42 protein-coding genes, 2 tRNA genes and 1 pseudogene are annotated in these 51846 nt (G+C 70.5%); 12 read left to right on the forward strand and 33 right to left on the reverse strand.

All coding sequences use genetic code 11. The features are described 5' to 3' along the window. Positions 1–59: 59 nt before the first annotated feature. Entirely contained in the window at positions 60–1934 is a 1875-nt protein-coding gene (locus ACFP2V_RS03745) for an AMP-dependent synthetase/ligase (protein ID WP_381205280.1), read from the reverse strand. 369 nt (positions 1935–2303) lie between these two features. Next, positions 2304–4172 (reverse strand): translation elongation factor 4, encoded by a 1869-nt coding sequence (gene lepA / locus ACFP2V_RS03750; RefSeq protein ID WP_381205283.1) that lies wholly within the window; start codon positions 4170–4172, stop codon positions 2304–2306. Between the two features lie 302 nt (positions 4173–4474). On the opposite strand from lepA, the gene rpsT reads away from it, so the two are divergent. Continuing rightward, positions 4475–4741: a 30S ribosomal protein S20 gene (gene rpsT, locus ACFP2V_RS03755; protein WP_381205286.1), complete on the forward strand. Its 267-nt coding sequence runs from the start codon at positions 4475–4477 to the stop codon at positions 4739–4741. Positions 4742–4951: 210 nt separating this feature from the next. On the opposite strand, the gene holA is transcribed toward rpsT, so the two are convergent. The 4 genes from holA to ACFP2V_RS03775 all read right to left on the reverse strand — a co-directional run bounded on the left by holA (position 4952) and on the right by ACFP2V_RS03775 (position 8074). Then, positions 4952–5941, reverse strand: a complete 990-nt coding sequence (holA, locus tag ACFP2V_RS03760) for a DNA polymerase III subunit delta (RefSeq protein WP_381205289.1) — start codon at positions 5939–5941, stop codon at positions 4952–4954. Between the two features lie 58 nt (positions 5942–5999). Continuing rightward, a complete protein-coding gene (locus ACFP2V_RS03765; protein ID WP_381205293.1) occupies positions 6000–6245 on the reverse strand; it encodes a hypothetical protein in 246 nt (81 codons plus the stop codon). Between the two features lie 121 nt (positions 6246–6366). Next, positions 6367–7110, reverse strand: a complete 744-nt coding sequence (locus ACFP2V_RS03770; protein ID WP_381205296.1) for an ABC transporter permease — start codon at positions 7108–7110, stop codon at positions 6367–6369. Then, positions 7103–8074 carry an ATP-binding cassette domain-containing protein gene (locus ACFP2V_RS03775; protein WP_381205299.1) on the reverse strand — a complete coding sequence of 324 codons (972 nt, stop codon included), beginning with the start codon at positions 8072–8074 and terminating at the stop codon, positions 7103–7105. Before ACFP2V_RS03775 ends, ACFP2V_RS03770 begins: the two co-directional genes overlap by 8 nt. 99 nt (positions 8075–8173) lie before the next feature. On the opposite strand from ACFP2V_RS03775, the gene ACFP2V_RS03780 reads away from it, so the two are divergent. Beyond that, a complete protein-coding gene (locus tag ACFP2V_RS03780; RefSeq protein WP_381205302.1) occupies positions 8174–8956 on the forward strand; it encodes a TetR/AcrR family transcriptional regulator in 783 nt (260 codons plus the stop codon). Positions 8957–9170: 214 nt separating this feature from the next. On the opposite strand, the gene ACFP2V_RS03785 is transcribed toward ACFP2V_RS03780, so the two are convergent. Next, the gene (locus ACFP2V_RS03785) at positions 9171–9686 is read right to left on the reverse strand and encodes a DinB family protein (RefSeq protein WP_381205305.1); all 516 of its coding nucleotides are present in this window, start codon (positions 9684–9686) and stop codon (positions 9171–9173) included. A gap of 424 nt (positions 9687–10110) precedes the next feature. Continuing rightward, a pseudogene (locus ACFP2V_RS03790) lies at positions 10111–10773 on the reverse strand (ComEC/Rec2 family competence protein); the annotation flags it as partial. Positions 10774–10914: 141 nt separating this feature from the next. Between ACFP2V_RS03790 and ACFP2V_RS03795 the strand changes: the two are divergent. Continuing rightward, entirely contained in the window at positions 10915–11658 is a 744-nt protein-coding gene (locus tag ACFP2V_RS03795) for an aminoglycoside phosphotransferase family protein (protein WP_381205308.1), read from the forward strand. A 46-nt stretch (positions 11659–11704) separates the two neighbouring features. Here the strand turns inward: ACFP2V_RS03795 and ACFP2V_RS03800 are convergent, their stop codons facing one another. Genes ACFP2V_RS03800 through ACFP2V_RS03815 form a run of 4 tightly spaced genes read right to left on the reverse strand, consistent with a single transcriptional unit; the run spans position 11705 to position 17641 of the window. Beyond that, a complete protein-coding gene (locus ACFP2V_RS03800; RefSeq protein WP_381205310.1) occupies positions 11705–12154 on the reverse strand; it encodes a hypothetical protein in 450 nt (149 codons plus the stop codon). Next, the gene (locus ACFP2V_RS03805; protein WP_381205313.1) at positions 12151–14247 is read right to left on the reverse strand and encodes an integrase; all 2097 of its coding nucleotides are present in this window, start codon (positions 14245–14247) and stop codon (positions 12151–12153) included. The genes ACFP2V_RS03800 and ACFP2V_RS03805 overlap by 4 nt, the downstream gene beginning before the upstream one ends. Then, on the reverse strand, positions 14244–16178 hold the full coding sequence (locus ACFP2V_RS03810; RefSeq protein WP_381205316.1) for a hypothetical protein: 1935 nt from the start codon (positions 16176–16178) through the stop codon (positions 14244–14246). The genes ACFP2V_RS03805 and ACFP2V_RS03810 overlap by 4 nt, the downstream gene beginning before the upstream one ends. Next, positions 16178–17641, reverse strand: coding sequence for a hypothetical protein (locus ACFP2V_RS03815; RefSeq protein WP_381205319.1), 1464 nt, complete (start codon positions 17639–17641; stop codon positions 16178–16180). The genes ACFP2V_RS03810 and ACFP2V_RS03815 overlap by 1 nt, the downstream gene beginning before the upstream one ends. Before the next feature lie 429 nt (positions 17642–18070). Here ACFP2V_RS03815 and ACFP2V_RS03820 point away from each other — a divergent pair, with 429 nt between their 5' ends. The 4 genes from ACFP2V_RS03820 to ACFP2V_RS03835 all read left to right on the forward strand — a co-directional run bounded on the left by ACFP2V_RS03820 (position 18071) and on the right by ACFP2V_RS03835 (position 21515). After that, positions 18071–18706 carry a hypothetical protein gene (locus ACFP2V_RS03820; RefSeq protein ID WP_381205322.1) on the forward strand — a complete coding sequence of 212 codons (636 nt, stop codon included), beginning with the start codon at positions 18071–18073 and terminating at the stop codon, positions 18704–18706. Then, the gene (locus ACFP2V_RS03825; RefSeq protein ID WP_381205325.1) at positions 18651–19838 is read left to right on the forward strand and encodes an ImmA/IrrE family metallo-endopeptidase; all 1188 of its coding nucleotides are present in this window, start codon (positions 18651–18653) and stop codon (positions 19836–19838) included. The genes ACFP2V_RS03820 and ACFP2V_RS03825 overlap by 56 nt, the downstream gene beginning before the upstream one ends. A 90-nt stretch (positions 19839–19928) precedes the next feature. After that, complete coding sequence (locus tag ACFP2V_RS03830) at positions 19929–20417, forward strand: hypothetical protein (RefSeq protein WP_381205328.1); 489 nt, start codon at positions 19929–19931, stop codon at positions 20415–20417. Between the two features lie 33 nt (positions 20418–20450). Next, the gene (locus ACFP2V_RS03835) at positions 20451–21515 is read left to right on the forward strand and encodes a serine/threonine-protein kinase (protein ID WP_381205331.1); all 1065 of its coding nucleotides are present in this window, start codon (positions 20451–20453) and stop codon (positions 21513–21515) included. Here ACFP2V_RS03835 and ACFP2V_RS03840 read toward each other — a convergent pair. The 6 genes from ACFP2V_RS03840 to leuS all read right to left on the reverse strand — a co-directional run bounded on the left by ACFP2V_RS03840 (position 21464) and on the right by leuS (position 30817). Then, positions 21464–21874 (reverse strand): hypothetical protein, encoded by a 411-nt coding sequence (locus ACFP2V_RS03840; protein ID WP_381205334.1) that lies wholly within the window; start codon positions 21872–21874, stop codon positions 21464–21466. The genes ACFP2V_RS03835 and ACFP2V_RS03840 overlap by 52 nt on opposite strands. An 827-nt stretch (positions 21875–22701) precedes the next feature. Beyond that, positions 22702–24711 (reverse strand): ComEC/Rec2 family competence protein, encoded by a 2010-nt coding sequence (locus ACFP2V_RS03845; RefSeq protein WP_381205338.1) that lies wholly within the window; start codon positions 24709–24711, stop codon positions 22702–22704. Then, complete coding sequence (locus ACFP2V_RS03850; protein ID WP_381205341.1) at positions 24708–25910, reverse strand: ComEA family DNA-binding protein; 1203 nt, start codon at positions 25908–25910, stop codon at positions 24708–24710. Before ACFP2V_RS03850 ends, ACFP2V_RS03845 begins: the two co-directional genes overlap by 4 nt. A gap of 119 nt (positions 25911–26029) precedes the next feature. After that, a complete protein-coding gene (locus ACFP2V_RS03855; protein ID WP_381205344.1) occupies positions 26030–26875 on the reverse strand; it encodes a DegV family protein in 846 nt (281 codons plus the stop codon). Between the two features lie 86 nt (positions 26876–26961). Then, positions 26962–27699 (reverse strand): hypothetical protein, encoded by a 738-nt coding sequence (locus ACFP2V_RS03860; protein ID WP_381205347.1) that lies wholly within the window; start codon positions 27697–27699, stop codon positions 26962–26964. A gap of 229 nt (positions 27700–27928) precedes the next feature. After that, a complete protein-coding gene (leuS, locus tag ACFP2V_RS03865) occupies positions 27929–30817 on the reverse strand; it encodes a leucine--tRNA ligase (protein WP_381205350.1) in 2889 nt (962 codons plus the stop codon). 612 nt (positions 30818–31429) lie between these two features. Here leuS and ACFP2V_RS03870 point away from each other — a divergent pair. Then, a complete protein-coding gene (locus ACFP2V_RS03870; RefSeq protein ID WP_381205353.1) occupies positions 31430–32734 on the forward strand; it encodes a ferric reductase-like transmembrane domain-containing protein in 1305 nt (434 codons plus the stop codon). Beyond that, on the forward strand, positions 32731–34341 hold the full coding sequence (locus tag ACFP2V_RS03875) for an NADH-ubiquinone oxidoreductase-F iron-sulfur binding region domain-containing protein (RefSeq protein ID WP_381205356.1): 1611 nt from the start codon (positions 32731–32733) through the stop codon (positions 34339–34341). The genes ACFP2V_RS03870 and ACFP2V_RS03875 overlap by 4 nt, the downstream gene beginning before the upstream one ends. Positions 34342–34445: 104 nt before the next feature. On the opposite strand, the gene ACFP2V_RS03880 is transcribed toward ACFP2V_RS03875, so the two are convergent. From ACFP2V_RS03880 to ACFP2V_RS03920, 9 genes are all read right to left on the reverse strand, one after another. Further along, a tRNA-Ala gene (locus ACFP2V_RS03880) sits at positions 34446–34518 on the reverse strand. Positions 34519–34651: 133 nt separating this feature from the next. Continuing rightward, positions 34652–34885: a hypothetical protein gene (locus tag ACFP2V_RS03885; RefSeq protein WP_381205359.1), complete on the reverse strand. Its 234-nt coding sequence runs from the start codon at positions 34883–34885 to the stop codon at positions 34652–34654. A gap of 3 nt (positions 34886–34888) precedes the next feature. Continuing rightward, positions 34889–35062: a hypothetical protein gene (locus tag ACFP2V_RS03890; RefSeq protein WP_381205362.1), complete on the reverse strand. Its 174-nt coding sequence runs from the start codon at positions 35060–35062 to the stop codon at positions 34889–34891. 209 nt (positions 35063–35271) lie between these two features. Next, a tRNA-Ala gene (locus tag ACFP2V_RS03895) sits at positions 35272–35344 on the reverse strand. Between the two features lie 104 nt (positions 35345–35448). Then, positions 35449–36126: a histidine phosphatase family protein gene (locus ACFP2V_RS03900; RefSeq protein ID WP_381205365.1), complete on the reverse strand. Its 678-nt coding sequence runs from the start codon at positions 36124–36126 to the stop codon at positions 35449–35451. Further along, positions 36117–36563, reverse strand: a complete 447-nt coding sequence (gene rsfS, locus ACFP2V_RS03905) for a ribosome silencing factor (RefSeq protein ID WP_381205368.1) — start codon at positions 36561–36563, stop codon at positions 36117–36119. The genes ACFP2V_RS03900 and rsfS overlap by 10 nt, the downstream gene beginning before the upstream one ends. A gap of 131 nt (positions 36564–36694) precedes the next feature. Then, positions 36695–38530: an LCP family protein gene (locus ACFP2V_RS03910; protein WP_381205372.1), complete on the reverse strand. Its 1836-nt coding sequence runs from the start codon at positions 38528–38530 to the stop codon at positions 36695–36697. Between the two features lie 16 nt (positions 38531–38546). Continuing rightward, complete coding sequence (gene nadD / locus ACFP2V_RS03915) at positions 38547–39311, reverse strand: nicotinate-nucleotide adenylyltransferase (protein WP_381205376.1); 765 nt, start codon at positions 39309–39311, stop codon at positions 38547–38549. 82 nt (positions 39312–39393) lie between these two features. Beyond that, positions 39394–39558 (reverse strand): hypothetical protein, encoded by a 165-nt coding sequence (locus tag ACFP2V_RS03920; RefSeq protein ID WP_095534281.1) that lies wholly within the window; start codon positions 39556–39558, stop codon positions 39394–39396. 443 nt (positions 39559–40001) lie between these two features. Here ACFP2V_RS03920 and ACFP2V_RS03925 point away from each other — a divergent pair, with 443 nt between their 5' ends. After that, positions 40002–41159: a M48 family metallopeptidase gene (locus ACFP2V_RS03925; protein WP_381205381.1), complete on the forward strand. Its 1158-nt coding sequence runs from the start codon at positions 40002–40004 to the stop codon at positions 41157–41159. A 10-nt stretch (positions 41160–41169) separates the two neighbouring features. Here ACFP2V_RS03925 and ACFP2V_RS03930 read toward each other — a convergent pair whose 3' ends face one another. The 5 genes from ACFP2V_RS03930 to proB all read right to left on the reverse strand — a co-directional run bounded on the left by ACFP2V_RS03930 (position 41170) and on the right by proB (position 46422). Next, a complete protein-coding gene (locus ACFP2V_RS03930) occupies positions 41170–42240 on the reverse strand; it encodes an SCO2583 family membrane protein (protein WP_381205384.1) in 1071 nt (356 codons plus the stop codon). A 168-nt stretch (positions 42241–42408) separates the two neighbouring features. Next, positions 42409–43002: an SCO2584 family spore wall biosynthesis protein gene (locus ACFP2V_RS03935; RefSeq protein WP_461091437.1), complete on the reverse strand. Its 594-nt coding sequence runs from the start codon at positions 43000–43002 to the stop codon at positions 42409–42411. A gap of 75 nt (positions 43003–43077) precedes the next feature. Further along, the gene (locus tag ACFP2V_RS03940; RefSeq protein ID WP_381205390.1) at positions 43078–44364 is read right to left on the reverse strand and encodes a glutamate-5-semialdehyde dehydrogenase; all 1287 of its coding nucleotides are present in this window, start codon (positions 44362–44364) and stop codon (positions 43078–43080) included. A gap of 348 nt (positions 44365–44712) precedes the next feature. Then, the gene (locus ACFP2V_RS03945; RefSeq protein ID WP_381205393.1) at positions 44713–45180 is read right to left on the reverse strand and encodes a hypothetical protein; all 468 of its coding nucleotides are present in this window, start codon (positions 45178–45180) and stop codon (positions 44713–44715) included. Between the two features lie 135 nt (positions 45181–45315). After that, positions 45316–46422, reverse strand: coding sequence for a glutamate 5-kinase (gene proB / locus ACFP2V_RS03950; protein WP_381205584.1), 1107 nt, complete (start codon positions 46420–46422; stop codon positions 45316–45318). A 222-nt stretch (positions 46423–46644) separates the two neighbouring features. Here proB and ACFP2V_RS03955 point away from each other — a divergent pair, with 222 nt between their 5' ends. Both ACFP2V_RS03955 and ACFP2V_RS03960 read left to right on the forward strand, forming a co-directional pair. Next, a complete protein-coding gene (locus tag ACFP2V_RS03955) occupies positions 46645–48099 on the forward strand; it encodes a polysaccharide pyruvyl transferase family protein (protein ID WP_381205396.1) in 1455 nt (484 codons plus the stop codon). A 211-nt stretch (positions 48100–48310) separates the two neighbouring features. Continuing rightward, the gene (locus ACFP2V_RS03960; RefSeq protein WP_381205399.1) at positions 48311–50485 is read left to right on the forward strand and encodes a hypothetical protein; all 2175 of its coding nucleotides are present in this window, start codon (positions 48311–48313) and stop codon (positions 50483–50485) included. Here the strand turns inward: ACFP2V_RS03960 and ACFP2V_RS03965 are convergent. Next, positions 50451–51680 (reverse strand): glycosyltransferase family 2 protein, encoded by a 1230-nt coding sequence (locus tag ACFP2V_RS03965; RefSeq protein WP_381205401.1) that lies wholly within the window; start codon positions 51678–51680, stop codon positions 50451–50453. The two genes, ACFP2V_RS03960 and ACFP2V_RS03965, sit on opposite strands and share 35 nt — an antisense overlap. Positions 51681–51846: the final 166 nt, after the last annotated feature.

Raw genomic sequence — 51846 nt, forward strand, 5'->3', positions numbered from 1 at the left:
CCGAATCGGTCCGGGAACCCGCCCCGGTGTTCATGCCCTGCGGGAGCGTCCCGTGCGGCTCACGCCTCCCGGGCGCCCGCGTACATCTCGTCGATGAGGTGCTTGTACTCGCGCTCCACCACCGGGCGCTTCAGCTTCAGGCTCGGGGTGATCTCGCCGTGCTCGATGTCGAGGTCGCGCGGCAGGAGGCGGAACTTCTTGATGGTCTGCCAGCGCTGGAGGCCCTCGTTGAGCTGCTTGACGTAACCGTCGACCATCTCGACCGTCGCGGGCGCGGCGACGATCTCCGCGTACGGCTTGCCCTTCATGCCGTTCTCGGCCGCCCAGGCCGTGAGGGACGCCTCGTCGAGGGCGATGAGGGCGGTGCAGTAGTTCCGGTCGGCGCCGTGCACCAGGATGTTGGAGACGTACGGGCACACCGCCTTGAACTGTCCCTCGACCTCGGCGGGCGCGATGTACTTGCCGCCGGAGGTCTTGATGAGGTCCTTCTTGCGGTCGGTGATGCGCAGGTAGCCGTCGGGCGACAGCTCGCCGATGTCGCCGGTGTGGAACCAGCCGTCGGACTCCAGGACCTCGGCGGTCTTCTCGGGCAGCCCTTGGTAGCCCTCCATGATGCCGGGGCCGCGCAGCAGGATCTCGCCGTCGTCGGCGATGCGCACCTCGGTGCCGGGCAGCGGCTTGCCGACGGTGCCGGTGCGGTAGGCCTCGCCGGGGTTGACGAAGGAGGCCGCGGAGGACTCGGTGAGGCCGTACCCCTCCAGGATGTGGATGCCGGCGCCGGCGAAGAAGTAACCGATCTCGGGTGCGAGGGCCGCCGATCCGGAGACGCAGGCGCGCAGGCTGCCGCCGAACGCCTCACGGATCTTGGCGTAGACCAGCTTGTCGGCGACGGTGTGCTTCGCGGTGAGGCCGAAGGGGGCACTGGCGATGCCGGTGCGGCGGAAGTTGTCCTGGGTGACCTTGGCGTACTCGCGGGCGACACCGGCGGCCCACTGGAAGATCTTGTACTTGGCGCCGCCGCCGGCCCGCGCCTTGGCCGCCACCCCGTTGTAGACCTTCTCGAAGATGCGGGGCACGGCCGCCATGTAGGTCGGCTGCACCACCGGCAGGTTCTCGATGATCTTGTCGACACGGCCGTCGACGGCGGTGACGTGGCCGACCTCGATCTGGCCCGAGGTGAGCACCTTGCCGAAGACGTGCGCGAGCGGCAGCCACAGGTACTGCACGTCGTCCGGCCTGACCAGCCCGGTCGCGGCGATCGCCTTCGCCATGTACGACCAGTTGTCGTGCGGCAGGCGTACGCCCTTGGGGCGGCCGGTGGTCCCCGAGGTGTAGATGAGGGTGGCCAGCTGGTCCTTGGTGATCGCGGCGACCCGCTCCTTGACCAGCCCGGCGTCCTTCTCCAGCCGGGCCGCACCGCGGCGCTCCAGCTCGGCGAGGCTGATCACCCAGTCGTCCGTCTCGACGCCGTCCGCGTCGATGACCACGACATGGCCGATGTGGGGCAGCTCGGCGCGCTTCGCCACCGCCTTGGCGACCTGCGCGGCGTTCTCCGCGATCAGCACCCGGCTGTCGGAGTCCGACAGGATGTAGGCGGACTCCTCGAGGTTCGTCTGCGGGTAGACCGTGGTGGTGGCGGCGCCCGCGCACATGATGCCGAGGTCGGCGAGGACCCATTCGACCCGGGTGGCGGACGCGAGCGCCACCCGCTCCTCCGGGTTCACGCCCAGCTCGATCAGGCCGGCCGCGATGGCGTCGACCCGCTCGGCGGCCTCGGCCCAGGTGAGCGACTTCCAGCCGTCGGGACCCTCGCCGGTGGCGGACGGGACGGGATAGCGGTACGCCTCGGTGTCCGGTGTGGCGGCGACACGCTCCAGGAAGAGGGTCGCCACGCTCGGCGGCCGGTTCTCGATCAAAGTCTGTGTGTCGCTCAAGACATCCTCCGGGGCCCGCGACGGCGCGGCTGGCTCAGATGCGGCTGGTGTACGACTGACATGCGGGTGGTGATCGGCCGGTTACGTTCACGTACCCTTGTTTAACTCGCGAGTAACCGTCGAGCCAGAGTAAAGGCCCACCGGCGGCTGCGTAAGGGGCAACGGCCTGTCACTTTGCACAGAGGATCCCCTGACGGGCCACAACGGGACTGACGACGGACCGGCCGCAGGACCTCCGACGGATCGGCCGCGGAACCGCCGACGGACCTGCCGCGAATGCGCCGGGGCCCGCCGCGCGTGCGCACGACGGGCCCCGCTTCGCCCGGGGCACCGGCGGGTGCTCCCCCGCCCACCGCCGGTAACCCCCGGTTACTTCTTGCCCTTGCCCGATCCCGCGCTCTCGTCGCTGGAGAGGACGGCGATGAAGGCCTCCTGCGGGACCTCCACGGCGCCCACCATCTTCATCCGCTTCTTGCCCTCCTTCTGCTTCTCCAGCAGCTTGCGCTTGCGCGAGATGTCACCGCCGTAGCACTTGGCGAGGACGTCCTTGCGGATGGCGCGGACGGTCTCGCGGGCGATCACCCGGGAACCGATGGCGGCCTGGACGGGCACCTCGAAGCCCTGCCGCGGGATCAGCTCCCGCAGCTTGGCGACGAGCCGCACGCCGTACGCGTACGCCTGGTCCTTGTGGGTGATCACCGAGAAGGCGTCCACCTTGTCGCCGTGCAGCAGGATGTCGACCTTGACCAGGCTGGAGGACTGCTCGCCCGTGGGCTCGTAGTCCAGCGAGGCGTAGCCGCGGGTCTTGGACTTCAGCTGGTCGAAGAAGTCGAAGACGATCTCCGCGAGCGGCAGGGTGTAGCGGATCTCGACCCGGTCCTCGGAGAGGTAGTCCATGCCGAGCAGGGTGCCGCGCCGGGTCTGGCACAGCTCCATGATCGCGCCGATGAACTCGGTGGGCGCGAGGATCGTGGCCCGCACCACCGGCTCGAAGACCTTGTCGATCTTCCCCTCGGGGAACTCGCTCGGGTTGGTGACGACGTGCTCGGCACCGTCCTCCATGACCACGCGGTACACCACGTTGGGCGCGGTGGCGATCAGGTCGAGCCCGAACTCGCGCTCGAGGCGCTCACGGATCACGTCGAGGTGCAGCAGGCCCAGGAAGCCCACGCGGAAGCCGAACCCGAGGGCCGCGGACGTCTCCGGCTCGTAGACCAGGGCCGCGTCGTTGAGCTGGAGCTTGTCCAGGGCGTCGCGCAGCAGGGGGTAGTCGGAGCCGTCCATCGGGTACAGGCCGGAGAAGACCATGGGCTTGGGCTCCTTGTAGCCGCCCAGCGCCTCCTCGGCCCCCTTGTGCTGGCTGGTGATGGTGTCACCGACCTTGGACTGGCGGACGTCCTTCACGCCGGTGATGAGGTAGCCCACCTCGCCGACGCCGAGACCGTCGGAGGACAGCATCTCCGGCGAGTTCGTACCGATCTCCAGCAGCTCGTGCGTCGCGCCCGTGGACATCATCCGGATGCGCTCGCGCTTGTTGAGCTGGCCGTCGATGACCCTGACGTACGTCACGACGCCGCGGTACGAGTCGTAGACCGAGTCGAAGATCATCGCGCGGGCCGGGGCGTCCTTGACGCCGACCGGGGCGGGGATCTCGGCGACCACCCTGTCCAGCAGCGCCTCGACGCCGAGCCCGGTCTTGGCGGACACCTTCAGCACGTCGTCGGGCTCGCAGCCGACCAGGTTGGCGAGCTCCTCGGCGAACTTCTCGGGCTGCGCGGCCGGCAGGTCGATCTTGTTGAGCACCGGGATGATCGTGAGGTCGTTCTCCATCGCCAGGTACAGGTTGGCGAGGGTCTGGGCCTCGATGCCCTGCGCGGCGTCCACCAGGAGGACCGTGCCCTCACAGGCGGCGAGCGACCGCGACACCTCGTAGGTGAAGTCGACGTGCCCCGGCGTGTCGATCATGTTGAGGATGTGCGTGCTGCCCTTGTCGTGAGTGGGCGCCCACGGCAACCGCACCGCCTGGGACTTGATCGTGATGCCGCGTTCGCGCTCGATGTCCATGCGGTCGAGGTACTGGGCACGCATCTGCCGCTGCTCGACCACGCCGGTCAGCTGGAGCATCCGGTCGGCGAGCGTGGACTTGCCGTGGTCGATGTGCGCGATGATGCAGAAGTTGCGGATCAGAGCCGGGTCGGTACGGCTCGGCTCGGGCACGTGGATGGGGGTCGCGGGCACGCAGGGTCCTGATTCTTGAGGCGTCCGCAGTGTCTGCGGTCTCGGGTCGGATCGGATCTATACGTAGCTTCCATGGTCCCACGGGCGGGGAGTGTGGCACCCCGGGCGGGGACCGGAGGTCCGGACCGGGGCCGGACCGGGCCTGTGCCGGCGCCCGGCCGGGGCCGGGTTTGGGCCGTCCGTCGGGCCGCTGGTAACGTGGGGGGTTGTGTCTCTTGCCCTCTCGGTGCGGGGCACGTCTCAAGAAATTCACCGGTCCGGGACCCGCGCGGCCCCGGACCAGAACCTGTAGAGGCTCATTCGTGGCGAACATCAAGTCCCAGATCAAGCGGAACAAGACCAACGAGAAGGCCCGGCTGCGCAACAAGGCCGTCAAGTCCTCTCTGAAGACCGCGATCCGCAAGGCTCGTGAGGCCGTCGCCGCGGGCGACGCCGAGAAGGCCACCGAGTACCAGCGCGCCGCCGCGCGTCAGCTCGACAAGGCCGTCTCCAAGGGCGTCATCCACAAGAACCAGGCCGCCAACAAGAAGTCGGCGCTGGCTCACAAGGTCGCGCCCCTCAAGGGCTGAACCACTCGCTGATCTGATCGGATTCGATCCGACCGCTGGAAGGACCCAGGGCGGGCCCTCTCTCTCCGCCCCCGACCGGCACCCCGAGCCTGTACGCGGCCTGCGTTCGCCACGCGGGTACGGGCTCCGATCCTCACCGAGGACCCCGCTCCGCCCGCCCTTCCCCGGGCGGTGGAGCGGGGTCCTCGGCTTTGTCACGGGGCAGGACGCCTACGCCCTGCCCTTCGACCTGGCCGCGCGTGCGATGGTGACGACCGCCTTCTCCAGGGCGTACCCCGGGTCCTCCCCGCCGCCCTTGACGCCGGCGTCCGCCTCGGCCACCGCCCGCAGGGCGACGGACACGCCGTCGGGGGTCCAGCCCCGCATCTGCTGCCGCACCCGGTCGATCTTCCACGGCGGCATGCCCAGCTCCCGCGCCAGATCGGCCGGTCTGCCACCGCGCGCCGACGACAGCTTCCCGATCGCCCGTACGCCCTGGGCCAGCGCGCTGGTGATCAGCACCGGCGCCACCCCCGTCGCCAGCGACCAGCGCAACGCCTCCAGCGCCTCCGCCGCCCGTCCCTCGACCGCGCGGTCGGCGACCGTGAAGCTCGACGCCTCGGCCCGCCCGGTGTAGTACCGGCCGACGACCGCCTCGTCGATCGTGCCCTCGATGTCCGCCGCCAGCTGGGACACCGCCGCCGCCAGCTCCCGCAGATCGCTGCCGAGGGAGTCGACCAGCGCCTGGCACGCCTCCGGTGTGGCCGATCTCCCGGTGGCCCGGAACTCGCCCCGGACGAAGGCCAGCCGGTCCGCCGGCTTCGTCATCTTCGGGCAGGCCACCTCCCGCGCCCCGGTCTTGCGCGCCGCGTCGAGCAGGCCCTTGCCCTTGGCGCCGCCCGCGTGCAGCAGGACGAGCGTGATCTCCTCGGCGGGCGCCCCGAGGTACGCCTTCACGTCCTTGACGGTGTCGGCCGACAGGTCCTGCGCATTGCGCACGACCACGACCTTGCGCTCGGCGAAGAGCGAGGGGCTGGTCAGCTCGGCGAGGGTGCCGGGCTGGAGCTGGTCCGGGGTGAGGTCGCGTACGTCCGTGTCGGCGTCGGCGGCCTTCGCGGCCGCCACCACCTCCTGCACGGCACGGTCGAGCAGGAGGTCCTCCTGGCCCACGGCGAGCGTCACGGGGGCGAGAGGGTCGTCTTGAGCTGTCTTCCTGGCCATCGCGCCAAGCATCGCACGCACCACTGACGGCGAGGGGTCCCGACGTCACGGCACCGGGTCAGGGCTCCTCCCGCCAGCCGTCCCACTCCGCCGCGAACTCGTCCAGCGCGCCGGGGTCCAGCCGTTGCCTCTCGTCGCGCAGGACGACGAGCCACTGGGCGTCCTCGGCATCGTCCTCGCCGGCCAGGGCGTCCCGGACGAGCCGCGGCTCCTCGTCGACGCCGAAGCGCTCGCCCAGCTCCTCCGCCACCGCTTCCGCGGCATCCCGGTCGGGCAGCACCAGCACATGTCTCACATCGCTCACGCCAGCCATTGTGTCGGGCGCCGGCCCTCGGGCACGATCCGCATGCCGTTGCCGCCCCGGTGTATGCAACGGTCGCTGGAGAACTCGTGGATCCGCTCGGCCACGCAGCAGGCGTCGCATCTCACACCGTCCGCCTCCTGAACAAAACTCCCGAAGCCCCCACCGAAACCACCAGGATCCCCGCACACCAAGCCAGCGCCACCCACGGAGTGGCTCCCACCGGCTGCCCGAGCAACAGCCCCCGAAGCGCCTCGATCACCTTGGTCACCGGTTGATGGGCCGCGAAGCCCTGGAGCCAGCCGGGCATCGTGCCGGTGGGGACGAAGGCACTGCTGGGATAGGGGAGGAAACTGACGAAGAAGGTGAAGCCGCCTGCCGCTTCGGGGGACTTGACGAAGAGGCCGATCGCGGCCGAGAACCAGGACAGGGCGAGGACGTAGATCAGCAGGACGGCGGTTGCCGCCAGCCAGCCCGAGAGGGTGGCCGAGGGACGGAAGCCGATGGCGAAGGCAAGGCAGAGGACCAGGGCGGTGGCCAGCAGGTTGCGGGCCGCCGAGGCCAGGACGTGGCCGGTGAGGATCGGGGTGCCGCCGAGGTCCAGGGCGCGGAAGCGGTCGATGATGCCGCCCTTGAGGTCCTCCGCCACCGCCATCGCCGTGTTGGCCGAGCCGAAGCCCGCGCAGAGGAGGAGGACGCCGGGGACGACGTAAGTGACGTACTGGGTACCGGTGTCGATCGCGCCGCCGAAGAAGTAGACGAAGATCAACAGGATCATCACCGGAAGGGCCAGCGAGGTGATGAGTGCGTCCACGTTGCGGCGACTCAGGCGCAGTGAGCGGCCGGTCATGATCAGGGCGTCAGACATGGGTGGGCTCCGCGGCGGGGGATCGGGTGAGTTCGAGGAAGACGTCGTCGAGGGTCGCCGTGTGGACGGAGAAGCTCGCGATGGTGGTGCGGGTGGGGTCCAACTCGTCCAGCAGGGCGCGGATGTGGGCAGCCGAGCCGTCGGTGGGGATGCCCAGGGTGCGGGTGTCGGGGTCGGTGCGGGTCGCCCGGGGCACCAGGCGCAGATAGCTCGCCGAGTCGGTGAGGACCAGGTCGAGGCGGTGGCCCGCGACGCGTTGTTTCAGCTCGGCCGAGGTGCCTTCGGCAACCAGGGCACCCTTGTCGAGGACCGCGATGCGGTCCGCCAACTGGTCGGCTTCTTCGAGGTATTGGGTGGTCAGGAAGACCGTGGCGCCTTGGGCGGACAGTTCGCGTACGACGTCCCAGAGGGCCGCGCGGCTGCGGGGGTCCAGGCCCGTGGTCGGCTCGTCGAGGAAGATCACCTCGGGGTCGCCGACCAGGGACGCGGCCAGGTCCAGGCGGCGACGCATGCCTCCGGAGTACGTCTTCACCAGGCGGTCGGCCGCATCGGTGAGGTCGAAGCGGTCGAGGAGTTCCGCCGCCCTGGTGCGCGCGGCCGCGCGGCTGTGGCGGGCCAGGCGCGTCATCATGCGCAGGTTCTCGGCGCCCGTCTGCATCTCGTCGACCGCCGCGAACTGGCCGGTCAGGCTGATCGCCCGGCGGACCCGGGAGCGCGCGGTGCGGATGTCGTGACCGGCCACCCGGGCCGTGCCCGCGTCGGCGGTCGCGAGCGTGGCCAGGATGCGTACGACGGTGGTCTTGCCCGCGCCGTTGGGGCCGAGCAGCGCGTGTACGGCGCCACGCGGAACGGTGAGGTCCACACCGCGCAGGACCTGAAGGTCGCCGTAGGACTTGGTCAGGCCGGTGGCCTCGATGGCCGGGTGTACGGCGGACGGGTGTACGGCGGACGGGTGCTCTGGCATCGCCCCTCATCTCGGTTCATTAACTGCGTAACCCTTACGCATTACTGTGTAAGGGTTACGCAGAACTAGGATGTGCGTCAAGCCCGGGCCGCAGATCGGATGGCAGTCGGGACGACGAGGGAGACGTACGTGGCGGACACGGAGAGCGGGACGGGGCTGCCCGCCAGCCTCGAAGTGGCCTGGGGGCTGCGCGAACGTCCCGCGAAGGGGCCGCGGCCCGGACTGAGCCTCGACCGGATCGTCGACACGGCCGTCCGGATCGCGGCCGCCGAGGGGCTCGGCGCGGTGTCCATGGGGCGGGTCGCCAAGGAGCTCGGCGTCTCGACCATGTCGCTCTACCGCTATGTCGGCGCCAAGGATGAGCTCTATGTGCTGATGCAGGAGGCGGCCGTGGGCGCGCCGCCCGAGGCGCCGCCGGCCGGTACCGGGTGGCGCGAGTGCCTCGCGTGGTGGGCGCGGGCACAGCGGGCGGTCTTCCGGCAGAACCTGTGGCTGCTGCGCATCCCCACCTCGGGACCTCCCATCGGCCCCAACTCCCTGGCCTGGATGGAAGCGGCGCTGGCGGGGCTGGACGGCACCGGGTTGCGCGAGGAGGAGAAGCTCTCCGTGCTGATGCTGGTGGGCGGCTACGTACGGAATGAATCCGTGCTGATGTCCGACCTGGAGGCCGGGATGCGAGCGAGCGGGGTCGGGCCCGACGAGTCGCTGCGGCGCTATGCGGCGGCGCTTGGGGCGCTCACCGATGCCGAGCGGCATCCCGCCATCGCGCGGCTCCTCGCCTCGGGCGTGCTCGAGTACGGGGATGAGGCCGACACCGAGTTCGACTTCGGGCTCGACCGGGTGCTCGACGGGATCGAGGTCCTGGTCGAGTCGCGACGCTGATGTCACACACCTTGTTCGACTCCCACCGGCCGGCCTTTGAGCAGATCAGGGAAGAATCCGTGCTCCACCGTGCGCGCTCGTGGCCGTCAAGAACTTCCGGGCGGTGACGACGAGATCCGACAAGCGCGCCCACGTCTTCCACGGCAACGGTGACGGTGCCGCGGTCCGACTCCGGCTCCGGTCTCGATCTGCCGGAGAGAGCTACCGGAGAGAGCTAGTAGTACCCCTTCGCCCCGTCGAGCAGCTCCCGCACGATGTCCGCGTGCCCCGCATGCCGTCCGGTCTCCTCGACCAGGTGGATGAGCATCCAGCGGAGGTTGGCCTTGCTCGAGCGGTAGTCGGGGTGGCGACCGACGTCGTCCAGGGAGGCCGCGGACACGATCTCGTCGCTTCGGGCGCACTGGGCCTCGTACTCCGCGAGCAGCTGCTTCAGCGTGATGCCGTCGGTGCGCCAGTCGGCGTCCTCGTCCGTCTCGTCGAAGGACGGGTTCTGCGTCTCGTCGCCACCGAGGAACAGCACCTCCAGCCAGATGTGCTCGACCCACCGCATATGGCTGATGAGCCCGGCCATCGTCATCGCCGGCGAGGTCGGGATGACGGAGCGGTGCGCGTCCGCCTCGCTCAGTCCCTCGCACTTCCATCGCAGGATCTGCCTCTGGAGATTCAGCCAGCCAAGGAGCGCGGTGCGCTCGTCGGCCTGAAAAGGGGGACGTACGAGTGAAGGGGGCATGCCTGCGGACGCTAGCGTGCCCGGTCTCCGGGTGTCGCCACCTTTTCGGCTGCGCACGGCCATGAGCTCCGGCCCCGTGCCAAGCCCGGCCGAGGACCAGGCACAAGATCCGCCGGACAGGACCCGGTCCTCAGGGACGAAGACCCCGCCCCGGCGGAGTCTTGCGGAACTCCGCCAGGACAGGTGAACGGAGCCCCTCCCCCAGAGCCGATGGCCCATCATCGGATGCGCCCGGGCCGGCGCCACGACATCGTCGGCTTCCGCCCACAGGTGCCCCGCGGGCCGCGGCGGACATGCGCGCCCTACGCAATCCCGCCGCCTTCGCGGGGAACAGGTCATCGGCCGGACGGCCACCGACGCACAGGGTCGCGCTCGTCCAGGTACTCCCCATGGCCGGCAGCCCACGTCGGAAAGTGTCAGCTCCTCAGTGTCGGGCCACACGCAGGCCCCTCTTGCCGTCCTCGCCCTCCTTGCCGTCCTCGTCGCCGAGTACCGCGATCGTGCCGTCGCGGTCGGTTCGCAGGACCGCGGTGCCGGTGTTGCGCAGGGCGGCGAGTGTGGTCGGGGCCGGGTGGCCGTAGGTGTTGTCGCGGCCTGCGGAGATCAGGGCCAGCCGGGGCGAGACCCGGTGCAGGAGGCCGGGGTCCTGATACGCCGAGCCGTGGTGGGCGACCTTCAGGATGTCGACGCCGGCCAGTCGCCCCGCCTCGGGTGACCTGGCCAGGGCCCGCTGGGCGGGCGGTTCCAGGTCGCCGAGCAGCAGCAGGCGCAGGCCGGCCGTTCGGACGAGCATGACCACGCTCGCGTCGTTCGGGCCCTCCGGCTGCGGGGTCCAGGACTGCGGGGTCGTGGGCGCTGCGGGCTGCCGGGGGCTCGGTGGTGGCCACACCACCTCCCAGGACAGGTCCCCCGTGCGCCGCCGCTCCCCGGCGACGGCACGCGTCACCGGCAGGTGCCGGTCGGTCGCGAGCCCTCGTACGAAGCGGGCCTGGTCGGCGGGCTCCTCCAGCCCCGTGGTCGCGATCGCGCCCACCGAGCGTCCGCGCAGTACACCGGGCAGGCCCGCCACATGGTCGGCGTGGACGTGTTCTTCGCGCTCGGCATGTCTCATGAGACATGCTGTCGATCACGGGGCAAGCGCTGGGCCTGGGAAGCAGGGGCGCTCGCAAGGCATCAGGGAACATCACGCGTCAGCAGCCGCCTGAGACAGCAGAAGGGAACCAGTGACATGTCCGAGATTGTTGACGAAGCGGTCCCTCTGCAGGGCGGCCGCATCACCGATGGCGTCGTCCGCATCGGTGACACGGTCCGGAGGCCGGCGTCGGCTGCCTCGCCGTTCGTCGCCTCCGTGCTTGATCTGTTGGAGAGCCGAGGATTCACGGGGGCCCCGCGATATCTCGGTCGGGATCAGGCAGGTCGGGACACCTTCAGCTTTGTGCCGGGCTGGGTCCCGCCGAAGTTCCGACCGTGGACCGACGCGCAAGTTGCTGCGGCTGGCGCCATGGCGCGGGCCATGCACGATGCCACTCGGGGTAGTGATCTTGCTGGTCAGCATCAGGTCGTATGCCACCACGATCTGGGACCGAACAACGCCGTCTTCCAGGACGAGACGCCGGTCGCCTTCATCGATTTCGACATGGCCGCGCCGGGCAGTCCGCTGGAGGACGTCGGTTATATGAGCTGGCTGTGGTGCGTGTCTTCGAAGGTCGGGGTTCCCCCTGTGGATGTTCAGGCCACTCAGGTGCGTGTGCTGGCCGATGCCTATGGCCTGGCTGGTCCTGAGCGTGCTGTGCTGGTCGACGCGATGTTGGAACGGCAGGCCCGTAATGCCCGTTTCTGGGCGGAGGTGCAGGCCGGCTTCATGGCCGTCGAGGCCACTGACCAGCAGATCTCAGATCGCATCGCCTGGTCCCGGCGAGAGCACGACCACACTGCCGAGTACCGCAAAGTGTTCGAGGACGCCCTCAAGTGACGGACCTCGGAGAGATCGCTGGTGGGCCTGCTGAGGCGATAGACGATCACTGACGTTGTCTGGGACCGCGGGGGCGGATGGGCGTGACCGTGGTTGTGGTGTCCTTGTTGAGCTGCTGCCGGAGGGCTTCGTTGTCGTGGAAGAGGGCGGCGATCGCGGTGTGGGCGGCCTTGAGTTTGTTCTCCAGGAGCGTGCATTCCTGGGTCTTCTTGGTCAGTCGCTTCTTGAGGTCGGCGATGGCCGCGTCGCGTTTGGCCTCGCCGGGGGTGGCCTTCCCGTGGGCGGCGAGGTGCGCGTCCCACTCGGCCAGGATCGCGTGCGCGCGGTTCATCGTCGCGCGGCTGACCTGGGCTTCTTTGTAGAGGTTCTCTTTGGTGAGGCGGCCGTCGGTCCGTTGCGGGCGGCCTTCGAAGAGGCGGGTCATCGCTGCCCGAAGGGCGGCGGCGGTCTTGGGGCTGACCTGGTCTTCGGGACGGCCGTCGGCGGGGCCGGTCACTGGGGTTCTCCCGCCATCTTGAGGACGTTGCGGGTGATGTCGAGTTCGCGTTCGGCGAGGTCTCGGCGGCAGGCCGGGGTGGCGGGGTTGTTGATGAGTTGGAGCTGTTTGCGCTGGTGGGAGTCGTAGATCGGCAGGTGCTCGGGGCCGATCATGCTGTTGGCGCATCGGTCGGGCCGGCAGCGCTCGTCGAGGGGGCCGGTGTGGCCTTCCGGGACGATCGCGTTCTCGAGGCAGACGGCGCCGACGGGGTTGGTGTGGTCGGCAGTGCAGTTGTTGAGCATGCCGAACCGGATGTGGATCCTGGTCGTGCGCAGGAGGGTGTCGGCGGTGCGGGCGTCCCCGTTGCGGGCCTTGACGGTGGCGTCGATCTGGTCGAAGGCGTCCTTGACGCGATCGGCACCGGGCCCGAATCCGATCTCCTCGCCTGCGGTGTGACGCTCGTAGAGGTCTTTGATCTTGCGGAACTTGACGTTGTCGAGGGCGTCTTCGAGGTATGTGGCCCAGTTGTCGTCGGAGGCGGCATAGCTGCGGGTCGTGGCGTTGGCAAGGGCCCGCTTGGCGAGGTGCTTGAGCTGGATGCCGGTGGCGATCTCGGAGTTGGGGAACTGGTCAGTGAGCATCGCCATCGTCTTGCGGAACATGTGCGGGCGTATGTAGGTGGTGGGGATCTCGTCGAGGCCGGTCCAAGCCCGGTATGTGTTCACGAACTTCACGAACGACGCCAGCATCCTGGCTCCGACGATGGTGCCGTCCTGATTGTCGGCGCCGACCGGGGAGAAGACGCGTTCGGGGTGAAGGGAGACGGCCTCGGCGACCGTGAGGGCTTCAACGAGCGGTTCGGCGATCCACCAGTGCTTGCCGGGGCGGTTGGGGGTGCCCTTGATCTTCGTGGAGGAGATGGCCGGGGTGCTGTAGTGCTCGACGACGGATGCCCGCAAGATCTCGTGGATCTCCGAGTCGCGCATCATGGAAAGGCCCACGACCAGGGTGAATGCCGCATTTCGCAGTGCCGTCTTCAGGTCGTTCAGCGGCCGCGGGCCGATGCCGGGGTGCCAGGGTCCTGTGGTGCCGTCCGGACGACTCGTCTGTACGAGTTCTCCGGTCAGCGCCTGGGTCGTGGTCCGTCCCTTGGCTACTTCCTCCAGGACCCGTGCACGTCGCTGCCTCTTGATCTGGCAGCCCGACTCGGAGAAGGCGGGATAGAGGTCCCTTTCGTAGCCCAGGAGAAGCGTCAGCAGGCTCCAATTCACATGCGGCGCCTGGTCTTTCGAGGGCGCGGTGTGAAGGGGGATCTTGTTCCGGGGGTCGGCGAGCCATTCCTCAAGCCGGTCGTCGATGTCGAGTACCGACGGGTTCGCGGCGGCGAGGAGCTCGCCGTGACGGCGGTCGGCGCGCAGGACGTCAGGGGCGAAGTCGTGGATGTAGGCCCAGGCTGCACGGATCAGTGGGAACCACGTCGTTGGGGGAACCGCGGGGGTAGCAAGATCTTTGCTGGCGCCCAGCTGGGCGACGCTGCGGGCGCTCTGGCCAGGCCACGGGTCGCCGACAGGCCAGTGCAGGCTCAGGGCGGGGGCGGCTGCCGCCAGATTCTTGAGGGCGGTCACGTGCCCCCTGACCGTGTTCGGGGCGGTCCCGGCTGCGGCCATGTCGATAATGCGTTGCCGCAGGTCCTGCATCGTCCATGCGTCCGGGTGAGCCGGGAGCCCGTTCTTGCGGCCCCACTTCGCTGCCGTCCGCAGGCGCGAGGCAATCTGGATCAAGGTTCTCGGGTCGCCGTAGCCTTCGAGGACGACACCGATCTTGAGGACCTCGGGGTGCCGCGGGTTGAAGGTCACCATCAGGAACTCGCGAGCAAGCAGGTTCCAGTACGGATCCTCCAGCTCAAAGCTGAAGTGGACCATCCACGAAGCGGCCGTGCAGTTGGCGGGCCGTTTGAGAATCCCGTTGAAGTTCCAGACGTTCCTGTCGCCGAACCGGGGGACGTAGGCGCCGGGCTCGCGGGCCTCGGGCAGCAGTGAGCGTCCCTGGGCGACGGGTTCGTCGTCCAGGAACAGAGAGGGGCGCCGTTGCTCGGGCAGGGGCAGGATCATGCGTCGAACTCCGTGTTCGCGGCGAGCGGCAGGTCCAGGACGGCCTGGCCGGCTTCGATGTGCTTGCGGGCCTGGTCGAGTTCCTCGGGCGTGCGGTCCTCCAGGACGGCTCGGAGGTTCACCCAGCTCTGCCCCCAGAGCCGCTCGAATGCCTGTGGAGTCAGAACCGTGCGAAGCCGTTCCAAGTGTGCTTTGAACAGCAGGAGTTGAGGCAGGTTGGAGGGCAGGATCCAGGCGTTTCGGCATTCCAGGCAGCGCAGAGGTGCGACGGCGCAGAGCTCGCCGGGGCGGCTGTAGGGGCCCTGGTAGGGGTTCTTGCAGTGGGAGACGCCCATGTCGAGCTGGCCGGCGATGATGTCCTCGGCCTCCAGGGCGGACAGACCCGAGTCCTCCAGCACGGCCTGGTCGACTTCCCCGGTGGTGCCGGAGATGACGGTGGGTCCGTCAACGCGGGCAAGAGCCTTGTCGAGCCAGTGCTGCTGGGCCGTGGCGATGGTCCGCCCGGACAGGATGCGCAGCGTAGTGCCCTGTGCGTAGTGGGTGGCGAAGGTTTCCTCGGTGTGGTCATCCGCGGCGGCGCTGATGCGTCCTTCGCTCACGATGGCCTTCTCGACCTTGACCGACTTCCGCATCCGGCCGATGTGCGGGTCACCCTTGATCTCGACGCCCGTGGCGTCCAGCCAGCTCTTGAACGAGCTCTTGGACACGGGCCTCCACTCGTCGAAGACCACGGTGAAGTTGTTGCGGACCGTGGCACTGACGAAGAGCGTGTGGGTGACGTGCGGGGCCTTGGCCCGGACCCGGGCGGTCAGGTCCAGGAGCTGGCGGACCACCTCGCTGGCCTCGCGCCGTGGCCAGTTCACCGTGAGGTGACCGTCAGTGTCTTCGTCCGGGGCCGGCTCCTCGGGTGCGGACTGGTCTCGAAAGGCCCGGTGTCGCCGGTGTTCGGCCCGGTTCTTCAGGAGGGTCAGCCGGACGCCCTTGGGGAGGAACTCCACATCCGCCTCTCCGAAGCCGGTGACCTCTTCCGAGGCGTGGCCGGTGGCGTCCATCAGCAGGATGCGGAACGCGTGGAGATCGAGGTGGTGCGGATACAACATCGCGAACAGCTTGCGAGCCAACTGTCTGCGTGCCATCTGAGGAACGAAGACCCCTGACGGGCCTGTGCCGAGCGTCTGCAGTTCCGGCGGCCAAGTACGGGGCGCGGGCACGACCCGGTGAATGTCTTCGGGGGTGATCTGCTCGTGGGCGAAGCCCCAGAGCAGGTCGGGGATGCTGGTCCAGCCGCCTTGGTCGGGGTGACGTCCCTGTTCGGCCAGGGCCCACCCCTCCTCCAGGCGTTTGCGGGTGGCGTGAACGCTCTGCCAGGCGGCGCGGACCAAAGCCTGCTTCTCCTGGCGAGTGAACTCGTCCCGTTCCGTCTTCTCCCCGCTGCCCAGCAGCGCGGGACCGCGGGCCAGCCGGGCCAGATCCGGGGCAACCGGACGATCGGGGTGATCGTCCCGGCGGATGATCAGCACCCGCACGGCGCCCGCCAAAACCCAGGGGTAGGTGGAGCTCGGAGCGTAGCTCTCGGGCAGTGACAGCTCCCACTTCACCAGCCGGTCAAGGAGGTTTGGATCGGTCAGGCTCGCCGTCTCCGCCGCTGGCCCGAGCTCCTTGTCCACGTACTTGCAGAGCCGGGTGATCGCCATGTGGTAGGTCTTCGCGTGGGTCGTGATGGCGGTGGCGGCCACGTACTCAACCCACTCATCGGCCAGCTGCATGGCCAAACGCGAACAGCGGAAGTCCGATGGGTCCACCGCCAGGAGCTGTCGGGGGAGCTCGACCACCCGAGGGCCGATGCCGCCGGGCGGGACGGGGTTCGCCAGGGCTGCCCGCAGGCGGTCGCGTTCTGCGTCGTTCCGGCCCTTGCGGCGTGGCTTCGGCATCAGCGGCCGCCCTTCGTGCCGCTGATCGCGTGGGATGCGATGTCGGCGTAGGACGCCTCGTCGTCGCCGATCCAGCTGGAGAACGCGGCCTCGAACTCGTTGATCAGGTCGTCCGTGTACTGGAGGTACTCGTAGGTGGTTTCCGGATTCGCGTGCCCGAGTCTTCGGCTGACAATCAGCAGCGGGTTGTGCCGGATGTGCCCGGTCAAGTACGACCGGTGCCGACGACGGCGAGCCTGCAGGTCCGGCTCCTCGCCGTCCATGATGTTCTCCAGATAGGTCAAAAGTCGCAGAGCGTAGGTGTGCCGCAGGTCGTGCCAGCGCCAGCGTCGCCCCGGCAGCAGCGGCGTGGACCGGTCGGCGAGGTCCGTCATGCGCGTCCAGGCCCGGTGGCGGTAACTCTTCCAGGCGTCCGCCCCCGGCATCAGACCGCCGCGGCAGACGAACAAGGACAACGCCTCCAGGCCGAACTCGCCCTCGCAGACGGTGATCCGCCGCAGCTTGGCGTCCATGGCCGACATCTGGAACTCGCGCACGACGCCGTCCAGGACGCCCCTCACCCGGCCGCCGGCGACGTCGACCTCACCCACCACGAACAGGTCGCGGGCCTTGCGCTCCAGCCCTCGGGCCGCCCTGCGGACGATGTCCGGACGCTCAAGCAGGCAGAACAGGTCGGCGGACGCGACGGCGTCCTCGGGGACATAGATCGAGCGGGCCTTGCCGTATTTCGCGCAGGCCTGGACGGTGTACTCGGCCGCCCCTCCCGGCAGTCCTGGCCAGAGTCCGATCTCGGGCAGCAGCACGGTCGCCCACTCCCGCCAGCGTGCCCCTGACCCCAGTGCGATGTCGCTGCCCGCGCGGCCGCGCAGCGGTGACCACCCGCGGAAGGCCGGGTCCACCTCGGCGTTGGGCAGCTGCCCGCCCAGTCCAACGTCCCGGAAGTAGCGGTACTGCTCGAACGTGAGGTGCCGGATGTCCATGCCCGACCGCACTCGTGGTGCCAAGGCGTTGCGTCCCCGCGCAGCCAGTCTCGCCGGGCGGTGCGGCAAGATCTTCCGGTCGACGAGGAAGCCGTAGAAGTCGTCCAGGACGAACGATTCCCGGCCCCAGACCGACGCGCCGACCGGCTTCTCCTGCCACCGGGTCCGATGGCCCCGGTACGAAACGAGATCGGACTCCGACGCCGACAACACATCGCTGTCCAGACCGACAAGATGATCGTCCAGCCGAGCGATCACCCGCCCGTAGTCCTTCAGCGTGGTCTCGTCCAGCAGCGCCGTCGACAGATACCTGCCGAACTCGCACAGAGGCGGAATCGGTGCCTGCGTCCCCTCGTCGAGCCACACCGGCGTCCCGTCGAGGATGCCCCGCCGCTTCAGCAAAGCCGCCACCCTCGCAGCAGAGATCACATCAGAGTCCAGGTACTTCTCCAGCAGCCCGGACTGCACAAAAGCAAGATCCACACTTGCCCCTCCCCAGGGGCCGGAGAGGAACCCCCATCAGCTCACCTGTCTCGTACCACCGCAACGAGTCGAGACTGAACCACACATCTCATGAGACAGATTTGAACAGCTGAAAGATGACCTTCCCAGCAGTCCATACACGATGGGCAGCCTGCCGCGGACACACCAAGGGCCCGCAGGACCCTCAAACACATGTAGACAGTGAACGCCCCTGGCCGGACAGCCCGGAGATGCCGGCTGACGAATCGCTGCAGGACCCGTCACTGGTCGACACACATGCGAGCAGTCCGCGCGCGTTGAGCCGCTGCCGACTGGCGCGCCGAGCAAAGATGACATATTCGAACTGACATGCGATGATGACCAAGGTTTCAAAAACGGCACCTCGGTTGAGGTATGGTTTTTGAAACTCACGGTTGTCTGGAGGGGGCTTTGCAGAACCTGGATCCGGAACAGTGCAGGCAGCGGCTCGCGCAGCTCGATTTCTCGACGGACTTGTTCCACGAGGCGCTCGACCTGGCGATTGCAGATGTCCGTACCTGTACCGACTTTGACGCGCCGGCGATGCGCGGCTTCATGTTCTGGAGCCGCACGAACCGGTATCTCGCCGAGGCCCTCGATCCCGAAGGGTGGGGGCGCACGGCCCGGGACAGCATCCTCCGGATGATCCACCCCAGCATCAGCCACGCGGTCACCGCGATCAGCGCCGAGGGCGGCGTGGGCGACCTCGCAGCGCGCGTACGGTCGAAGAACCCGAAGGGTCCGGCGATGGCACGTCTGGTGGAGAGGAACGGCCAGTTCGCCTTCATGACCCACGACGAGGTGCTCTACGGCCGGGAGCTCGATCAGATCCCGACGTGGTGCCTGCTGTACAAGTGGGACAAGGGAGTGATCAGCGCGGAGTTGTCCCTGCCGATCAAGATGAACGGGAAGTTCGTCGACGAGTGGCAGGAACGCATCCCGCTGTTCCTTCCGGATCTCGGTGACCCGGGCGCGGACATCGGGCTGCTGGATGACCCGGGCGACGGCGACGGACCGGAGGTCGTGGTGGAGCTGCTGGGGGGCTGACCAGGTTGACGTGAGACTGAGAGTGGGAGCTGAGGGAAACGTGTTCACCCCTGAACGGTTGGTCCTGGCGCGCAGGCGACGGCGTATGACGCTGGCGGAGCTGGCCCGGACCTCGGGGTATTCGGCGCAGAGCATCACCGCGTTCGAGAACCACCGCAAGGTCCCCTCACCGGAGACGCTGTCCGCGCTCGCGGCGGCCCTTCACTACCCGCTCTCCTTCTTCGCCGCGCCCCGGCCGGCGGACCTGCAACTGGACTCCGTGAGTTTCAGAGCGCCGTCGAAGATGACGGCGACGGAACGCGACAGCGCTCTGAGCTCGGGAGCCATCGCCGTGGCTCTGAATGTCTGGCTGGAGGGCCTGTTCAAGCTGCCCCGGCCCGACTTGCCCACCTACCCGCACCTGGAGCCCGAGGCAGCAGCTGAACAGGTGCGGGCCGCCTGGGGTCTGGGCGAGGCCCCGGTGCCGAACACCGTGCATCTGTTGGAGGCACGCGGGGTACGGGTGTTCTCTCTGCCGTCGGACTGCCTGGACATCGACGCGTTCTCCACCATCAACGCGGGTACCCCGTACGTCTTTTTGAACACCCGCAAGACCGGTGAGCGAGGCCGGTTCGACGCCGCCCACGAGCTGGGGCACCTGGTGCTGCACTGCGAGCACCGCATCCCCCACGGACGGGACTCGGAGGGTGAGGCGAACGACTTCGCCTCCGCCTTCCTGATGCCGCGCGCGGGTATCCTCGCGCAGCGGCTTCACAACGCCTCCCTTGAGCGGATACTGAGCGCCAAACGCCGGTGGGGCGTCTCCGCGATGGCCCTGACCTACCGCCTGCGCAAGCTCGAGCTGTTGTCCGAGTGGCGCTACAGCCAGACCATGAAGGAGCTGGCCCGCCGCGGCTACCGCAGGGCGGAGCCCGACTCCTCGCTGGTCCGCGAGAGCAGCCAGCTGCTGGCCAAGGTGTTCGAGGTGCTGCGTGATCCGCTGAAGAAGTCTCCGTCAGATGTGGCGGCGGAGCTGAACATCTTTGTCGAGGAACTCAATGAGTATGTGTTCGGCCTGGTCCCGGTCGCAGTGGAGGGGGGCGGGCAGCAGTCCGCGCCCGTTCGCCCTCAACTGCGGCTCGTCAAGGGCTAGGTGGCGCGGTTGACCACCGCAGTCTGCCCCGTTCGCGGCCGTGTTTTCCTGGTGCGCCGCACGCCTGTCTCCTCTCGAAAGACATGACTTGTGAAGGTTCTCGGTGTTGCCGTCTCCTCCGGCGTCCTGCACTTTGGGGCGCTCGAGGCCCCGCAGGGCGCCGTTGCTCCTGCTGTGATGGTCGGCGCTCCGGCGCGCCTGGTTCCCGCCGCCGGTCTGGCGGGGGCCGAGCGGCTGGCCGACACGTTCGACAGGATCACCCAGGACCTGCGTATCCTCGCTCCCGACGCCGTGGTCCTGGTGGGGACCCGCAAGCACGGCAACTGGACATACAAGGAGGCGACGGAGCGCATCTCCTTGATTTCGGCGCTGATGCTCTCGTGTGCTCAGCAGAACGTGGCCTACGAGGAGTTGAAGACCGAACGGATCGGCAAGCTCGTCGGCCTCCCCCCTGCTTCCCTGGGCACCTTCAGTCACGAGACAATCGGGCTGACACAACGGCCGCCATACTGGACCGCGGGGCGAGGAGTCGCTTTCGCCGCTGCCCTGGCCTATGTCACCGACGGGTCCGAGAACTGACGCGCCGCAATGCGTTGACGAAGGAGACCGCGCGTGAAGCAGCGCGAGAGACGACTCATCCTCAACTACGAGTGCCTGCAGACCATGCCGACCGGTATGCGCGAGGTACGCGTGTGGTGGGACCCGGACCTCGCGAACTGGCTCGTCGGCAAGCGCGTCGACCTCTCGGAGGTCGAGAACGGCGCCGACCTGGTGGAGCCACAGGTGATGGAGATGATCGACCACCCCAATGTGGTGAAGGTCCGCTCGGTCGCCACCGTCGCCGGCTATCAAGCGCCGATGCGGGTCGTCGAGGTGCTCATGCCCTACTACGAGGAGGGCAGCGTCACCGACGCCCTCGAAGCCGGCAAGTGCTTCACTCCCAGCCAGGCACTGCGCATCATCCGGGCCGCTCTGCAAGGGCTGGCGGAGATGCATGAACGCCACGGCATCCTGCACCGCGACGTGAAGAGCCCGAACCTCTTCCTCACCGGTGACGCCCAGACGGTCAAGCTCGGCGACCTTGGCCTGGCCGGCAAGATGGACGGCGACGGCAGGACCCCGGGCGTGAACGCGCCGCAGCTGTATTCCCCGCCCGAACTGCTCGCCAACGACGGCCTGACACGGGCCTCTGACCTGTACTCCCTGGGTGTGGTGCTCCTGGAGCTTCTGCGCGGCAAGTTCGACTACGACTCGTACTCGAGAACGGACACTGTCGACGCCCTGACCAAGGGAGAGTCACCGCTGCGCAAGGAAGACCTCGTCCTGCCCGTCTGGGTGTGCCGGTCGCTGCGCAAAGTCGTCCAGAAGGCCATGGACCCCGAGCCAGCCCGCCGCTTCCAGAAGGCCCGTGAGATGAGCGACCAGCTCGCCAAGATCAAGATCGCGGACTGGCGGGAGACCGGCACCGACACCTGGGAAGCGCCGTTTCTCCGCGACGCCCGCATGCGCATCCGTGTCACCGCGAAGCCCGCCCGAGGCGGCGGTCTCACCCTCATCACGCACAAACGCAAGACACTGTCATGGCGCCGTACGGAAACCGACGTGACGGTGACCGACCTGCGTGATCAGCAGGCACTGGCCGTCTTCGAGAAGGCCAACAGCCTGGCCGTCAGCTGATCCACAGCCAGGTCGACCACGCGGTCCTGCTCAGGCGTCAGTGCGCTGCAGATCGCCGTGCAGCGCAGGTCCTCCGCCACCTCGTACCGGGCTGCGGCTCCCACGCCCACCGGGACCAGCGCGCCTTCCTGCGCCAATGCCCACACTTCGGCCCGGACCCGGCGCGCGTCCACGCCGCGGCTGCCGACGAGCGGCACCAGGACGTCCAGCCAGCCGTCGTCCTCCGCCCGCTCCGCGGTATACGCCCACAACTGCTCGACAAGTACCTCAGCCGCCCAGGCATGCCGGGGCAGCGTGCGTCCGGGGAGCCGGGAGACGCACAGCGCCAGCAGGGCACCTTGCGGCGAAATCCCTTCCATATCGGCTCCTCCTCCCACGCGCCGCCGCTGACAATCCACCTGGCCCTACTTTGCAGCGTGCCGTACGGGGTCCGGCCCCGCAAGGCTCCCACACAACGGATGGAACAAAGATTCGATTACCGTCCAGGTGCCCACCCGACAAGGCCGACTCGCCCCAGAACCGGCCTGTCGGTTCTGCCGGACGCCTGCGCCGCACCCCTGAATCAGCTCTGCGGCGGCGGATCGCGCGCCGAAGCAGCCCGTTGCATCGCATCCCGCCCGGTGCTGTCCAGCCAGCCACGCTCCGCGTCAGGACCTGACTGGAGCATCCGTCACCGCTGCACGCCATCGCGCACGCGCAGCACCGGGCAAGCGGCGCGTGCCGACGGGAGTGAGGTTCGGGCCAGCTCAAACAGCCCGACGACCCCGGGCCGTAGCGGCCGAGCCAGCCGCGCACCCGCATCGCCGACGTACCGCACCACGCGACACAGGGGCGTCGCCGGGCTGGCCCCACAATTTCAACCGAGCTGCCGCATGGAGGCACGTGGCACCGGCCCTGGCACCGCAGAGTTATCCACAGGCCCCGTCCAGGGCTGACCACGGATCCATACGGTACGCGACCGGTCAAGGGCTTGTTGAGGCCGACAAGGCGGCGCGCGAGTGCGGCGTGGACAACCAGGACCTGCTTCAGGCACTCGACCGGCTTACAACGATCGGCTTCCTGCAATGGTGGCGGTCTTGCCCCGACACCGGTGACGTGCAGTGGAGTTGCGCCTCACGGACCTGAACGGCACGACACGACAGAACTCTCGTACTGCCCACAGCAGATCAGGAGTGAATCACACATCTCATGAGACAGATTTGAACACCAGAAAGAAGAAGTGGGTCAGCACGACCAGCGGAACGCGGGTGATGCCGAGGGAGCGCAGGCAGCGGTCCACCAGTGCCGGGTCCGGGCCGGCGTCCACGACCACCCCGGTGTCCTCGCCCGCGGCCAGCACCATCGCGTCGCCCTGGCCCACGTCGCACATCACCAGCCGCCAGCCCGGCGGCGGCCAGCCCGTGATCACCCGGGTCAGCTGCGGCGGCCGCACCACCAGGAGTACCAGGAGCAGCGCGCAGATCGCGCACCACCAGGGGTGCCCCAGCAGCCTCCGGCCGGCCAGCAGCACGACCGGGGTGAGCGCCCCGAGCAGTGCCGCCCCGGCCCAGCTGCCCGGCCAGTCGACTCCGGCGCCGGGCAGCGCGGCCCCGGTCCGGGCGATCTGCGCGATCCACTCCACGGGCCAACTCGCGCACCAGGCGAGCGCCTTCGCCAGCGGTATCGCCGGCAGGGCGGTGGCCAGCGCCAGGAAGCCCAGCACGGTGGCCGGTGCGAGCGCGAACTCCGCGAGGAGATTGCACGGCACCGCCACCAGGCTCACCCGCGCCGACAGGACGACGACCACCGGCGCGCACACCGCCTGCGCTGCCCCCGCGGCGGCCAGCGCCTCCGCGAGCCGTGGCGGCACTCCGCGCCGTCGCAGGCCGACGCTCCAGCGCGGGGCGAGCGTGAGCAGGGCGCCGGTGGCCAGCACGGAGAGCAGGAAGCCGTAGGTGCGGGCCAGCCACGGGTCGTAGAGCACCAGCAGCAGGACGGCCGTCGCCAGCGCCGGGATCAGCGATCTGCGGCGGCCGGTGGCGAGCGCGAGCAGCGCGACGGATCCGCAGGCCGCGGCCCGCAGCACACTCGGATCCGGCCGGCACACGACGACGAACCCGAGCGAGATCACCCCGCCGAGCAGCGCGGTCGTCCGCAGGGGGATGCCGAGGCGCGCGGCGAGACCACGGCGCTCGGCGTACTGGGCCAGGCCCGGCGGGCCGAGGAGCAGGGCGAGGAGGAGGGTGAAGTTGGCGCCGGAGACGGCCAGCGTGTGGGTGAGGTCGGTCCCTCTGAACGCCTCTTCGAGTTCCGGGGTGACGCGTGCGGTGTCGCCGACGACCAGCCCCGGCAGCAGGGCCCGCGCGTCCGTCGACAGCCCGTCGGTCGCCGCCCGCAGTCCGGCCCGCAGCCGCCCCGCCAGCCGCTGCGGCCCCGACGGCTCCCCCACCGTCTCCGGTCCGTCCCGGCCCTTGACCCGCAGCACGGCCGCGAACCGGTCACCGCCCGCCCTCGCGGGCGCGAGCCGGGCCTCGATCCGCAGCCGGGTGGACGGCAGCAGTCCGAGCCACGGTGAGCGTTCCTCGGTCGGGCGTGCTCGTCCGTCCGGCGCACCGCCCCGGGCCGGACGGGCGTCGACCATCATCAGCACCGGGGCCCGGGTCGCCACCGCAGCTCCCCTCCCTGCCCGCCCTGCCCGTTCCACCCGCCGCACGTCGGCCTCGATGAGCACCGTCGTCCGGGCCGGCCGGCTGCCGCCGGTCCTGGGCCGGGTCAGGCGGGGGTCGGAGGTGATCTCGACCTCGGCCGTCACGGCGGCGTACTCCCGCGCCAGTTCCGGCACCGGGCCGCGCCGCAGATCCGCGCCGTGCAGACCCGCCGAACAGGCGGCAGCGGCGACGCAGAGCAGCACCAAGGCTCCGGAGAGACGCGCACGTCCCGTTCCTGCACGGCGGTTTCGCAGGGCCAGGAGAACGGCGGCCGATGCCAAGGACGCGATCACGGTGCCCAGCACCCGGGCGGGTGGGGCGTGCAGCATCACCGCCGCCGTGGCCCAGGCCGCCAGCGCGGGTGGGACGAGCCGCAGGTCGGCCGGCCCCTCCTGCCGCGGGTGGGCGGCCCCGAGCCGCTTCCCCGAGGAGGCGTGCACGGACAGCCGGGTGGCCGGTCCCTCGGCGGTGGGTTCCGTGAGGGCGGGCGCCGCCGTCCGGCTCCTCATGGCCGTACGAGATTCCGCAGGTCAGCGAAGCGGCGGTCGCCGATGCCGTTCACTTCCCGCAGTTCGTCCACCGAGCGGAAACCGCCGTTCCGGGTGCGGTACTCGATGATGTGCCGGGCCAGCACGGGGCCGACGCCCGGGAGGGTCTCGAGCTGGTCCGAGGTGGCGGTGTTGAGGGACACCGGTGCTGTGGGCCCGGCTCCCGCCGCCGTGCCGGCCGGACCGTCCGCCACGGGCCCCGGGCCTGCCGCCGGTGCCGGGCCGCCGACGATCACCTGCTCGCCGTCCACGAGGAAGCGGGCCCGGTTGAGGCCGTCGGTCTTGGTTCCGGGGCGTACTCCGCCCGCCGCCCGCAACGCGTCCGCGACCCGTGAGCCGGCCGGGAGACGGTGGACGCCCGGGTCACGCACCTTGCCGCCGACGTCGACCACGATCTCGGGCAGCGCCGTACCCGCGTCCGTGCCCGCCATACCCGTGCCGGTGGCCTCGGTGGTCCCCGCGAAGCCCGTCGGCGGGCTTTCCGTTCCGCTCCCGTCGTGGGGCATGGCCGCCCCGACCACCTCCGGTGCCCGCACGGGCTGCGTCCGCCCTGCCCAGAAGTGCTGCACGGCGAACCCCACCGCCACCACCAGTACCACCGACAGCGCGACCACGCTCCGCCGTTCCAGCCCGCACCGCGTCCGCACCCACAACGGCAGCCGTTCCCTCAACGCGAGCCCCATCCGGCCGGTCGGCCGCCGCTCCCCCGGCACCACCGGGTCCGAGGCGACCGGCTCGGGACCTTCCTCCCACGTCCACGCAGTCCCGGCGTCCACAGCGCCCCCGGCCGCGACCGTACCCCTCGGGGGTGGCGTCACCGGCTCGTCCACGCCACCCACGGCCCAGCTCGGCACACCCCGGGCACGCCCGGCACCTCCGGCGCCCCGGCCGCCACGCCCGCCCGGTTCCCCGAACAGCACCTCCGTCCGGCGCCGGAGCTCCTCCGCCGCGACATCGCGGTCCCGTCCGCCCCGGGGCCGATACTCCTGCCGGGCCCGCCCACCGGACCTCAGTCCGGTCCCCATGGCGACCCCGGCCCCGGTTTCGGCCCCGGCCCCGGCAGTGGTCGGCCGGCGGTGTCGGGCGCGGCCGTCGGACGCGGGTGCGCGCCCCGGCCCACTGGTCGCCGTCGCTGAACGTGAACGTGATCGAAGTGCCATGCCAGGAGGATCGGGCACACCACCGCATGCGCGATGATCTTGCTTGATTCCCGTGGATTACCGCCCGGTTGTGGACAACTCCATCACCCGCACGGACCAGGCCCGGACCCGCCGCGGCCTCACCGGGCCGAGACCACAACCCCCAGCAGGCCGGGCCCCGTGTGCGCCCCGATCACCGCGCCGACCTCGCTGACGTGCAGCTCGGTCAGGCCGGGCACCCGCGCCTTCAGCCGGTCCGCGAGAGCCGAAGCACGCTCCGGGGCGGCGAGATGATGGACGGCGATGTCGACGTCGGCGGCGCCTGCCCGCTCGGCCGCGATCTCCTCCAGGCGGGCGATGGCCCTCGACGCCGTGCGCACCTTCTCCAAGGGTTCGATACGGCCGTCGGTCAACTGGAGCAGCGGCTTCACGGCGAGCGCCGACCCCAGCAGGGCCTGCGCGGCCCCGATACGGCCGCCCCGGCGCAGATAGTCCAGGGTGTCGACGTAGAAGTAGGCGGCGGTGCCGACCGCCCGTTTCTCCGCGGCCGTGACGGCCTCGTCCACACCGCCCCCCGCCTCCGCGGCCTCCGCCGCCGCCAGGGCGCAGAATCCGAGCGCCATGGCGATCATGCCGGTGTCCACCACCCGTACCGGCACCGGCGCCTCGCGGGCCGCGACGACCGCCGCGTCGTAGGTGCCGGAGAGTTCGGCGGAGAGGTGGAGGGAGACGATGCCCGTGGCACCGGCCTCGGCGGCCCTGCGATAGGTCTCGGCGAAGACCTCGGGGCCGGGCCGGGACGTCGTCACCGGCCGCCGCTTCTGAAGCGCCTGGGCGAGGGAGCGGGTGGAGATCTCGGTGCCCTCCTTCAGCGCGCGGTCGCCGAGGACCACGGTCAGAGGGACCGCCGTGATGCCGTGCCGCTCCATCGTCCGGGCCGGAAGGTAGGCCGTTGAATCGGTGACGATAGCGACATGGCGGGACATGAGCTGGAGGTTACCTGGCGTACCGCCCCCTGGGCAGCCCGGCCCCGCGGGCCGGAGGGGGCCGTGTCCGGATCAGTGCGCCCGGATCAAGTGGTGCTCTCCGGGCGGGGCTTCTTCTGCCACGGGTAGGTGGGACGCGGCGCGGCCGGTGCGACCGCGGGCCGTGCCGGCTCGGACGCGGGTTCCCGCGCGGCGTCGGACCGCGGGGTGTCCGGCCGGGTCCGGGCGGCCGCCGGGGCACCATGGGCGGACCCCGAGGCGGGTGCGGGCTGCTGGTCGCTGGTCGTCCAGTGCCGCAGGGCGCCGGTCTCGAGGTCGATCTGGGTGCTGAGCGAGTCGAGGTCGTCGTCCGCGAAGTGGCGGGCGCGGTCGCGGGCCGCCCAGCGCAGGGAGTCCGCCGACCGCGCGATGCGGTGGGTGCGCTCGCGTAGCTCGGGCAGCCGCTTGCCGAGGGTGCCGCGGTCCGGTTCGGACTCCAGGCGCCTCAGTTCGGCGTCCAGTTCGTGCCCGTGCGCGCTGAGCCGCTCGAAAAGGCCGAGGGACTCCTTGAGGGACTGGTCCTCCGGGGCTCCGGCCTCCAGCGCGTCCTGGGTGGCGCGCATGGACGTCCGCAGCTTGAGCCTGAGCTGGGCGACCTCACCGGCCGGGCCGGACTGGGCGAAGGACTTGACCTTCAGGGTGTGGTCCTCGACCGTGCGGCGGGCCTGGGTGAGGTGACGGTCCGCACTGCGCTTGGCGGCGCCGACGACCTTCACGGTGGCGTACACGCCCAGCGTGACGAAGAGCACGAAGAGCAGGGCCAACACTGCGATCACTGCTTCCACGAGACTCCTCCTCCGGGCCCTGGGGCCGCCCGTCACACGCACCACGCCGTTCTTCAAAGGTAAACGCAACGGGCAGGTCCCGAGTTCCAAAAGAACCCCGAACCTGCCCGTAGGGGACTACCCCGAGCCGCGGTCGCGCCCACAGCCCGCAGGCCGACGCCCCACAGCCCGCAGGCCGACACCCCCCAGACCGACAGCCCGGCAGCCGGCCGGCCCCAGTCCTACGCCGTCACGCCGGAACGATGTTCACCAGCTTGGGCGCCCGCACGATCACCTTGCGGATCCCGGCCCCGTCCAGCGCGGCGACGACCTTCTCGTCGGCCAGCGCGGCCTTCTCCAGCTCCTCCTCGGAGATGGCCGGCGAGACCTCCAGGCGGGCCTTCACCTTGCCCTTGATCTGCACCACACAGGTGACGGTCTCGTCGACGACGTACGCCGGGTCGGCGACCGGGAAGTCCTGGTGGACGACCGAGTCGGTGTGACCCAGCGTGCGCCACAGCTCCTCGGCGATGTGCGGGGCCAGCGGTGCCAGCAACAGCACCAGGGCCTCGGCGACCTGGCGCGGTACCGGGCCTCCCCGCTTGGTCAGGTGGTTGTTCAGCTCGGTGACCTTGGCGATGGCGGTGTTGAAGCGCATCCCCTCCAGGTCCTGGCGCACCCCGTCGATCGCCTTGTGCAGGGCGCGCAGGGTGTCCACGGCGACGTCGGTCTCCGCGCTGTCGACGACGGTCACCTCGCCGGTGTTCTCGTCGACGATGTTGCGCCACAGCCGCTGCAGCAGCCGGAACTGGCCGACCACCGCGCGGGTGTCCCACGGCCGTGACACGTCCAGCGGGCCCATCGCCATCTCGTACAGGCGCAGCGTGTCGGCCCCGTACTCGGCGCAGATCTCGTCCGGAGTGACCGCGTTCTTCAGGGACTTGCCCATCTTGCCCAGCAGCCGGGAGACCTTCTCGCCCTGGTAGTAGTAGGCGCCCTCGCGCTCCTCCACCTCGGCGGCCGGCACCGCGATGCCGCGGCTGTCACGGTAGACGTAGGCCTGGATCATGCCCTGGTTGAACAGCTTGTGGAACGGCTCCGCCGACGACACGTGCCCCAGGTCGTACAGCACCTTGGACCAGAAGCGCGCGTACAGCAGGTGCAGTACGGCGTGTTCGGCGCCGCCGACGTACAGGTCGACGCCGCCGTGCGGCATGCCCTCGCGCGGGCCCATCCAGTACTGCTCGATCTCCGGGTCGACCAGCTTCTCGCTGTTGTGCGGGTCCAGGTAGCGCAGCTCGTACCAGCAGGAGCCGGCCCAGTTGGGCATGGTGTTGGTCTCGCGCCGGTACGCGCGCGGGCCGCGGCCGTCGCCCAGGTCCAGGGTGACGTTGACCCAGTCCTCGTTGCGCGACAGCGGCGTCTCGGGCCGGGTGTCGGCGTCGTCCGGGTCGAAGGTGCGCGGGGAGTAGTCGTCGACCTCGGGCAGTTCCAGCGGCAGCATCGACTCGGGCAGGGCGTGGGCGGTGCCGTCCTCGTCGTAGACGATCGGGAAGGGCTCGCCCCAGTAGCGCTGCCGGCTGAACAGCCAGTCGCGCAGCCGGAAGTTGACGGTGCCCTCGCCGATGCCCCGGCGCTCCAGCCACGCGGTGATGCGCGCCTTGGCCTCGGCGACGGGCAGGCCGTCCAGACTCACCTCGTCGTTGGACGAGTTGGTGATCTTCGCCTCGTAGGAGGAGAAGGCGTCCTCCCAGGTGGAGGTGTCGGTGCCGCGGCCGTCGGTCGGCTCGACGATGCAGCGGATCGGCAGTTCGAAGGCGCGCGCGAACTCGAAGTCGCGCTGGTCGCCCGCGGGTACGGCCATGATCGCGCCGGTGCCGTAGCCCATCAGGACGTAGTCGGCGATGAAGACGGGCACCTGCTCGCCGTTGACCGGGTTGGTCGCGTAGGAGCCGATGAAGACGCCGGTCTTGTCCTTGGCCTCGGCCTGCCGCTCCACGTCGGACTTGGACACGGCCTGCGCGCGGTAGGCGGCGACGGCCTCGGCCGGGGTGGCGTGGCCCCCGGTCCAGGCGTCGTGGGTGCCCTCGGGCCAGGCGGCCGGGGTGAACTTCTCGACCAGCGGGTGCTCGGGCGCCAGCACCATGTAGGTCGCGCCGAACAGGGTGTCGGGGCGAGTGGTGAAGACGGTGATGTTCTCGCCGTCCACGGGGAAGTCGACGCGGGCGCCCTCGGAGCGGCCGATCCAGTTGCGCTGCTGCAGCTTGATGGCCTCGGGCCAGTCCAGGACGTCCAGGTCCGACAGCAGCCGGTCGGCGTAGGCGGTGATGCGCATGTTCCACTGGCGCAGCTTCGCCTTGAAGACCGGGAAGTTGCCGCGTTCGGAACGGCCGTCGGCGGTGACCTCCTCGTTGGCCAGTACGGTGCCCAGCCCGGGGCACCAGTTGACCGGCGCGTCGGAGGCGTAGGCCAGCCGGAAGCCGCCCAGGACGTCGGCGCGCTCGGCCTCGCTCAGCTCGCTCCACGCGCGCGTGTGGCCCGGTACGGGGCGCTCACCGGAATCGAACCGGGCGATCAGCTCGGTGATGGGGCGGGCCCGGCCGGCCTCGTCGTCGTACCAGGAGTTGAAGATCTGCAGGAAGATCCACTGGGTCCACTTGTAGTAGTCCGGGTCGATCGTGGCGAACGACCGGCGCCGGTCGTGGCCCAGGCCCAGCCGGCGCAGCTGGGCCTTCATGTTCTCGATGTTGGTCTCGGTGGACACGCGCGGGTGCGTACCGGTCTGTACCGCGTACTGCTCGGCGGGCAGGCCGAAGGCGTCGAAGCCCAGGGTGTGCAGGACGTTGTGGCCGGTCATGCGCTGGAACCGGGCGGAGACGTCGGTGGCGATGTAGCCCAGGGGGTGGCCGACGTGCAGTCCCGCACCCGACGGGTAGGGGAACATGTCCATGATGAACTTCTTGGGCCGGGCCACCGTCTCCGGGTCGCCCGCCAGGTCGCCGCTCGGATTGGGGGCGGCGTACGTACCCTGGGCGTCCCAGAAGTCCTGCCAGCGTGCCTCGATCTCGGCCGCCAGGGCGGCCGTGTAGCGGTGCGGCGCGGCCACTTCGGGGGTGGCCGCGGGGTTCGTCTCGCTCATGATCCTCAAAGCTCCATCGATCGTCTGCGCCCACGGCTGCTGCGACATTCGGAAATGAAAAATCCCCTCGCACAGGAGGGGACGCCGCGCCGATTCCGACCAACTGGTTCGACCATGGTCGGGACTGATCAGCGCGGCTCGCTAAGCAGAAGGCGTACGGCACGCATGACGCCAGGGTACCGCAGGCCCGGAGCGCGCCGCGACGCGCTTCACCCCGCCCACGGAACCACCCGGGACCCGTCACCGGGCCCCACCAGCCCGCTCCCCCGAACCTCATCAGCCCGCTCCTCCGAACCCCAGGCGGCCGCCGGAAGCGCTCCCGCTCGACCTCCGTCCCTGAATCCCGGTCAAAAGTTACTTCGCGTAACGACCCCTAAGGGACATCACGGCAGCCGGATCGTCTTTTGACGACAGCACAACGGCTCAAACCTCGTACTCCCCGGTACAACGAGGTTTAGAGTGCGGCCCGGGACCGCTTCTCCCGAACGTTCGGAGTTCCCCCATGAACCCTCGTCCAGACAGCAGCCCACCGCCCGTTCAGGGCCGGTCGGCTGCCGGTCAGCCGTACCCGCATTTCGTCGTGCTTTCCGTCGTGACGTGGGGAGGTAGGGCGTGAGGCCGGACGACAGCACGGCGGACGACTGGTTCGCCGAGTTCCTCAACTTCGGCGTGGGCGTTCTGTCGCTCGTCTGTCTGAGCTGCTCGGTGATCTGGGGGCTGGTCGCCCAGGACCGGGTTCTGCTCGGTCCGCGCCAGCGCATCCTGGCGCAGGCGGTGCACCGGACGACCGCGGTCGCCTCGATCGCCTTCCTGCTGGTGCACATCGGCATCAAGCTGGTCCTGGACCACACCACGTGGATCGCCGCGGTGATTCCCTTCGGGCTGTTCCTCACGGACGACGAGGTGGTGGCCGGCAGGTCCTTCCTCATCGGCCTGGGCACCCTGGCCGGAATGCTGATGATCTTCGTCGGCATCACCGGCGTCCTGCGCAACCGCTTCGCCTCCCCGGCCCCCGTCGCGGCCCGCTGGCGCGCCCTGCACATGCTGGCCTACCCGGCCTGGTGCGCCGCGCTGGTCCACGGGCTCTACGCGGGTCGATCGGCGAAGCCGATCTTCCTGATCCTCTATGGCCTGTCCCTGCTCGGCGTCATGGCGGTCCTCGTCCTGCGCGCCTCCCCGGCGCGGGTCAAGCGCAAGGTCGCCGACCGGGTCACCACCCTGCTCGGCATCGCCGAGCAGCAGGGCCGCGACAAGCTGGACGAGAGCCGTGCTCGCGCCGCCGAGGCGTCGCTTCCCGGGTACGAGGGCGGCGGCAGACGGGACTCCCGGCCTCGTTCCGAACGCCCCGAACCGGCCGCCCGGCCGCTGTACGAGACCGCCGAACGTGTCGCACCGCCGGCCCCGGAGCCCGCGAACGGCTTCGCGGCCGCCTACCGCGCGGTCTCCACCCCGCCCCAGCCGCAGCAGCCCCTCTACACCGACCAGACCGCCCGCATGGAACTGCCCCTGGACATGCAGCCCACGCAGGCCGTTCCCACCATGGGCGGGCAGACGACGGACGGCCGGACGATGGGCGGGCAGCGCAGGGAGGCACCGCGCGTGGACGGCCCCTCCAGCACCTCGGGCAGCTGGCCCGTGCCGTCCCCGCCGCCGGTCGGCGAGGCCCCGCCGTCGGCCTACGACCCGCTCCAGGACACCGGATACAACATCCCGACCTACGACAATTCGGCCGCCTCCGGCTTCGTCTCGAGTGATGTGTACGACACCGGTGAGTCGAACGGCCTCTACAACGCGTACAACCCGAGTGACACGTACAACAGCGGTCCCGCCACTGATCCATCTCCCGGTGCGTCGTACGACTTCGACGCACCGGGATCGGGCGAACCTTGGAACACGCCTTCCGGAGGCTTTAAGTGAACGAGGCTCTGCCCGACGTACCCGAAGTCCGCGTCGTCGGACTTCCCCAGCTCACGTCGGGCTTCGACCTTGTCGACCGGCTCGATCTCCCCATGCACCTCAAGGTGCACGGGCCGCTCGAACCCCTGGGCGGCGAACAGCTCGCCCAGCTCGCTGAACGCATCAACCTCAGGGGACGCGGCGGCGCCGGCTTCCCCTTCCACAAGAAGCTGCGTTCGGTCGCCGAGACGGCGATCAAACGCGGCGTCCGGCCGGTCGTCGTCGTCAACGGCAGTGAGGACGAACCGGCCTGCCGCAAGGACACGGTGATGATCAACCGTGCCCCGCACCTCATCCTGGACGGCGCGCTGCTGTGCGCCGAGGCCATGGGCGCCCGCACGCTCGTGGTGGGGGTCACCCGGGAGTCCACCAAGCGCTCCATGGAGGCCGCGCTCGCCGAACGCGGCCTCAACAACGGGCGCCGGTCCGCGCTGCGCGCCCGCGTGCAGCTCAACCCGGTGCGTATGGTCACGGGCGCCGCGGCCTCGCTGATCCGCTCCATCGACGGTGGCCCGGCGGTCCCGCCGGGCCGCAAGGTCAGCGCCTCGAAGAACGGCGTGGGCGGCGCGCCCACCCTGCTCTCCAACGCCGAGACCTTCGCGCAGCTCGCCATCGCCGCCCGCATCGGCCCGGAGCGCTACTGCAACACCGGCCTGTACGACGAGCCGGGCACCGTCATGCTCACGGTCTCCGGGGCGGTCGCCCGTCCCATGGTGATCGAGGTCCCGACCGGCGTACCGCTGCGTTACGTCCTCCAGCTCGCCGGCGCGCCGCCGATGCCGCAGGGCGTGCTCACCGGCGGCTACCACGGCAAGTGGATCGACGCGGCGACCGTCAACGAGGCGATCGTCTCCCGCAACTCCCTGGACGCGGTGGGCGGCGCGCTCGGCGCGGGCGCGATCCTGCCGATCAGTCAGGACACCTGCCCGCTGGGCGAGTCCCTGATGGTGGCGAAATGGCTGGCCGAGGAGAGCGCGGGCCAGTGCGGCCCCTGCTACCTGGGTCTGCCGGCCGCCGCGCGCGGCCTGGAGGACATCCTCAACGGCGGCGGCCCGGCCGCCCTGGAGGCGGTCAAGCAGGTCGCCAAGAACGTGAAGCGGCGCGGCGCGTGTTCGCATCCGGACGGCTCCGCGATGTTCCTGGAGTCGACCGTCAAGGCGTTCACCGACGACATCGCCGCCCATGTCCTGGGCAACGGCTGCGGGCGCCCCGTGGAGGGCGTGCTACCGCTCTTCGAGGGCGGCAGGACCCCTACGGGCATCCCGGGCGGGGGCGGGGAGGAGAACGGCCCCAGCCGCCAGAAGATCTTCGTCGACTGGACGCTGTGCCGGGGCCACGGCCTGTGCGCGGACCTCCTCCCGGAGGTCTTCCAGCTCGGCGCGGACGGCTTCCCGACCGTCGCCCAGGCCCAGGTGCCGCGCCACGCGGAGGCCAAGGCGATGCGCGCGGTGCGCCGCTGTCCGGCGCTGGCCCTGCGCGTCGAGGAGGGCGGAGCGCAGGCCAAGGCGCCCTCACGCAATCTGCCGGTCCTCTCCCAGGGCCGCGGCCGGCGCGCGCTGGGCCGCTGACACGGGCCCGTGCGGGCCGCCCTCCGGGGCGGCCCGCACGGCCGCACATCCGACAACGCATAGAGGGCGGATCATCCGATCGGATGATCCGCCCTCTACTGCTGTGGAGCTAAGGAGAATTGAACTCCTGACCTCCTGCATGCCATGCAGGCGCTCTACCAACTGAGCTATAGCCCCAGGTCACATCCCGCCCGGTTGCCCCGGCGGCGACGCCAACTTTACACGGTCATCCGGGCCCAACACCACATCGATTCCGTTGCGTCCGGTTCTGCCCGCATTATCACCCGAACCGCAACACGCGGTCACGCGGTCACGCGGTCACGAACGAATAGAAGCGCTTGAGCGTGCAGTGCTCCTCGAGGAGCCGTCCGTAGATCGGTTCGCCTTCGAGCTCACGGTACGTCTCGATCGGGTCGCCTTTTATGATCAGCGCCTGCGCGCACTCCTCGCACCAGTACTGGTAGTCGGGATTGACCGGCTCCATGTCCCGGACGATCGGCGTCCCGCTGCCGCACCAGTCGCACCTTCGCCTGTGGGCACCCATCGCTCAGCTCCAGCTGTGGCCGCAGGCCGTACACACGTAGGAGACACCGCCGTTGTCACCGAGGACTCGGGCGATGTACGCGGAACCGCGGAAAGGGCGGAGGAGCCGGGTCGAGGTCCGTCGTGTCAACACCCCGCCGAAGAGGTGGTCGACCTCCCCGTGGATGCTCGCAGGCATCAACAACTCCCTCCCGTCGGGCCGCGCCCCCTTCCGGTCGTTTGATTCTGCCACGGCCGGACCAATACGGTCAGCGACGCCGGGGTACCGGTCGGGACACGGCTGGGCGCCTCGTAGAGGTATACGCCTGTCGGCACCTTCCCGCTCAACCAGGAACAACGAAAAAACCCGCCCTCGAACCGAGGACGGGATCTTCGTCATGTGATCTGTGGAGCTAAGGAGAATTGAACTCCTGACCTCCTGCATGCCATGCAGGCGCTCTACCAACTGAGCTATAGCCCCGAATGTTCTTCCCGCTCGGCGGGCGAACAAGAAGAACTTTAGCCTGCGACCTGCCGGAAAGTGAAATCCGGCCCCCGGGCCGCACCCGGACCCGAACCCGGGGGTCAGTCGTCGTCGCCGAGCACCGGTTCCGGCAGGGTGCCGGCGTTGTGCTCGAGCAGCCGCCAGCCGAGGGCGCCCTCGCCGAGGACGGACCAGCAGCAGTTGGTGAGCCCGCCGAGGCTCTCCCAGCTGCGCGGGTCAAGACCGATCAGCCGGCCGATGGTGGTGCGGATCGTGCCGCCGTGGCTGACCACCACGAGCGTGCCGTCGTCCGGGAGCTTGTCCGCGTGCCGGAGCACCACCGGAGCGGCGCGGTCGGCGACCTCGGTCTCCAGCTCGCCGCCGCCCCTGCGTACCGGCTCGCCGCGCTTCCAGGCGGTGTACTCGTCGCCGTACCTGGCGATGATCTCGTCGTGCGTCAGGCCCTGCCAGACGCCCGCGTAGGTCTCCCGCAGGGCCTCGTCGTGGACCGGCTGCAGGCCGGTGAGAGCGGTGAGTTCCGCGGCGGTGTCGGCGGCCCGCTTCAGATCGGAGGCGATGATCGCGTCGGGTTTGAGACCGGCGAGGAGGCGGGCGGCCCGGCGCGCCTGGGCGACGCCGGTCCCGGTCAGCTCCACGTCCGTACTGCCCTGGAAGCGGCGCTCCACGTTCCAGGCGGTCTGGCCGTGCCGCCACAGGATGACGCGACGGCCCCGGCTTTTGCCGGAACCGAACGCCTCACCGGCGGGGCTCACCGCCACTCACCACCCGACTCCGCGGCCTCCTCGGCCTCCTTCTGCCGAGCGTGCTCGGCGGCCTTGCCGCGGGTGGCCACGGCGTCCTCGGGCAGCTCCAGCTCGGGGCAGTCCTTCCACAGCCGCTCCAGGGCGTAGAAGACGCGCTCCTCGCTGTGCTGGACGTGGACGACGATGTCGACGTAGTCGAGCAGTACCCAGCGGGCCTCGCGGTCGCCCTCGCGGCGGACCGGCTTGGCGTCCAGCTCCTTGCTGAGCCGCTCCTCGATCTCGTCGACGATCGACTTGACCTGACGGTCGTTGGGCGCGGAGGCCAGCAGGAAGGCGTCGGTGATGGACAGCACGTCACTGACGTCGTAGGCGACGATGTCGTGCGCGAGCTTGTCGGCCGCGGCCTGGGCAGCGGCGGAGACGAGCTCGATGGAACGGTCGGTTGCGGTCACTACAAGGCTTTCGCTCGGCGGTCGTTTGCCTTCAAGGGTCTCACGGACCGCCGGGCGCGCCCCACGCGTTTCGGGGTGCGCCCGGCCGGGACGCCCCTGCGGGGCACCCGGCCGGGCGTATCGCGGTCCGGTCAGGTGCCCGGCTCGTAGTCCTGGCCCAGGACCACCGAGACCCTGGCGTTCCCGGAGACCTTGCCCTTGGTGACGGACTCGGCGGGCAGCCCCAGGGTCTTGGCGACCTCGGAGGCGTTCTCCTTGTCGGCGTCGTTCGCGTAGACGACCTCGGAGGCTGCCGCCGCGGTGGCGGTGCCGCCCTCCAGGAAGGTGAAGCCGCCGTTGAGGAGCACGACCCGGGCCTTCTCGGTGTTGTCCGCGACACCGGTGGCGTTGCGCACGAAGACGCTGACGGCGGCGTCCTTGTCGGGGCTCTTCGCGGTGCCGCCGAGCACCTCCTTGACCACGCTGTCGCCCGTCTCCGCGGTGAGCGTGCCGTCGTCCTGGACCGGCAGCAGCGCGGTGCTGTGGTCGCCGCCCTTGGCCAGGTCGGCGAGCCGGGCGAGGAAGGAGCCGAGGTCCTTGTCGGTCAGGGGCGGCTCGATGATCTGCCCCAGGGTCTGGATGGTGGTCGTCGCGGCGCCCGCGTCGGAGGTCATCTTCCGCAGCACCCCCTGCATGACCTGCCCGAACCGCTCCAACTGGGCATTCTGCGCCTCGCCGGAGGCGCGGTGGGTGGCGTAGGCGACGGCCATCTTCCCGGTGAGGGTCTGGCTCTTCCCCTTCTTGACCAGGGGTGCCCCGCCCTTCTTCTTCGCGTCCGGGGCGGGCACGTCGGCGTCGGTGTCGATGTCGATGTTGCCGACCAGGTCGACGAGGTTCTGCAGATAGGGCGTGTCCAGCCGCCAGGTGCCCTCGATGTCGGTGCCGAGGGCCGTGTCGAGGGCGCTCCGGGTACCGCCGGACCCGTCGTCCTCGACCGACTTGGCGAGCGTGGTGGTGGTGCCGTCCTCGGCGGCCAGGGCCAGGGAGTTGGGCAGCAGGACGGTGGCGCCCTGCTTGGTGGTGGTGTTGTCGACGAGCAGCGCGGTGGCGGTGCCGCCCTCCTTGGTGTCGTGCAGGTGGACGACGATGACGTCCCGCTTCTGGGCGCCCGAGGCCGTCGTGGTGCCCGTACCGGCGTCGGAGTCGGACAGGCCGGGGAGTTTCCCGGCGTACCAGAGGTAGCCGACGCCGCCGGCCACGACCAGGGCGAAGACCACGACCAGGGCGACGATCCGGCTGCGTGCGCGGCGCTTGGCCTCCTCGCGGCGCTCGGTGCGGTTCTCGGTGAACTGCAGCCAGTCGATGACGTCCTCGGAGTCGGCGTCCGGTTCCTCGACGAAGGCGAACTGCTCGGTGCGGTACTCCCGTTCGGGCGCCTCGGAGTCCGCGGCCGAGCGGTCGTCACGGCCGTCGGGGCCGTCGGGACCGGTTCCGCCGTCGGCCGGGCCGGGCTGCTGCGGGATGTGCGCGGTCTGCTCGGCGACCCGGGGCTGCTGCCCGGTGCCGCCCTGCGCGGTCTGCCCGTAGGAATCGCCGTAGGGGTCGTACGGAGCGGCCGTCCCGCCGCCCTGGGCGCCGGTGCCGTAGCCGCCCTGGGCCCCGTAGGGGTCGTAGGAGGGCGTCTGCGGCTGCTGCCCGGTGCCCGTCCCGGTCCCGTAGGGGTCGTAGGGCTGCGGGGGCTGCTGCGAGCCGCCGGTGGCGTACGGGTCGTAGCCGTAGCCGCCGTCGTAGCCCTGCCCGTGCTCCTGCCCGTACGGGTCCTGCTGCCCCTGCTGCCGGTACGGGTCGTACGGCTGCTGCGGGGCCTGCTGGGCCGGTGCCTGGGTACCGGCCTGGCGGTAGACGGGCCGGCCGTACTCGTCGTAGCCCACGAGCCCGTACGGGTCGTCCCCTCCGTCGCCGTATCCCGCGTCGTATCGGTCGTTCACCGGTGCCCCTCTCGGCTCACTCGCCGCGGTACAGCTCACGCTTTGCGATGTAGCGCACGACCCCGTCCGGCACCAGGTACCAGACGGGATCTCCCGTGGCGACTCTCGCACGGCAGTCCGTCGAGGAAATGGCCAGGGCGGGGACCTCGACGAGCGAGACGCCCCCCTCGGGCAGGCCCGCGTCGGTCAGATGATGGCCGGGCCTGGTGACGCCCACGAAGTGCGCGAGGGAGAACAGTTCCTCGCTGTCCCGCCAGGTGAGGATCTGCGCGAGGGCGTCGGCTCCGGTGATGAAGAACAGGTCCGTGTCGGGGTTGAGCGCCCGCAGGTCGCGCAGGGTGTCCACGGTGTAGGTGGGCCCGCCGCGGTCGATGTCGATCCGGCTCACCGAGAACTGCGGGTTCTCGACGGTCGCGACGACCGTCATCAGGTAGCGGTCCTCGGCCGCGGAGACCACCCGGTGGCTCTTCTGCCACGGCTGCCCGGTGGGGACGAAGACCACTTCGTCGAGGTGGAACCGCGCGGCGACCTCGCTGGCCGCCACCAGGTGCCCGTGGTGGATCGGGTCGAAGGTGCCGCCCATGACGCCGAGGCGGCGCTTGCCCGACCGCGGCGGCCCGCTGCCCGGGCCGCCGGCCCGGCGCGGCGCCGGACGGTGCTCGGCGCCGCTCGCCGGCTGCCCCACTGTGCCCTCGGTCCCCGCCCCGGTCGTGGCCGCGGCCCCGGCCGGTTCCCCGGCTGCGTCCTCCACCGGACCGGTAGGCATGTCCTGCTCTCCCATGCGTGCAGACCCTACCGGCCCTCCCTGAACGCTCCGGCCGCCAGGTGCGCCCTTTGGCCACGCCCGAACAGGCCCCGGGGGTCTACCGGTCGCGGTTGAAGCGGGTCGTGATCCACAGCAGGAGCAGCAAACCGGCCAGGACGCAGCCGCCGACCAGGTAGGGGTTGAGACTCTGGTGGTTGCCACTGTGCTCTCCGCCCTCGGCGGCGAGGGTGACCAACTGGGCAGCGGCGCTGTGGAAGCTCATCTTCGGCAGTACCTATCGCGTGTGGGCGGGATAAAGACGTCGGCTCATCGTATGCGGGCGCCTTCGCGCCGATCACTCCGACTCCGCCGTTGCGGGCCCCGGCCGCCTCTCCGGTGCCTTTCCGGTGCCTCCCCGGCCGTCCTTCCGCCGCTCTTCCCGTCGGTCTTCCCGAGCGGGTGGGGGCGACCGGAGCACGCAACCATCCCGCGGTCCTGATCGTCCTTCCCGGGGAGCCGGGCGGCTCGGGAACGGTGCTCCGCGCGCACTCCCGGCCGCGTTGCTCTTCCGCTCCACCGGTCTGCCGGTCCGCGCCTTCTCCACCTAGGCTGGGCTTCACCCCGGAGCGGTCGAGGGGCCGGACAGGGGACCGCCGAGGGACGGTACCGGGAACCACGAAGGTCACAACGGACCGCAAAGGTCACACAGACGCACATGGGGGACACATGTCCGACGGCCATCAGCACAACGGGCACGAGAAGGTGCCGAGCAGGCAGCGCAGGCGTTTCCCCGGAATCTCCTCGCGCGCGTACGAACACCCCGCCGACCGCTCCGCCCTGGTGGCGCTGCGCAAGCTGACCGGTTTCGACACGGTCTTCAAGGCCCTGAGCGGCCTGCTGCCCGAGCGCAGCCTGCGGCTGCTCTTCCTGTCCGACTCGGTGCGCGTCTCGGAACGGCAGTTCGCGCACCTCAACGGCATGCTGCGGGACGCCTGCTACATCCTGGACCTGGACAAGGTCCCGCCGATGTACGTGAACCAGGACCCGACGCCGAACGCGATGTGCATCGGCCTGGACGAGCCGATCATCGTGGTCACCACGGGTCTGGTCGAGCTGCTCGACGAGGAGGAGATGCGGGCCGTCGTCGGGCACGAGGTCGGGCACGCGCTGTCCGGGCACTCGGTGTACCGGACCATCCTGCTGTTCCTGACGTCCCTCGCGGTGCGGGTGGCCTGGATTCCGCTGGGCAGCGTCGCGATCATGGCGATCGTGACGGCGCTGCGCGAGTGGTTCCGCAAGTCGGAGCTGTCCGCGGACCGTGCGGGGCTGCTGGTGGGCCAGGATCTGCAGGCCTCGATGCGCGGCCTGATGAAGATCGCCGGTGGCAACCACCTGCACGAGATGAACGTCGACGCGTTCCTGGAGCAGGCCGAGGAGTACGACGCCGGGGGCGACCTGCGCGACTCCGTGCTGAAGATCCTCAACGTGCTGCCCCGCTCCCACCCGTTCACCACCGTCCGGGCCGCCGAGCTGAAGAAGTGGGCGGAGACCCGCGAGTACCAGCGGATCGTGGACGGCCACTACCCGCGACGCGACGAGGACAAGGACGCCTCGGTACGGGACTCCTGGCGCGACTCGGCGAGCAGTTACGCCGGTGACGTGAAGAACTCCAAGGATCCGCTGATGAAGCTGGTCAGCGACATCGCGGGCGGCGCCGGGGACCTGGGCGACCGGGTCCGCCGCGGCTTCGGCGGCTTCACGTCCTCGGGGCCGAGGCCCGCGCAGGGAGCGGACGGGCCCCAGGGGCCGAAGGGCCCGCAGGAGCCGGGTGCGTCGTCGGACCCGGACACCGGGGACGACCGGCCGCCGCGCGACGGCGCCTGAGGCACGGGCGTCACACCCTGGGCTGTGCCTCCGCCGCCAGCGTGCCGCACAGGGCCGGGGTGCCGCCCGTGGCGTACGGGTCGGTGCCGGCGGGGCCGCCCTTCCTGGCCGTGCCGCCCGCCAGCAGGGGGCGCAGATGGCCCGTGGAGTCCTCGGCGCAGGACAGCGGGCCGGCCTGGACGTAGGAGGCGACGACCTGCGCCTGGTGCAGGCGCAGGTCCTCGCGGTCGAAGCGGAAGTGCAGCTCGCGCCGGACGGTGAACAGCGACACCCGGGCTCCCGGGTCCGCGCCGGCCGGCCGCAGCGCGTACACCGAGGTGTGGTCCGCGGCGACCTCGAGGGTGCCGGAGTCGGCCTCGGACGCCTGCAGGGTGCCCTGGACGCGGATCCTGCGGTCGGCCAGCTCCGCGCGGGAGGGGTCGAAGCGGACGAGCCATCCGGTGGGCGCGTGCCGCCCGTCGGGGGCCGGCCGCGTGAAGCTCTGGTCGAACTGGTCCTGCTGGTCGACGCCGAGCAGGACGCGTACGGATCGGGTCTCCCCGCCGGTGAGCACATCGGGGTCGAGGGCGGACCGGACGATGTAGTCCTTCGCCGTGATCAGCGCCGTCACGACCTGCCCGTCCGAGAAGTGCGCGGTACGCCGGGTGGCCGGGAGCGGCACCCCCTCGGCCCCGATACGGAACTGTGCCGCCGGACTGTGGTCGTACAGTCGTTCGGGATCGGGGGTGCCGGGCACCTTGCCCTCGGGAGCGAGCGGAATCACGGTCATGCGCAGCGGCTCGGCGGCCGCCCCGGCGCCGGGCGCCCGGGAGGGATGGCGTACGCCCATGTAGATCGCGGTGCCGAAGGCCACGGCGATCAGCACCACGAGGGCCAGCACCTGCCGGGACAGGCCCCGGCGCCGGGGCGGCCGGCGGCGCACGGCGGGGGCGTGGTCGGTGATGCGCTCCTGGGCGGAGAACTCCTGGAGGCGGGCAGCCTGGACGAAGGTCTCGTCGAAGACGACGGACCGGTACTCGTCCTCGCCACCTCCGGGGGTGCCCTCGGGCGCCCCTCCGGGTGGGTCCGCAGGCCCTGCCATATCTTCAGAGTAGGTCGCGGGGAGCCCGTGTAAACGCCGTGGCGCACGCCAAGTTGTGACGGCTTCCCACCCGGGCCGGGGCTCCCTGGCGGGCCTGCTGCCGGATCTGCTCCCGGGCCCGTTGCCCGACCGGGTCGGCGGCCCCGCTGCCGACCCGCACGACGAGCCTCAGGGGCTGCTCGGGATCACCGGGACGTCCGGCTGGGAGTAGTCGGCGGAGGCCGACGGAGCCGCGCCGCCGCCCTGCTCCAGGCCGGTCGAGGCGGGCGGCGGCGCCGGGTCCTGCCGATTGTCGGCGGAGGACCCCCGGTAGACGGCCGAGAAGGCGAGCGCGACCATGCCCACGCCCATCACCAGGGCGAGCATCCAGGCGACCGAGCGGTGCCAGCGGACCTGCCTGCCGTACGGCACCGGGCAGCCGTAGCCGTCCTTCAGGGCGGCGGGGTCGTCATCCCCGTCGGCGAAGTCGTCGCCGTCGTCGTCCCGGCGACGGCGGTCGTACCGCCCGTAACCGTCGTACCCGTCGCCGTACCGGTCGCTCGTCGGACGGGTGCGGTGGGCCTCGGCCTCGGAGGCCTCGGCTCTGGCCTGGGCGGCGGCAAGGAGGCGTTCGACGGCGGTCGGTTCGTGAACCACGGCCGCGCCGATGAAAGCCTCGTCGAAGACCACGGGGTCGAACTCTTCGTCCGACACTCCGCGGTCATGGTCGTCGTCGGGCCCCCCGCCGTCAGGGAACGGCGTGCCCCCCACGTCCTCCGGCACGTCTCCAGAGTAGACCGAAGGGGTCAATTTGGGCAGACGGTACGGAAATTCGTCCGTCTGCCCCCGCGGTGTGGGTCAGCGGCGGACGTGTCCGTCGCCGGTCACGATGTACTTGGTACTGGTCAGCTCCGGCAGGCCCATCGGCCCCCGTGCGTGCAGCTTCTGCGTGGAGATGCCGATCTCCGCGCCGAAGCCGAACTGGCCTCCGTCGGTGAACCGGGTGGAGGCGTTGACGGCGACGGTGGTGGAGTCCACCAGCTGGGTGAACCGGCGGGCCGCCTGCTGCGAGGTGGTGACGATGGCCTCGGTGTGGCCGGAGGTCCACAGCCGGATGTGCTCCACGGCCCGGTCGAGCGAGTCGACGACGGCCGCGGCGATGTCGTGGGAGAGGTACTCGGTCTCCCAGTCCTCCGTGGTGGCCTCCACGACCGTCGCCGCGGAGTCCTTGGCGTACGCCATCACCCGCTCGTCGGCGTGCACGGTGATCCCGGCCCCGGCCAGGGCGTCCAGGGCACGCGGCAGGAAGGCCGGGGCGATGTCCTGGTGGACCAGGAGGGTCTCGGCGGCGTTGCAGACGCCGACCCGCTGGGCCTTGGAGTTGATCAGGATCTCCACGGCGGTGTCGAGATCGGCGTCGGCGTCGACGTAGACGTGGCAGTTGCCGGTGCCGGTCTCGATGACCGGGACGATCGACTCCTGGACGACCGTGTTGATCAGGGCGGCACCGCCGCGCGGGATGAGGACGTCGACCAGGCCGCGGGCGCGCATCAATTCGCGCACGCTCTCCCGGCTCTCGCCGGGCACCAGCTGCACGGCGTCGGCGGGCAGCCCGGCGCCGCCCACGGCATCGCGCACCACCCGGACCAGCGCGGTGTTCGACCGGTACGCGGAGGACGAGCCGCGCAGCAGGACCGCGTTGCCGGACTTCAGGCACAGGGCGGCGGCGTCGACCGTGACGTTGGGGCGGCCCTCGTAGATGATCCCGACGACGCCGAGCGGTACCCGGACCTGCCGCAGGTCGATGCCGTTGGGCAAAGTGGAGCCGCGGACGACCTCGCCGACCGGGTCGGGCAGCGCGGCCACGTCCCGCACGTCGGAGGCGATCGCGCGCACCCGCTCCGGGGTGAGGGTGAGCCGGTCGATCATGCCCTCGCTGATGCCCGCCTCGCGTGCCTTGGCGACGTCCTGGGCGTTGGCTTCGACGATCTCGCTCGCCCGGACCTCCAGCGCGTCCGCGACGGCGAGCAGCGCGTCGTCCTTCGCCGCGCGTGGCAGCGGCGCGAGGGTGGCGGCGGCCCCCTTGGCCCGGTAAGCGGCCTGGTTGACCGGGGACATCGAGTCATACGGCGAAAGCGTGGTCATGGAGGAAGGGTAGTGCGGCCGGGGAAACCGACCACCGGTATCCCGAACCCCGAGACACCGGGGGCGTGGTTGCGGGCCGTGGTCGCTGTCGGTGGTTGCGGGCGGCAGCCGTCGGACTAGAACGGATGTACCCCCACCGGCGTCGCCGGCGCGGGACCGTAGCCCGCGGCGATGCGCCGGTGACAGGGGACCCGGTCGATGACCTCCAGGCCGGGGCCCCCTTTGCGCCCGATCCGGCGCCGCTCCCGCGTATGTGGTGGCGCGCCGTAGGGGTCGCTCAACGGGTGGTTGCGGTGCGTGGTCGCGGGCCGTGGTCGCTGTCGGTGGTTGCGGGCGGCAGCCGTCGGACTAGAACGGATGTACCCCCACCGGCGTCGCCGGCGCAGGGCCGTAGCCCGCGGCGATGCGCTGGTGGTAGGTGGCCCGGTCGATGACCTCCAGGCCGACGATCTCCCAGGGCGGCAGTCCCGCGGTCTGCCGGTGCTCGCCCCACAGCCGCAGCGCCACGGCGGCGGCGTCGTGCAGGTCGCGGGCCTCCTCCCAGTAGCGGATCTCCGCGTGGTCGTCGGCGTACCGGCTGGTCAGCAGGAAGGGGTGGTCGTGGGCGAGCTGTTTCAGTGCGCGGCGGACCTCGGCGATCGGGGCCCGGCTGCCGGAGACGCTGAGGGTGACGTGCCACAGGCGCGGGAGGTCCCGGGACCCGCCGCTCTGGAACCGGTCGCCCGCCGCGACGCTGGTCAGGGCGCGTTCCTCGCCTGCCGTGCGGGAGCCGGCACCACCGCGGGACGTCGTCGTCCCAGGGCGCACTCGTCTCACGACGGCCTCCTTCACGCACAGGCCGGCCCTGGGGCCGGGCAGATGTGTTCCCTGGGACAAAGTTGAGCAGGCCGCCGGGCGTCGTGGGGCGGTTTTGCGGAACGTCCACCACGGGGGGCGCGCGATCCGGCACATTTACGGATGCAGGACCACCAGATCGTCCCTGTGTACGACCTCGCGTTCGTACTCGGGGCCGAGATCGCGGGCGAGGTCGTGGGTGGAGCGGCCGATCAGCCGGGGGATCTCCCTGGCGTCGAAGTTGACCAGACCGCGGGCCACCGGCCGCCCCTCGCGGTCCCGCAGTTCGACCGGGTCGCCCGCGCTGAACTCGCCCTCCACGCCCGCGATCCCGGCCGGCAGCAGCGACTTGCGGCGCTCGACGACCGCGCGCACCGCGCCGTCGTCGAGGGTGAGCGAGCCCTGGGGGGTGGACGCGTGCTGGAGCCACAGCAGCCGGTCGGCGGAGCGCCGGCCGGTGGGGTGGAAGTAGGTGCCGGTGTCCGCGCCGGCGAGGGCGTCACCCGCGTGGACGGTGCTGGTCAGCACGACCGGGACGCCCGCGGCGGCGGCGATCCCGGCGGCCTCGACCTTGGTGACCATGCCGCCGGTGCCGACGCCGGCCTTCCCGGCGCTGCCGATCTCGACGTGGGCGAGGTCCTTCGGGCCCCGCACCAGCGAGATCCGCGAGGTGCCGGGCCGGGCGGGGTCGCCGTCGTACACGCCGTCCACGTCGGACAGCAGGACCAGCAGGTCGGCGTGGACCAGGTGGGCGACGAGGGCGGCGAGGCGGTCGTTGTCGCCGAAGCGGATCTCGTCGGTGGCGACGGTGTCGTTCTCGTTGACGACCGGGAAGGCGCCCATCGCCAGCAGCTTGTCGAGGGTGCGGGAGGCGTTGCGGTGGTGGGCGCGGCGGCTCATGTCGTCGGAGGTGAGCAGTACTTGGCCGACGCGGACGCCGTAGCGGGCGAAGGATGCGGTGTAACGGGCCATCAGCAGCCCCTGGCCGACGCTGGCGGCGGCCTGCTGGCGGGCGAGGTCGCGCGGTCGCCGGGCGAGGCCCAGGGGGGCGAGTCCGGCGGCGATGGCACCGGAGGAGACGAGGACGAGTTCGCGCTCTCCCCCACTGCGGACCTTCGCGAGCACGTCGACGAGTGCGTCGACCCGGTCGGCGTCCAGGCCGCCCGCCGCGGTCGTCAGCGACGAGGATCCGACCTTGACGACGATCCTGCGGGCCTCGCTCACGGCCTGCCTTGCCCCTGCCACCTGCTGCTCCGTCCCCTCGTGCCGACCGCGGGGCCGGCCTGGGCGCCCCACCGGCAATCTACGCGAAGCGGGGTGGGGAGCGCCTGCCCGTCCAGCCTCCGGACGCCGTCGCGTAACCGCGCCCTCACGGAACGCTGATGTGAAAAAGGCCGCCTTGGTTGCCTATGGAAATCAAAGCTTCCGGAAACATAGTGTGAACGGGTGTCACCCAACGCTTCTCCCACCCAGCGCATCCTCCTCCGATCGGGGAAGAGTCCCTACGACGTCGTTCCGGTCGAGGAAGCCCTCCACCGCGATGTGTTCGCCAGCAACGCGGGCAACCTGATCTTCAGCGACGCCACGCACAAGATCCTCGAGACACCGCACACCACGGTGGTGTCCAACGGCATCCGGGCCGATGGGACGCCCGCGGGACGCATCAACGAGGAGTACGACGCCTTCGTCGTGCCGCTCGCCAACGCCTTCCGGCCGTCGTTCGAGGCGAGTCTGCGGCGGCTGACGCGGCTGATCAGCCAGTTGAAGATCCCGGTGGTCGTCGTCGGCATCGGCGCGCAGGCGGGTCTCGACTACAACCCGGCCCGGCTGAAGCCGATGGAGCCGGCGGTGCGCGAGTTCGTCTCCGCCGTGCTGGACCGCAGCGCCTCGATCGGCGTGCGCGGCGAGTTCACCGAGAAGTACCTGAACGGCCTCGGGTTCAAGGACGTCGACGTCATCGGCTGCCCCTCGCTGTTCATGTACGGCAAGGAACTCGTCGTGCAGAAGCGGACGCAGGAGCTGACCGCCGACTCCCGCATCGCGATCAACGGTTCGCACAACGCGGTCCGCAGCCAGGGCCTGGGCCGGGTCATCACCCGTACCCACGCCCGCTACCCGAACCTGCGGTTCATAGGCCAGAACCTCAGTGACGCACGGCAGTTGCACTGGCGTGACCTGTCCGACCCGAACGGGAAGATCACCGGGATGCCCACGCACCCCGACCACCCGATGTACCGGGAGGGCAAGGTCCGCGTCTACATCGACCCGGCGACCTGGATCGACGACCTGCGGGACTTCGACTTCTCCTTCGGTTCCCGCATCCACGGCAACATCGCGGCGCTGCTGGCCGGTACGCCCGCGAACGTACTGTGCTCGGACTCGCGCACGCTGGAGCTGTGCCGCTACTTCGAGATCCCGCACCACACCCTCGACCGACTGCCCGAGGAGATCGACCCGGCGCGGCTGTACGAGGAGACCGACCTCGGCGCGCTCACCGGCAATCACCACGAGCGGTTCGAGCGGTTCACCTCGTTCCTCGACCGCAACGGGCTGGACAACACGTTCACGCACGGCGACGGAGGCGCGGCGTACGAGAAGCGGCTGCGCTCGTTGGACCTCCCCGGCGGTGTCCGGCCGTGGCTCGAGACCGACCCGGCCTCGCTCATCGCGCGCTTCGGCTGGCTGCACACCCGGGTCGGTGAACTGGCCGCGGACAACGCCAAGCTGAAGAAGGAACTGGCCGGCGTCAAGGCGGAAGCCAAGACCGCGGCCAAGACGGAGGCCAAGACCGTCGCTGGGAAGACCACCGTGCTCGCCCCCGCGTCCCGCTCGGTGTACCGCAAGGCCCGCCGGGTCGTGGGCCGCCCCCTGCGACGGGCCCTCAAGGGAGGGCGCGGCTAGGACGGTCTGGCCCTCGGGACCTCTCCGGGGCCCAGCAGTCACCGGTCACTCCACACGCTGCGGACACGCGCGTGTCGTCCGGACGTCGGTACGCGTTAACCCGGGCGTCCGTCTCCGCGACGAACCCTGGAGTGACCGCGTGCCCCTTCCCCTGTCCCGAACCGGTCGGCCGCCCCGGTCCGGTCGGCTGTCCCGATCCCGTCGTCGGCTCATGGCGAGCGTCGGCCGACGACGGGCCTCGCCCCGCCCGTCCGGCCGTCCGCTCCTCGCCAAAGGGCTGACGGCGGCCGTCCTGGCCGGCGCCTTCGTGGCGCAGGCCGCCGGGGCCCTGCTCCCGAACGTCCCGCTGCTGCTCGCCGCGACCGCCGTGTCCCTGGCGGTCGAGGGCGTGCTGTTCCGGTGGCAGCCCGACATGCTGCCGCTGCTGGCCAAGTCGCACGCGGACATCACCGTCCGCCATGTACTGCGCGATCTGCTCCTGGTGGTGGGCCTGCTGCGGCTCGGAGAGCACGACCGGGAAGCGCAGTTCGCGTGGCCGGTCGCCGGTCTGCTCGTCTTCTACGCGCTGCACTGCGCGATCCAGGCGGTGTCCGTGCTGGTCCGCCGCACCCGCACGCTGCCGGTGCTGACCCGGAACGTCGACGCCTCGGCGCTGCGCCTGTCCACCGCCCCGGCCGCGCTGCTGCGCCACCCCGGCCCTCGGCTGCTGCTCCTGGGTCTGCCCACGACCGCCGGCCTGGTCACGGCGGCGGTGACCCGGGAACCCCTGCCCGCGGCGGCCGGGACCGCGGTGTCGGGGGTGCTCGCGGCGGCGGGCCTGGGCGCGCTGCTGGTGCGGCTGCTGCCCTCCCGTCGTCCGGCGGGCGAGCAGGAGGTGCTCGACTGGTTCGACGCCTGGCTGGCCGACTACCGGCCCACGGTCGGCCTGTACTTCTCCGGCGGGGTGTCCTCCGTCTACCAGGCCGACATGTGGCTGGAGACGATGAGCAGGCTCGACGGGCGGCCCGTCGTCATCCTGCGCGAGCGGTTCATGGTGGCCAGGATCGCGCCGACCGACATCCCCGTCGTGTGCCTGCCCAAGGTGTCCACGCTGATGCGGCTCGAGCACTCCACGCTGCGGGTGCTCATCCACCCGTCGAACTCCGGCAAGACCTCGCAGGTGCTGCGCATCCCCACGATCAAACACGCCTTCGTCAACCACGGAGAGAGCGACAAGCTGTCGTCCTGCAACCCGTACGCGAAGGCCTACGACGAGGTGTGGGTGGCCGGTCCCGAGGCGCGTGAACGGTACGCGCGGGCCGCGGTCGGTATCGAGGACAAGGACGTGGTGGAGATCGGCCGTCCCCAACTGGACGCCGTACGGCCCCGGTCGGGTCCACCGGCCGCCGACGCCCGGACCACCGTGCTGTACGCGCCGACCTGGGAGGGCTGGGACGGCAATCCGGGCAACACCTCGGTGGTCGAGGCCGGGGAGAACCTCGTACGGGCGCTGCTCGCGGACCCGGGTGTGCGGCTGCTGTACAAGCCGCACCCGCTGACCGGCTCGGTGGAGCCCGCGGCGGGCGCCGCCGACCGGCGCATCCGGGAGCTGATCCGGGCGGCGAACCGGGAACGGCCCGCGACACCCGCGGAACCCGCGCGATCCGTCTCGGAGCTGGACCGGCTCACGGCGGAGCTGGACCGGCTCACGGCGGAGCTGGACCGGCTCACGGCGGCCGGGGTCCGGGAGGGCGCCGACCAGGTGGAGCGGATGCTGGCCCAGTCCGCCCCGCCGCCCGGTCGGGCCGAGGCGGTGGCGAAGGCCACGGCGGCCTGGGAGGAGGCGTACTGGGCGACCCTGCCCCAGGACGAGCACCAGGTCGTCACGGGCGTACGGCCCGCCCTGTACGCCTGTTTCAACATCGCCGACCTGCTGATCAGCGATGTGTCCAGCGTCATCAGCGACTTCCTGGCCAGCGGCAAGCCGTACGCGGTGGCGAACACCAGCGGGCTGTCCGAGGACGCCTTCCGCGCCGCGTTCCCGACGGTGGCGGCGGCGACCGTGCTGACCCCGGACGCGAGCGGGGTGCCGGCGCTGCTGGATGCGGTACGGCACCCGGAGAAGGACGAACTGGCAGACACTCGAGCGGAGTTGAAGCTGCGCCTATTGGGTCCCGACGAGCCGACGTCTCAGGAGCGCTGCAACACGGCCCTGCGCGACCTGTCCACGACGGCCCTGAACCACAGGGCGCGCGGCGAACAGCCCGAGGCACGGCAGCCGCGACCTCAGCGGCTCGCGGAGGACTTCCTGCCCGGTCCGCGCCGCGCATCCGGCGCCGGCACGGAAGCCGACGCCGAGGTGTCGAGCTCCGTCACGCCGCCGTCGCGGTCGGCGCCTCCGGTGTGACCTTCTCTGCGGGGGCCAGCAGGCGGCGGGCCCTGCGGGCGGCACGGCGCAGGACGGTGATCGTGCCGCCCTCGCGGTAGCCGGGGAAGGCGCGGGCCTCGCGGGGCCCGGCGAGGTAGACGGAGTCGGGGATTCCCGCCGTCCGGTCACGGAAGTGCGGGTACACGAGGTAGACGCGTCGGCCCCGCCGCTCCAGCAGGGCCGGCGCCTGCTTCTTCGACGCCGTGAACTTCACCGCCTCGGTGAGGAGTTCGAGCTGCCGTTCGGCCACCAGGTGCAGCCGCAGCCGTTCCTCGACCTTCAGGTGCCGGGCGACGCCCTCGGTCCAGTGGGCTTCCATCAGCGGCTTCGCCAGCTCCAGTTTGCGCCGCCGCACCCGGTCGCCGTCCTTGAGGAACCTGGGGCCGAACTGCGGGAGCAGGGTGACGGTGAAGGGCCGCACCATCAGCCGGTCACGCTGAGGGCCCTCGGGGACGAGGTCGGCGATCAGGTTCGCCAGGAGGCGGGCGGAGTCGAACCGCAGGGCGTAACTCCCGCTCTTGGTCACGTGCTTGCCGTCGTCGCGGCCCACCAGGTAGTAGCAGGTGTGGTCGGCGACCACGGAGACGCCGTTCGCCCTGAGATACGCCTCCATGGTGAACAGCGCGTCCTCACCGGTGTAGAGCGACTCGTCGAACCGTAAGCGGTGCCGTTCCAGCAGGGAGCGGCGGAACAGTTTCTGCGCGCTGAGCGTGAACATGATGTTGGAGGAGTGCACGTCGGTGCGTTCCACCGTGCGGCCCCACATCGACTTCGGGGCACCGCGGTTGACGCCCTCGACCCGGCCCAGGACGACATCGGTGCCGGCCCGGTCCGCCATGGCGACCATCCGCTCGAGGGCCTCGGGGCCCAGCCGGTCGTCGGCGTCGAGGAAGAAGACGTACCGCCCGCGGGCCTTGTCCAGGCCGACGTTGCGCGGGCCGCTGGGGCCGCCCGAGTTCGCCTGCCGGATCACGGTGACGCGCGTGGGCGCACGGTCTGCGAACTCCTCCAGACACTCCCCCGTGCCGTCCGTCGAGCCGTCGTCGACGGCGACGACCTCGACGCGCTCCGGTTCGATGGTCTGCGCCTCCACGGAGGCGAGGCACTCGACCAGGTACGGCATCGCTTCGTACGCCCCGATGACCACGGTGACGTCAGGCTGCGCCACGGTCACGTTTCCCCCTTGTTGCAGGACATTTCCCTTTGTATCGCCTCATTCGCTACCCGTTAGACGGGTTTTCGAGGTGGAAGGTTGCTTCGAACCATCACTCAAGTGGCCTACACCACAAAGGTGTTGGGGAATCGGCCAACGTCGCCGACCTCACAGGGCTCGGCCCCCG

The organism is Streptomyces incanus, from assembly GCF_042656345.1.
GTDB lineage: Bacteria > Actinomycetota > Actinomycetes > Streptomycetales > Streptomycetaceae > Streptomyces > Streptomyces incanus.

Excerpts from the sequence above, each read along its gene's own strand:
- holA (WP_381205289.1), bottom strand. The coding sequence starts at position 5,941 with ATGGCCAGGAAGACAGCTCAAGACGACCCTCTCGCCCCCGTGACGCTC.
- ACFP2V_RS03770 (WP_381205296.1), bottom strand. The coding sequence starts at position 7,110 with ATGTCTGACGCCCTGATCATGACCGGCCGCTCACTGCGCCTGAGTCGC.
- ACFP2V_RS03775 (WP_381205299.1), bottom strand. The coding sequence starts at position 8,074 with ATGCCAGAGCACCCGTCCGCCGTACACCCGTCCGCCGTACACCCGGCC.
- ACFP2V_RS03780 (WP_381205302.1), top strand. The coding sequence starts at position 8,174 with ATGGCAGTCGGGACGACGAGGGAGACGTACGTGGCGGACACGGAGAGC.
- ACFP2V_RS03785 (WP_381205305.1), bottom strand. The coding sequence starts at position 9,686 with ATGCCCCCTTCACTCGTACGTCCCCCTTTTCAGGCCGACGAGCGCACC.
- ACFP2V_RS03795 (WP_381205308.1), top strand. The coding sequence starts at position 10,915 with ATGTCCGAGATTGTTGACGAAGCGGTCCCTCTGCAGGGCGGCCGCATC.
- ACFP2V_RS03805 (WP_381205313.1), bottom strand. The coding sequence starts at position 14,247 with ATGATCCTGCCCCTGCCCGAGCAACGGCGCCCCTCTCTGTTCCTGGAC.
- ACFP2V_RS03810 (WP_381205316.1), bottom strand. The coding sequence starts at position 16,178 with ATGCCGAAGCCACGCCGCAAGGGCCGGAACGACGCAGAACGCGACCGC.
- ACFP2V_RS03825 (WP_381205325.1), top strand. The coding sequence starts at position 18,651 with ATGACCCGGGCGACGGCGACGGACCGGAGGTCGTGGTGGAGCTGCTGG.
- ACFP2V_RS03840 (WP_381205334.1), bottom strand. The coding sequence starts at position 21,874 with ATGGAAGGGATTTCGCCGCAAGGTGCCCTGCTGGCGCTGTGCGTCTCC.
- ACFP2V_RS03845 (WP_381205338.1), bottom strand. The coding sequence starts at position 24,711 with ATGAGGAGCCGGACGGCGGCGCCCGCCCTCACGGAACCCACCGCCGAG.
- ACFP2V_RS03850 (WP_381205341.1), bottom strand. The coding sequence starts at position 25,910 with ATGGCACTTCGATCACGTTCACGTTCAGCGACGGCGACCAGTGGGCCG.
- ACFP2V_RS03855 (WP_381205344.1), bottom strand. The coding sequence starts at position 26,875 with ATGTCCCGCCATGTCGCTATCGTCACCGATTCAACGGCCTACCTTCCG.
- leuS (WP_381205350.1), bottom strand. The coding sequence starts at position 30,817 with ATGAGCGAGACGAACCCCGCGGCCACCCCCGAAGTGGCCGCGCCGCAC.
- ACFP2V_RS03885 (WP_381205359.1), bottom strand. The coding sequence starts at position 34,885 with ATGGGTGCCCACAGGCGAAGGTGCGACTGGTGCGGCAGCGGGACGCCG.
- ACFP2V_RS03890 (WP_381205362.1), bottom strand. The coding sequence starts at position 35,062 with ATGCCTGCGAGCATCCACGGGGAGGTCGACCACCTCTTCGGCGGGGTG.
- nadD (WP_381205376.1), bottom strand. The coding sequence starts at position 39,311 with ATGGGAGAGCAGGACATGCCTACCGGTCCGGTGGAGGACGCAGCCGGG.
- ACFP2V_RS03920 (WP_095534281.1), bottom strand. The coding sequence starts at position 39,558 with ATGAGCTTCCACAGCGCCGCTGCCCAGTTGGTCACCCTCGCCGCCGAG.
- ACFP2V_RS03925 (WP_381205381.1), top strand. The coding sequence starts at position 40,002 with ATGTCCGACGGCCATCAGCACAACGGGCACGAGAAGGTGCCGAGCAGG.
- ACFP2V_RS03930 (WP_381205384.1), bottom strand. The coding sequence starts at position 42,240 with ATGGCAGGGCCTGCGGACCCACCCGGAGGGGCGCCCGAGGGCACCCCC.
- ACFP2V_RS03940 (WP_381205390.1), bottom strand. The coding sequence starts at position 44,364 with ATGACCACGCTTTCGCCGTATGACTCGATGTCCCCGGTCAACCAGGCC.
- ACFP2V_RS03960 (WP_381205399.1), top strand. The coding sequence starts at position 48,311 with ATGGCGAGCGTCGGCCGACGACGGGCCTCGCCCCGCCCGTCCGGCCGT.